The organism is Allobosea sp. Leaf344 (assembly GCF_001426225.1).
GTDB lineage: Bacteria > Pseudomonadota > Alphaproteobacteria > Rhizobiales > Beijerinckiaceae > Allobosea.
In genome coordinates this window covers 392,240-447,538 of record NZ_LMRT01000013.1, presented here as the reverse complement: position 1 = coordinate 447,538, position 55,299 = coordinate 392,240, and the positions used below count along the sequence as shown (strand labels likewise).

51 protein-coding genes and 1 other RNA gene (1 of these 52 running past the window's edge) are annotated in these 55,299 nt (G+C 69.5%); 22 read left to right on the top strand and 30 right to left on the bottom strand.

Going from position 1 to position 55,299, the window contains the following annotated elements; all coding sequences use genetic code 11:
• The 3 genes in view from fumC to ASG72_RS10775 are tightly spaced (at most 15 nt apart) and all read left to right on the top strand, a layout consistent with a single transcriptional unit that may run on beyond the window.
• Positions 1-661: the end of a class II fumarate hydratase gene (gene fumC / locus ASG72_RS10785; protein WP_056712008.1), read on the top strand. The gene continues 734 nt to the left of window position 1, outside the view; the window shows 661 of its 1,395 coding nt (coding positions 735-1,395); the start codon falls outside the window, past its left edge; its stop codon occupies positions 659-661.
• A 15-nt stretch (positions 662-676) separates the two neighbouring features.
• Entirely contained in the window at positions 677-871 is a 195-nt protein-coding gene (locus ASG72_RS10780; protein ID WP_056712005.1) for a DUF4169 family protein, read from the top strand.
• Positions 868-1,095 carry a ribbon-helix-helix domain-containing protein gene (locus ASG72_RS10775; RefSeq protein WP_056711995.1) on the top strand — a complete coding sequence of 76 codons (228 nt, stop codon included), beginning with the start codon at positions 868-870 and terminating at the stop codon, positions 1,093-1,095. The genes ASG72_RS10780 and ASG72_RS10775 overlap by 4 nt, the downstream gene beginning before the upstream one ends.
• Before the next feature lie 136 nt (positions 1,096-1,231).
• On the opposite strand, the gene ASG72_RS10770 is transcribed toward ASG72_RS10775, so the two are convergent.
• Together ASG72_RS10770 and ASG72_RS10765 are read right to left on the bottom strand one after the other, a co-directional pair.
• Entirely contained in the window at positions 1,232-4,876 is a 3,645-nt protein-coding gene (locus ASG72_RS10770) for an AsmA-like C-terminal region-containing protein (protein WP_056711992.1), read from the bottom strand.
• Between the two features lie 125 nt (positions 4,877-5,001).
• Complete coding sequence (locus ASG72_RS10765; RefSeq protein ID WP_056711990.1) at positions 5,002-6,438, bottom strand: FAD-linked oxidase C-terminal domain-containing protein; 1,437 nt, start codon at positions 6,436-6,438, stop codon at positions 5,002-5,004.
• Between the two features lie 208 nt (positions 6,439-6,646).
• Here ASG72_RS10765 and ASG72_RS10760 point away from each other — a divergent pair, with 208 nt between their 5' ends.
• On the top strand, positions 6,647-7,207 hold the full coding sequence (locus ASG72_RS10760) for a thioesterase family protein (RefSeq protein ID WP_056711987.1): 561 nt from the start codon (positions 6,647-6,649) through the stop codon (positions 7,205-7,207).
• A gap of 18 nt (positions 7,208-7,225) precedes the next feature.
• Here ASG72_RS10760 and ASG72_RS10755 read toward each other — a convergent pair whose 3' ends face one another.
• The 4 genes from ASG72_RS10755 to ASG72_RS10740 all read right to left on the bottom strand — a co-directional run bounded on the left by ASG72_RS10755 (position 7,226) and on the right by ASG72_RS10740 (position 10,968).
• A complete protein-coding gene (locus tag ASG72_RS10755) occupies positions 7,226-7,876 on the bottom strand; it encodes a class I SAM-dependent methyltransferase (RefSeq protein WP_056712592.1) in 651 nt (216 codons plus the stop codon).
• 23 nt (positions 7,877-7,899) lie between these two features.
• Positions 7,900-9,150, bottom strand: coding sequence for a DUF3419 family protein (locus ASG72_RS10750; RefSeq protein ID WP_056711983.1), 1,251 nt, complete (start codon positions 9,148-9,150; stop codon positions 7,900-7,902).
• A gap of 84 nt (positions 9,151-9,234) precedes the next feature.
• On the bottom strand, positions 9,235-10,212 hold the full coding sequence (locus ASG72_RS10745) for a tripartite tricarboxylate transporter substrate-binding protein (RefSeq protein WP_056711981.1): 978 nt from the start codon (positions 10,210-10,212) through the stop codon (positions 9,235-9,237).
• Positions 10,213-10,263: 51 nt separating this feature from the next.
• A complete protein-coding gene (locus ASG72_RS10740) occupies positions 10,264-10,968 on the bottom strand; it encodes a GntR family transcriptional regulator (protein WP_056711977.1) in 705 nt (234 codons plus the stop codon).
• Positions 10,969-11,077: 109 nt separating this feature from the next.
• On the opposite strand from ASG72_RS10740, the gene ASG72_RS10735 reads away from it, so the two are divergent.
• From ASG72_RS10735 to ASG72_RS10720, 4 genes are all read left to right on the top strand, one after another.
• Positions 11,078-12,154: a tartrate dehydrogenase gene (locus ASG72_RS10735; RefSeq protein ID WP_056711974.1), complete on the top strand. Its 1,077-nt coding sequence runs from the start codon at positions 11,078-11,080 to the stop codon at positions 12,152-12,154.
• 120 nt (positions 12,155-12,274) lie between these two features.
• Positions 12,275-12,706, top strand: a complete 432-nt coding sequence (gene msrB, locus ASG72_RS10730) for a peptide-methionine (R)-S-oxide reductase MsrB (RefSeq protein ID WP_244488780.1) — start codon at positions 12,275-12,277, stop codon at positions 12,704-12,706.
• 155 nt (positions 12,707-12,861) lie between these two features.
• Complete coding sequence (locus tag ASG72_RS10725) at positions 12,862-15,261, top strand: UvrD-helicase domain-containing protein (protein ID WP_056711970.1); 2,400 nt, start codon at positions 12,862-12,864, stop codon at positions 15,259-15,261.
• Positions 15,262-15,321: 60 nt separating this feature from the next.
• On the top strand, positions 15,322-16,269 hold the full coding sequence (locus ASG72_RS10720) for a 50S ribosomal protein L11 methyltransferase (RefSeq protein ID WP_056711967.1): 948 nt from the start codon (positions 15,322-15,324) through the stop codon (positions 16,267-16,269).
• A 78-nt stretch (positions 16,270-16,347) separates the two neighbouring features.
• On the opposite strand, the gene ASG72_RS21415 is transcribed toward ASG72_RS10720, so the two are convergent.
• On the bottom strand, positions 16,348-16,476 hold the full coding sequence (locus ASG72_RS21415; protein WP_280137747.1) for a hypothetical protein: 129 nt from the start codon (positions 16,474-16,476) through the stop codon (positions 16,348-16,350).
• Positions 16,477-16,549: 73 nt separating this feature from the next.
• Entirely contained in the window at positions 16,550-16,789 is a 240-nt protein-coding gene (locus ASG72_RS10715; protein ID WP_056711965.1) for a hypothetical protein, read from the bottom strand.
• Between the two features lie 304 nt (positions 16,790-17,093).
• Here ASG72_RS10715 and ASG72_RS10710 point away from each other — a divergent pair, with 304 nt between their 5' ends.
• Positions 17,094-18,929, top strand: a complete 1,836-nt coding sequence (locus ASG72_RS10710; protein ID WP_056711961.1) for an aminopeptidase P family protein — start codon at positions 17,094-17,096, stop codon at positions 18,927-18,929.
• Positions 18,930-18,944: 15 nt separating this feature from the next.
• On the opposite strand, the gene ASG72_RS10705 is transcribed toward ASG72_RS10710, so the two are convergent.
• The 4 genes from ASG72_RS10705 to ligA all read right to left on the bottom strand — a co-directional run bounded on the left by ASG72_RS10705 (position 18,945) and on the right by ligA (position 23,092).
• A complete protein-coding gene (locus ASG72_RS10705; protein WP_056711958.1) occupies positions 18,945-19,244 on the bottom strand; it encodes an AzlD domain-containing protein in 300 nt (99 codons plus the stop codon).
• On the bottom strand, positions 19,241-19,939 hold the full coding sequence (locus ASG72_RS10700) for an AzlC family ABC transporter permease (RefSeq protein ID WP_056711955.1): 699 nt from the start codon (positions 19,937-19,939) through the stop codon (positions 19,241-19,243). The genes ASG72_RS10705 and ASG72_RS10700 overlap by 4 nt, the downstream gene beginning before the upstream one ends.
• Before the next feature lie 17 nt (positions 19,940-19,956).
• On the bottom strand, positions 19,957-20,820 hold the full coding sequence (locus tag ASG72_RS10695) for an AraC family transcriptional regulator (protein ID WP_056711953.1): 864 nt from the start codon (positions 20,818-20,820) through the stop codon (positions 19,957-19,959).
• A gap of 109 nt (positions 20,821-20,929) precedes the next feature.
• Positions 20,930-23,092, bottom strand: a complete 2,163-nt coding sequence (ligA, locus tag ASG72_RS10690) for an NAD-dependent DNA ligase LigA (RefSeq protein WP_082540260.1) — start codon at positions 23,090-23,092, stop codon at positions 20,930-20,932.
• Between the two features lie 216 nt (positions 23,093-23,308).
• Here ligA and ASG72_RS10685 point away from each other — a divergent pair, with 216 nt between their 5' ends.
• From ASG72_RS10685 to ASG72_RS20720, 3 genes are all read left to right on the top strand, one after another.
• The gene (locus tag ASG72_RS10685) at positions 23,309-24,139 is read left to right on the top strand and encodes a DUF2189 domain-containing protein (protein WP_244488764.1); all 831 of its coding nucleotides are present in this window, start codon (positions 23,309-23,311) and stop codon (positions 24,137-24,139) included.
• A gap of 99 nt (positions 24,140-24,238) precedes the next feature.
• The gene (locus ASG72_RS10680; RefSeq protein WP_056711949.1) at positions 24,239-24,544 is read left to right on the top strand and encodes a hypothetical protein; all 306 of its coding nucleotides are present in this window, start codon (positions 24,239-24,241) and stop codon (positions 24,542-24,544) included.
• Positions 24,545-24,650: 106 nt separating this feature from the next.
• Complete coding sequence (locus tag ASG72_RS20720; protein WP_156395899.1) at positions 24,651-24,788, top strand: hypothetical protein; 138 nt, start codon at positions 24,651-24,653, stop codon at positions 24,786-24,788.
• Between the two features lie 33 nt (positions 24,789-24,821).
• On the opposite strand, the gene ASG72_RS10675 is transcribed toward ASG72_RS20720, so the two are convergent.
• The 10 genes from ASG72_RS10675 to ASG72_RS10630 all read right to left on the bottom strand — a co-directional run bounded on the left by ASG72_RS10675 (position 24,822) and on the right by ASG72_RS10630 (position 37,238).
• Positions 24,822-26,987: a DEAD/DEAH box helicase gene (locus ASG72_RS10675; protein ID WP_056711946.1), complete on the bottom strand. Its 2,166-nt coding sequence runs from the start codon at positions 26,985-26,987 to the stop codon at positions 24,822-24,824.
• A gap of 209 nt (positions 26,988-27,196) precedes the next feature.
• On the bottom strand, positions 27,197-28,627 hold the full coding sequence (murD, locus tag ASG72_RS10670; protein ID WP_056711943.1) for a UDP-N-acetylmuramoyl-L-alanine--D-glutamate ligase: 1,431 nt from the start codon (positions 28,625-28,627) through the stop codon (positions 27,197-27,199).
• 4 nt (positions 28,628-28,631) lie between these two features.
• Positions 28,632-29,714: a phospho-N-acetylmuramoyl-pentapeptide-transferase gene (mraY, locus tag ASG72_RS10665; protein ID WP_056711940.1), complete on the bottom strand. Its 1,083-nt coding sequence runs from the start codon at positions 29,712-29,714 to the stop codon at positions 28,632-28,634.
• A 121-nt stretch (positions 29,715-29,835) separates the two neighbouring features.
• Complete coding sequence (locus ASG72_RS10660) at positions 29,836-31,260, bottom strand: UDP-N-acetylmuramoylalanyl-D-glutamyl-2,6-diaminopimelate--D-alanyl-D-alanine ligase (RefSeq protein ID WP_056711937.1); 1,425 nt, start codon at positions 31,258-31,260, stop codon at positions 29,836-29,838.
• Positions 31,257-32,705, bottom strand: a complete 1,449-nt coding sequence (locus ASG72_RS10655; RefSeq protein ID WP_056712585.1) for a UDP-N-acetylmuramoyl-L-alanyl-D-glutamate--2,6-diaminopimelate ligase — start codon at positions 32,703-32,705, stop codon at positions 31,257-31,259. Before ASG72_RS10655 ends, ASG72_RS10660 begins: the two co-directional genes overlap by 4 nt.
• A 61-nt stretch (positions 32,706-32,766) precedes the next feature.
• Positions 32,767-34,467 (bottom strand): penicillin-binding protein 2, encoded by a 1,701-nt coding sequence (locus ASG72_RS10650; RefSeq protein WP_244488779.1) that lies wholly within the window; start codon positions 34,465-34,467, stop codon positions 32,767-32,769.
• A gap of 65 nt (positions 34,468-34,532) precedes the next feature.
• Complete coding sequence (locus ASG72_RS10645; RefSeq protein WP_056711931.1) at positions 34,533-34,922, bottom strand: hypothetical protein; 390 nt, start codon at positions 34,920-34,922, stop codon at positions 34,533-34,535.
• 2 nt (positions 34,923-34,924) lie between these two features.
• Positions 34,925-35,965: a 16S rRNA (cytosine(1402)-N(4))-methyltransferase RsmH gene (gene rsmH / locus ASG72_RS10640; RefSeq protein WP_056711928.1), complete on the bottom strand. Its 1,041-nt coding sequence runs from the start codon at positions 35,963-35,965 to the stop codon at positions 34,925-34,927.
• Positions 35,962-36,435, bottom strand: a complete 474-nt coding sequence (locus ASG72_RS10635; protein WP_056711923.1) for a cell division protein MraZ — start codon at positions 36,433-36,435, stop codon at positions 35,962-35,964. Before ASG72_RS10635 ends, rsmH begins: the two co-directional genes overlap by 4 nt.
• A gap of 338 nt (positions 36,436-36,773) precedes the next feature.
• Positions 36,774-37,238 (bottom strand): MarR family transcriptional regulator, encoded by a 465-nt coding sequence (locus ASG72_RS10630; protein ID WP_056712583.1) that lies wholly within the window; start codon positions 37,236-37,238, stop codon positions 36,774-36,776.
• 156 nt (positions 37,239-37,394) lie between these two features.
• Here ASG72_RS10630 and ASG72_RS10625 point away from each other — a divergent pair, with 156 nt between their 5' ends.
• The 3 genes from ASG72_RS10625 to ASG72_RS10620 all read left to right on the top strand — a co-directional run bounded on the left by ASG72_RS10625 (position 37,395) and on the right by ASG72_RS10620 (position 38,928).
• Positions 37,395-37,817 carry an organic hydroperoxide resistance protein gene (locus ASG72_RS10625; protein WP_056711919.1) on the top strand — a complete coding sequence of 141 codons (423 nt, stop codon included), beginning with the start codon at positions 37,395-37,397 and terminating at the stop codon, positions 37,815-37,817.
• Between the two features lie 147 nt (positions 37,818-37,964).
• Complete coding sequence (locus ASG72_RS21455; RefSeq protein ID WP_348271577.1) at positions 37,965-38,276, top strand: hypothetical protein; 312 nt, start codon at positions 37,965-37,967, stop codon at positions 38,274-38,276.
• Positions 38,257-38,928, top strand: a complete 672-nt coding sequence (locus ASG72_RS10620) for a dienelactone hydrolase (RefSeq protein ID WP_348271576.1) — start codon at positions 38,257-38,259, stop codon at positions 38,926-38,928. Before ASG72_RS21455 ends, ASG72_RS10620 begins: the two co-directional genes overlap by 20 nt.
• Positions 38,929-38,965: 37 nt before the next feature.
• On the opposite strand, the gene rnpB is transcribed toward ASG72_RS10620, so the two are convergent.
• Positions 38,966-39,355, bottom strand: an RNA gene (gene rnpB / locus ASG72_RS12035) — RNase P RNA component class A.
• Positions 39,356-39,411: 56 nt separating this feature from the next.
• Positions 39,412-39,969, bottom strand: a complete 558-nt coding sequence (locus tag ASG72_RS10615; RefSeq protein WP_056711916.1) for a lytic transglycosylase domain-containing protein — start codon at positions 39,967-39,969, stop codon at positions 39,412-39,414.
• 376 nt (positions 39,970-40,345) lie between these two features.
• Here ASG72_RS10615 and ASG72_RS10610 point away from each other — a divergent pair, with 376 nt between their 5' ends.
• The 7 genes from ASG72_RS10610 to ASG72_RS10580 all read left to right on the top strand — a co-directional run bounded on the left by ASG72_RS10610 (position 40,346) and on the right by ASG72_RS10580 (position 47,105).
• The gene (locus tag ASG72_RS10610; protein WP_056712581.1) at positions 40,346-40,618 is read left to right on the top strand and encodes a glycine zipper domain-containing protein; all 273 of its coding nucleotides are present in this window, start codon (positions 40,346-40,348) and stop codon (positions 40,616-40,618) included.
• A 142-nt stretch (positions 40,619-40,760) separates the two neighbouring features.
• The gene (locus ASG72_RS10605; RefSeq protein ID WP_056711913.1) at positions 40,761-41,522 is read left to right on the top strand and encodes a DnaJ family molecular chaperone; all 762 of its coding nucleotides are present in this window, start codon (positions 40,761-40,763) and stop codon (positions 41,520-41,522) included.
• Positions 41,519-42,307: an N-acetylmuramoyl-L-alanine amidase gene (locus tag ASG72_RS10600; RefSeq protein ID WP_056711909.1), complete on the top strand. Its 789-nt coding sequence runs from the start codon at positions 41,519-41,521 to the stop codon at positions 42,305-42,307. The genes ASG72_RS10605 and ASG72_RS10600 overlap by 4 nt, the downstream gene beginning before the upstream one ends.
• A 147-nt stretch (positions 42,308-42,454) precedes the next feature.
• Positions 42,455-44,074: an efflux RND transporter periplasmic adaptor subunit gene (locus ASG72_RS10595; RefSeq protein ID WP_162246231.1), complete on the top strand. Its 1,620-nt coding sequence runs from the start codon at positions 42,455-42,457 to the stop codon at positions 44,072-44,074.
• Positions 44,074-44,844, top strand: coding sequence for an ABC transporter ATP-binding protein (locus tag ASG72_RS10590; protein ID WP_056711904.1), 771 nt, complete (start codon positions 44,074-44,076; stop codon positions 44,842-44,844). The genes ASG72_RS10595 and ASG72_RS10590 overlap by 1 nt, the downstream gene beginning before the upstream one ends.
• Positions 44,841-46,073 (top strand): ABC transporter permease, encoded by a 1,233-nt coding sequence (locus ASG72_RS10585; protein WP_056711898.1) that lies wholly within the window; start codon positions 44,841-44,843, stop codon positions 46,071-46,073. Before ASG72_RS10590 ends, ASG72_RS10585 begins: the two co-directional genes overlap by 4 nt.
• 96 nt (positions 46,074-46,169) lie before the next feature.
• Entirely contained in the window at positions 46,170-47,105 is a 936-nt protein-coding gene (locus ASG72_RS10580) for a sensor domain-containing diguanylate cyclase (RefSeq protein WP_056711895.1), read from the top strand.
• A 33-nt stretch (positions 47,106-47,138) separates the two neighbouring features.
• Here the strand turns inward: ASG72_RS10580 and ASG72_RS10575 are convergent, their stop codons facing one another.
• From ASG72_RS10575 to ASG72_RS10550, 6 genes are all read right to left on the bottom strand, one after another.
• Positions 47,139-47,708 carry a flavodoxin family protein gene (locus ASG72_RS10575; RefSeq protein ID WP_056711892.1) on the bottom strand — a complete coding sequence of 190 codons (570 nt, stop codon included), beginning with the start codon at positions 47,706-47,708 and terminating at the stop codon, positions 47,139-47,141.
• A 134-nt stretch (positions 47,709-47,842) separates the two neighbouring features.
• Positions 47,843-48,274: a GNAT family N-acetyltransferase gene (locus ASG72_RS10570; protein ID WP_082540258.1), complete on the bottom strand. Its 432-nt coding sequence runs from the start codon at positions 48,272-48,274 to the stop codon at positions 47,843-47,845.
• Between the two features lie 4 nt (positions 48,275-48,278).
• Positions 48,279-48,584, bottom strand: a complete 306-nt coding sequence (locus ASG72_RS10565; protein ID WP_056711889.1) for an alkylphosphonate utilization protein — start codon at positions 48,582-48,584, stop codon at positions 48,279-48,281.
• A 166-nt stretch (positions 48,585-48,750) separates the two neighbouring features.
• A complete protein-coding gene (metH, locus tag ASG72_RS10560) occupies positions 48,751-52,503 on the bottom strand; it encodes a methionine synthase (RefSeq protein ID WP_056712579.1) in 3,753 nt (1,250 codons plus the stop codon).
• A 163-nt stretch (positions 52,504-52,666) separates the two neighbouring features.
• Positions 52,667-53,578 carry a methylenetetrahydrofolate reductase [NAD(P)H] gene (metF, locus tag ASG72_RS10555; protein WP_156395898.1) on the bottom strand — a complete coding sequence of 304 codons (912 nt, stop codon included), beginning with the start codon at positions 53,576-53,578 and terminating at the stop codon, positions 52,667-52,669.
• The gene (locus tag ASG72_RS10550) at positions 53,578-54,591 is read right to left on the bottom strand and encodes a metalloregulator ArsR/SmtB family transcription factor (protein WP_056711885.1); all 1,014 of its coding nucleotides are present in this window, start codon (positions 54,589-54,591) and stop codon (positions 53,578-53,580) included. Before ASG72_RS10550 ends, metF begins: the two co-directional genes overlap by 1 nt.
• Between the last annotated feature and the right edge of the window lie 708 nt (positions 54,592-55,299).

The window sequence follows — 55,299 nt, the reverse complement described above, 5'->3', positions numbered from 1 at the left end:
GAGGCTGTTCGCGCAGGAGGTCGCCGGCCTCACTGCCCTGCCTTTCCGCCGCGCCGACAACCTGTTCGAGGCGCTCGCCAGCCATGGCGCGCTCGCGGCCTGCCACGGCGCGCTCGCTGCGCTGTCCGGCGACATGTTCAAGATCGCCAGCGACATCAGGCTGATGGGCTCCGGGCCCCGCTCCGGCCTCGGCGAGATCAGCCTGCCGGAGAACGAGCCCGGCTCGTCGATCATGCCGGGCAAGGTCAATCCGACCCAGGCCGAGGCGCTGACCATGGTCGCGACCCAGGTCCATGGCAATCAGGCGACGATCGGCTTCGCCGCCTCCCAGGGCCATTTCGAGCTCAACGTCTTCAAGCCGGTGATCGCCAGCGCCTTCCTGCAATCGGTGCGGCTGCTGGCCGATGCGGCGGTCAGCTTCCGCGTCAATTGTGTCGAGGGGATCGAGCCGAACGAGGAGCGGCTGCGCAGCCTGCTCGCCCAGTCGCTGATGCTGGTCACGGCGCTCGCACCGGTGATCGGCTACGACCGCGCCGCCTCCATCGCCAAATCCGCCCATCACAACGGCACCACCCTGCGCGAGGAGGCGCTGCGCGCCGGCGTCGAGGCGGAGGTGTTCGACGCGACGGTGCGGCCCGAGCGCATGCTCGGGCCGTCCTGAACCGGGAGGCGATGCATGGCCGAGATCATCAACCTCCGCCGCGCCCGCAAGCAGCGCAAGCGCGACGAGCAGGACAGGCAGGCCGCGCAGAACCGCGTCAGCTTCGGTCGCAGCAAGCCGGAACGCGCCCTCGCCGAGGCCGAGCAGACGCTGGCCAGCCGCCGTCTGGAGGGCCATCGCCGCGAACCCGGGGATGACGAACCCCGATGAGGACGCAGCGCAAGCGCTCGCTCTCCATCGCCGGGCATCGCACCAGCGTCTCCCTCGAAGAGCCCTTCTGGACCGGATTGCGCGAGATCGCCGCCGAGCGGAACCTGCCGCTGACGGCGCTGATCGCCGAGATCGACCTCGCCCGCGCCGAGGATAATCTGTCCTCCGCGCTGCGCCTCCATGTGCTCGCTCATTACCGGGCGATGGCGGGGCGTAGCGCCTGACATCCGGCACCTGCCACCCCCGTGGCTCGCCGGGCCGTCAGGCTTCCCGATGCAAGATTCAGTGCAACGACAATCGGTTACGACCCATCGCTGTCACGCGATTCGAAGCGCTTGAATCAGATCCTGAGGGGCGGCTTCAATTCGGCTGGACGCCGCGGGAGAGCGGCCGCGGCAGCGGCTGGATGGTCAGCGGCGGCGCCAGATTCGGCGCCGACGCACCGGGCTGGGTGGGCGCGGCATCTGGATAGAATCGCGGCGCCGCGCCGGGCAGGACGAGCGGCCCGGGCTGCGGCTGCTGTGCCGCCCGCTCGGCCGCGGCGCGCGCGCGCTCTTCGGCCTCGGCCCGGCGGCGGGCCTCCTGCTCCTGCCGCGCTTCGGCGGCGCGGCGCTGCTCCTCGGCGCGCCGCTCTTCCGCGGCCCGCCGCGCCTCCTCCGTCCGGCGCTGCTCCTCCGCCCGGCGCTCCTCGGCTTCGCGCCGCGCCTCTTCGGCCAGCCTCGCCTCCTCGGCGCGCTTCGCCTCCGCCGCCTTGCGTTCCTCCTCGGCCCGGATGAACTCCTGCAGCTTGCGCTCGTTCTCGCGCATCTCGCGCTCCGCCCGCAGCCGGCGCGAATGCAGGGCCCGCTCGCGCGCATCCGCCTCGAAGGCTTCGACACGCTCGATCTCGCGGGCCAGCGCCCGTGCAGCGACCGTATTGGCCAGCGCACCGACATCGGCTTCGCGCTTGAGCGCGTCGAGCGGCCCGCGCCAGGCGATCCCGATCTGCGGCGCGTCGCTGGGCCAGCCTTTCGGCAGGGCCCCGAGCGGGCGCAGATTGAGCCGCAGATCGGCGTTCAGCACGCGCAGATCGGCGAAGCCGCTCGCCTGCACCCGCAGCCCTTTGCTGTCGAAGCTGAAGGGCTGGAGCCGCGCCACGCCGGCCGCCACCGTGAAGGGCAATGTCAGATCGCCGAGCGCCCAGGAACCGCTATCGAGCGCCTCGGCGAGGCGCCGCTGCAGCCGGTCCGCTTCGCTTTCCGACGCATCCTCACCCGTTCCGGCGATCACCCGCGCATAGGCGCCGGGATCGAGCTGCGAGACGGTGGTCGCGCTCAGGCGCAGGCTGCCGGCGCCGCTCAGCCCGGCGACCAGCCGCGCCGGGCTCTCTCCCGACCCGCCGAGTTCGACCCGCCCCGACAGGCGCCCGCCCACCGCCCGGCCGGTCAGCGTCGCGAGATCCAGCTCCGACAGGGTCAGCGCCCCCGTGAGCTGCGCGAGCCCACCCTCGCGCCGCAGGCCGAGACGGCCCGCCAGCGTGCCCCCGGCATGGCGGCCGGTGATCTCGGTCAGCTTCACGCCATCAGAGCCGGATTCGAGCACGAACCGAGCCTGGCTCACCACCCTATCCTGCCAGAGCCGCAACGCCTCGGCCTCGATCTGCAGGTTGATCTCCCCCAGCGGCGCGGCGGCGGCGAAGCGGCCGCTCGACCAGATCGCGCCCGCCGAAGCCGGAGCCGGACCCAAGGCCGCCGCCATGAGCGCCCGCAGATCGAGCTGCGGCATGGTCAGGCGCCCGCTGGCGCCGCTGTCGCGCGAGAAGGCGAGCGCGCCCGTCGCGCGGCTCGCGCCGAGATTGGCGACGAGCTCGTCTAGGGCGATCCGCTCGGGGCTGAAACTCACGCGGGCATGGGCGTCGAGCAGACCGTCGGGCAACAGCTTCGCCGGCCCCTCGGGCAGGACTTGCCCGGGCTGATCGGCCTGCACACTCAGGCGCGCCGCCGCGCCACCGACATCGTCCAGCGCCAGAGCTAGGCCCGGTCCGGCGAGAGAGCCGATCAGCCGGCCCCCCGCGAGCTCGAGCGCCAGCCGGCCGGCGCCGCCGAGCTGCGGCGTCGGCAGGCCCAACGCCGTGAAGGCCTGGCGCCGATCGGCGAGATCGAAGCGCAGCGCCGCCTGCGTCCACGCCCCGCCCGCGTCGAGCCTTCCATCGAGCCGGAACGTGCCGCCCTGCGCCGTGCCGTCGACGGCGAGCGCGGTGATGCCGTCCGCGCTGCGGGTCAGCCGGAAACCGGTATCCAGCCGCGCCAGCCCGTCGCCGGCGCGCGACAGCGCCGCCCGCGCCCGCTCCGGCAGCAGAGGTCCGGCCAGCGCGGCCAATGTCTCGAAGCGCGGAGCGCGGATCCGCCCGGCAATGTCGCCGCCCTGCTCCAGCAGCGCGCCGGATCCCGAGACGTCGACGCCGCCGAAGCCGGAAATCGCCAGCCGGTTCAGGCGCCAGGCATTGCCCTGCCGGCTGAGTTCGAGATTGGCCGAGCCCGGCGGCGCATTGCGGTAGCGCGCATTCGCCAGAGCCAGATCGAGCGACAGATCGCGCCGCCCGGCCAGCCCGGCCAGGCTCTCGGCCGGGGGCAGGCTGTTGAGGTCGAGCCCGGTCACGGACAGCCGCGCCGCGAGGCGCTCCGGCGTGACGTCGCCGGCGCCTTCCACCCGCAGCCCGCTGGCGCTGCTGAGCAGCAGGCGCTCGAAGCCGAGGCGGCCGCCGTCGAAGGCGCCCGTCGCATCGGCTTCGATCTGGCCGAGCCCGCCGACGAGATCGGCGAGCGCCGGATCGAGACCGGCACGCGCCAGCACCAGCGCGACCCGGCGGGCGTCCTCGGCCTTCACGGTCAGGCGGCCGGCCACGCCCTGCGCGTCGGCGGCGCCGCTCGCGCCGATCAGCGCACCGGCGATCCGCAGCGAGGCCGAGGCCTCGCTCAGCCCATCCTCGCTCACCCGCCCACGCAAGGAAGCCGCGGTGAAATCCTCGCCGCGCCACAGCAGCTGGTCGAGATCGAGCGCGAGATCGACGCTGCCCGGCAGTGCGGCCAGCGCCTTCTCGAAGCCCGGCCGCTCGGCCAGCGCCGCCGAGAGCGCATCGAGATCCAGCCGCCGCGCCCGCAGCGCCAGCGAGCCGGTCGCTTCCGAAACGAGATAGTGCCCCTCGCCTTCCAGCCGCGCCGCGCCGCCGCCGAGATCGAGCACGAGATCGCGCAGCGAGAGGCTGCGGGCATTGCCCTCCAGCCGCCCGGCCAGCGCCAAAGCGCCGCCCGGCGACAGCGAAAACGAGCCGTCCAGCCCCAGCGGGGTCTCGGGCGCGGCGGCCGGTAGCAGGAAATGCCCGTCGAAACTCGTCTGGACCCGTTCGCCCGTCGCCAGCACCTTGGCGCGCAGCCGCCCATCCGGCTCCAGCGCGCCGGTGGTGATCCTGACCGACGCGCCCGCGACCTCTCCCTCGACGCGCCACGGACCCCGCAGGCTGATGGCGGAGACTTCGGCGGCGATCGGCGCCAACGTCCGGTCCGGCTTGCCGCTCTCGCGCCAGACCAGCGCCGAGCGGCGGATGCTCAGCCTGTCCAGCGAGACCTGGCCCGGCACGCCGGCGGCCCCGATGGGCGGCAGCCGCACCGCCCCGTTCTCGGCGACGGCGAGCGTCACGAGCGCGCCTTCCGCCACCGCATCGGCCACTTTGATGTCGCCGCGCGCCAGCGGCCCGGCGGCGAGTTCGACGCTGAGGCTGTCGACCGAGGCGAAGCTCGTCTCTCGCGAGGCCGGGCCGATGCGGACATCGCCCAGCACCGCATGCGGCGATGGCAGCAGGCGCAAGCGGATGCCGCCCGCGACACGGGTTTCCACGCCGAGCGCCGCGCTGAGCCGCGCCTCGATCTGCGGCCTGTAGGCCGTCCAGTCGACGAAGCCGGGTCCGATCAGGGCCGCCAGCAGCGTCAGCAGAAGCAGCCCCGCCAGAACAGTCAGCGTCTCACGCAATGGAGAATGGTGTCCCTGAGCCAATCATGCGGATCATCATGCCGGCAAGTCGCGGCAAGATCACGACATTTCCTGAGCGGACCCGGCAGCCGCACGGCTCGCGCCGGCGCCGGGCGATGCGCCCGTCACATCGGCAGGATCTTGCCGGGGTTCAGGATGTTCAGCGGATCGAGCGCGCGCTTCAGCGTCTGCATCACCGCCAGCGCCGGCGCGCCATGCTCGGCCTCGAGATATTTGATCTTCTTCTGGCCGACGCCATGCTCGCCGGTGCAGGTCCCGCCCATCGCCAGCGCGCGCTTCACCAGCCGGTCGATGAAGCCCTGGCAGCGCGCCATCTCGTCGGGATCGGCCTGGTCGACCAGCGGCTGCGTGTGGAAATTGCCGTCGCCGACATGCCCGGCGATCGGCGCGATCAGCCCGCTCTCGGCGATGTCCCGCTTGGTCTCCTCGACGCATTCGGCGAGCCGCGAAATCGGCACGCAGACATCGGTCGCGACCGATTCCGCACCCGGCCGCAGCGACCGCGCCGCCCAATAGGCATCGTGCCGCGCCTGCCAGAGCTTGCTGCGATCCTCCGCCTTCGTCGCCCAGTCGAAGGGCCCGCCGCCGCAATCGGCCGCGATCTCGCCGAAGCGCTCGGCCTGCTCCTTCACCCCCGCTTCCGAGCCGTGAAACTCGACGAACAGCATCGTCGTCTCGGGCAGGCCGAGCTTCGAATAGATGTTGACGCCGCGGATCATGACATCGTCGAGCAACTCGATGCGCGCCACCGGCAGCCCGGACTGGATCGTCACGATCGTCGCGTCGCAGGCGGCCTGCACCGAGGGAAACGGGCAGACGCCGGCGGAGATCGCCTCCGGGATGCCGTGCAGCTTCAGCGTGATCTCGGTGATGATGCCGAGCGTGCCTTCGGACCCGACCAGCAGCCGCGTCAGATCGTAGCCGGCCGAGGTCTTGCGGGCGCGCGTCGACGTCCTGACGATCGAGCCATCCGCCATCACCGCCGTCAGCGCCAGGACATTGTCCTTCATCGTGCCGTAGCGCACCGCATTGGTGCCGGATGCGCGCGTCGCCGCCATGCCGCCGATCGAGGCATCGGCGCCGGGATCGATCGGGAAGAACAGGCCCTGGTCGCGCAGATGCTCGTTCAATTCCTTGCGGGTGACGCCGGCCTCGACGACGCAGTCGAGATCCTCGCCATGCACCGCCAGAATGCGCTTCATCTGGCTCATATCCACGCAGACACCGCCATAGGGCGCGTTGACATGCCCTTCCAGCGAGGTCCCCGTTCCGAAGGCGATCACGGGAACGCGATGCGCGGAACAGAGTTTCACGATCTCGGAGACCTCCTCGGTGCTGTGGGGATAGACCACGGCATCGGGCGGCTGATTGGGGATCCAGGTCAGCGTATGGCCGTGCTGCTGGCGCACGGCGAGGCTGGTGACGAGGCGATTGCCGAGCATCGCCGCCAGCGCCGCGGTGACGGCTGCGATCGCCTCGGCCGAGGGTGGCAGCGAAGCGACAGAGGCGGAAGAATAGGCGAAGGCGGCGGACGAACTCATTGTCAGGACCTGCTTTTAACGCTTAGATTTGAAAACTGTGAGGACGCCGCGCGGCGTTCGCCCGCTCGAGAACGGGGCCGTCTGTTGTCTCGCCTCTTGCGGATCGCAGCAAGCGCAATTTGCGCGGCCGCTGTGGTCCATCCGCGATGAGCGGGCGGGTTTCGCGGCACCACCCGGCCGAGCGGGCCGCAACGGGCAGGAGGCGGAGATGAAAGACGATATCCGCGCTCCGGCGCTGTTCTTCGCACCTTTCGTCTCGTCCGCGATGCGGGTCGAGCCGGAATGGATCGACTATAACGGCCATCTCAACATGGCCTATTATCATGTGTTGTTCGATCGGGCGGTGGACGAGGTGTTTTCGCTCGTCGGCCTGAACCAGGATTACGTCAGCGAACGTCACGCCTCCTTCTTCGCCGCGGAATGCCACATCCTCTACAAGCGCGAACTGACCGAGGGCGACCAGGTCCGGGTGACGGCGCAGCTGATCGCCTTCGACGAGAAGCGGCTGCATTACTATCTCGAGATGCGCCATGCCCATGAGGGCTGGCTCGCGGCGACGAGCGAGAACCTGTCCCTGCATGTCGATATGGGCAGCCGCAAGGTCACGCCCTTCCCCGCCGACATCCTCGCCAATCTGGCGCTGATGAAGGCCGCCCACAGCATGATGCCGCTGCCGGCAACGATCGGCCGCATGATCGGCATGCCGCGCAAGACGGCGATCACGGTCGAGGCTCTGACCGCCGAGCGCGAGGCCGAGACGCGGCACTGAATTCGCCCGCTCCGGCTGCTAAGCCGGCCCGGAGCCGCTCATGATCCTGGGTTTCTCCAGCTGCGCCAACACGGCATAGCCGCGATAAAGCGGCCGCAGCCGCAGCGTCACCCCGGCTTCGGCAGAAAGACGACGCAGCTCCTGTTCCAGCTCGTCCCGCGGCGCGACATGGAACAGCGCGAGCCAGCGCCGCAGCATGATCCGGAAAGCGCGCGGCAACCCGGCCTGATCCCCGAAATCGACGATGTGCAGCGCGCCGCCCGGTTCGAGCCGGCGCAGCGCCTCCTGCACCACCGCGCGCCAGGGCGGGATCATCGACAGCGCATAGGAGATGATGATGCGGTCGAACGCCGCGCGGCCGAACAGGGCCTGCGCGTCGAAGCCGGTCGCATCCGCCTGGGCCAGCCGGATGGTTCCCGCCAGCCCGGCCCGCTGCACGGATCGCCGCGCGGTCGAAAGCATCGCCGAGGAGACGTCCAGCCCGCAGCAATCCCGGCCGGGATAGAGCCTGGCGATGCGGATGAGGTTGCGCCCGGTGCCGCAGCCGATCTCCAGCACGCTGCCGCCCGGTGGCGGCTGCAAGGCGGCGATCGCGGCGTCGCGACCCAGCAGGTAGAATTTCCGGCTGGCGTCGTAGATGTGCCGCTGGTGCCGATAGATTTTGTCCATCAGCGCGGCGGGCGCGGCGGCGCTCACGCGGCGCGCTCCGTCAGCCTGTAGAGATGGAAACCGCCATAGATCGAGGAGCGGTCCCGGGCCAGCAGCGCCCGGCTGGTCTGCTCCTCGTATTGCCATTGCGCGAGGATCGCCTGCGGCACCCGGCCCGGCAGCAGCCGCTCGTCGGCGGCTGTACGGAAGATCACGCGGGCGCCTGGCCTGGCGGTCCGTGTGATCTGCGTCCACAGCCCGGTCAGCTCCGCATCGTTCATCCAATCCTGCGCATCGAGCAGCACATAGGCGTCGCAGCTTTCGGCGGGCTGCCGCTCGAGAAAGGCCGTCACCGCGCTCTGGTGATAGGCGATGCGCTGAACCCGCGCCTTCACCGCCTCGAAATGTCGGCGCTCCAGACAGGGCGGAACGGCCCCCGTGCCGGCATCGGCATAGCGCCGGCCGAAAGCCTGCTGCGCGAAATAATTCTCCTGCAGCGGGAAGCCGCAGGCCAGCCGCTCCAGCCTGTGGCGCAGCACGGCGCGGATGCCGTCCGGCCCGTCCCCGGCCAGCGCCTTGTACTGGGCGGGCGGGATGCCGAGCCCGTAGAGCGAGGCCGGCTGCCGGACCAGCCAGCGCACCAGCGGCTTCTCGAAGACCGGCGCGAGATGGCGCTCGAACAGCGTCCGCTGCTCCTCCAGCGTCCTCGCCTTCAGCATCTGGCGGGGGTCGCAGCCCAGCGCCCGGCCCAGCAGATGGCCGGCCCCGATGAAGCGGCCGAGCAGGCCATAGCGGTAGAGATTGCGGGCGAACACCGAGATCCGCCGCCGCCCATCCAGGCCGCGGCTGTCCCAATAGGCGCGCGTGGCCGGATCGAGATGCGGCGCGATCTGCCGGTCGTACAGCGCGACATTGTCCCGCGCCTGCGCCTCGCCGATGAAGCGCAGCAGCTCCTCATGGCGCTGCAGCCGGGAGAAGGCCGCGACCTTCAGCCTGCCCAGCGCGATATGGGCGCCGTTCAGATCGACGGCACTGATCCGCGCCGGGTTCGCGGTGAGATAGGACAGGACGTTGCAGGAGCCCGAGGCGATGGCGACGACATGATCCTCGGGGCGCAGCTGCAGCGCGGCCATGTCGACCACCGGATCCTCCCAGATCTGGGGATAGACCAGGCCGGAAAAGGCGAAGGTGAACAGCCGCTCCAGAATGCCGGCCTTCGAGAGGGCGGCGCTGCGATGCACCGCCATGGTCAGGCCCGAAGCCGTCTCCCGCCTCGCCGCGCGTGCCGTCTGCATCGTTCCGCCCTCGTCGTCTCGTTGCCGAGCCGACTAGAGGAGTCGCATGACGCTTCGGTGACGCGCGGCGCGGCTCAAGCTGCCCTATTGGGCGGTGACGCCCGCCGCCTTGATCACCGGGGTCCATTTGTCGACCTCGGCCCGCACATGCGCGGCGAGCGCCTCCGAGCTCAGGCCCTCGCCCGAGGGGATCTCGCAGCCGAGTTCGAGCAGGCGCTTGCGCACGCCTTCATCGGCGAGCGCGGCCCGTCCAGCGGCGTTGAGCTTGTCGACGATCTCCTTCGGCGTGCCCTTCGGCGCGAAGATCGCGTTCCAGCCGACGGCCTGGAACTCGGCCAGCCCGCCTTCCGCGCTGGTGGGCACGTCCTTCGCCACCTCGAGGCGCTTCGGCGTCGCCACGACATAGGTCTTGAGGTTGCTGAGCTGCGGCACGATGCCGACGGTCTGGTCGCAGACATAGTCGAGCTGCTTGGCGAGAAGCGCGTTCATCGCCGGGCCCGAGCCCCGGAACGGCACCTGCTGGACCGGCGCCTTGATCAGATGGTGGAAATAGACGCAGGTCAGATGCGAGGTCGAGCCGATGCCGCCATGACCGTAATTATACTTGCCCGGCTCGGCCTTCAGCAGCGCGATGAATTCCTGCAGCGTATTGGCCGGGAAATCCTTATGTGCCGAGATCAGCATCGGCGTGCCGGCGGTGTTGATCACCGGCGCGAAATCCGTGCGCGGATCATAGGCCAGATTGGGATAGAGCCCGACCGAGGCCGAATGCGTCCCGAGATTGCCCATCATCACGGTGTAGCCGTCCGGCGCCGCCCGCGAGACGCGCAGCGAGCCGGTGGTGCCGCCGGCGCCGGCCACGTTCTCGACGACGATGTTCTGCCCCAGCGTCCGGGACATGTGGTCGGATACGATGCGGGCGATCACATCGGTCGGCCCGCCAGCCGCGAAGGGCACCACCATGGTGATGCCCCGGCTGGGATAGGCCTGGGCCGATGCGGTGTGCGGCCCGGCTGCCGCGAAGGTCAGAGCGGCCCCGAGGGCCAGGATCATAGGACGCATGATGTTCCTCCTTGCTGTGGTGTCGCGTTGCTCGCGATCTGGTGACGGTCGTCAGAGATGGCGCAGCCCGATGCTGGCGATCAGCGGCAGAAGCTCGTCCCGTGCCCGCACCCGGTGCAGCCGCGCCGCTTCCCGCGCGGCCTCGGCGTCGCCGGCGCGGATGGCGTCGAGCAAGGCGCGGTGCTCGGCCACCGAGACCGGCAGATGCGGGCGCAGGCGCAAGGTCAGCATGCGGGCGCGGTGGGACTGGTCGTTCACCGTCTGCAGGATCCGCGTGAAACGGGAATTGCCGCAGCGCTCGACGATCAGCCTGTGGAAGGCGGCGTCGGCATGGCCCCAGCCGGCGAGATCGGCCGCGGCCAGCGCGGTCGCCATCGCGTCCGTCGCCTGCGCCAGATCATCGGCCAGGCGGGTGCGCTCCGGCGGCGGCAGCTGCGCATCGAGTTCGGCGGCGCTGGCCTCGATCGCGATCAGCACCTCGTAGATCTCGCGCAGATCATCCGGCGCCAGCGCGCAGATCAGGATGCCGCGCTTGGGCAGGATGCGGACCAGCCCCTCCTCCTGCAGCCGCAGCGCCGCCTCGTGTACCGGGGTGCGGCTGACACCGAGACGCAGCGCGAGTTCGGCCGCCGAAGCCTGGTAGCCCGGCGCGAAGACACTGTCGCGGATCGCCTCCTTCAGCGCCGCATAGGTGCTGTCGACGAGGCTGCTGCCGCGTTCCGCGGCGGGCTCGGCCCGTTTCAGACGATCTGGCATGGCGACCTCATGGCTGGAACTTAGCATCTTCCATGGAAGCTGCAATGGATTCTTGACTTGCAGTTTCCGAGCGCTCAAAGACGCGGATGTTCATCGAGGGACTAGGATCATGAAGACCCATCGCATCGCCGCCATTCCCGGGGACGGCATCGGCGTCGAGGTCATCGCCGCCGGCATCGAGGTGCTGCAGGCGCTGGCCCAGCGCGATGGCGGCTTCGCCATCAGCTTCGATCATTTCGACTGGGGCTCGGACTATTACAAGCGCACCGGGCTGATGATGCCGGAGGATGGGCGCGACCAGATCCGCGACCATGACGCCATTTTCTTCGGGGCCGTCGGCGCGCCCGACGTGCCGGACCACATCTCGCTCTGGGGCCTGCGCCTGGCGATCTGCCAGCCCTTCGACCAATACGCCAATGTCCGGCCGACGCGGGTGCTGCCGGGCATCACCTCGCCGCTGCGCGCCGTCTCCGGGCCGGAGCTCGACTGGGTGATCGTGCGCGAGAATTCGGAAGGCGAATATGCCGGGGTCGGCGGGCGCGTGCATCGCGGCTTCCCGGAGGAGGTCGCCACCGACGTCTCGATGATGACCCGCACCGGCGTCACCCGCATCATCCGCTATGCCTTCGCGCTGGCCCAGTCGCGGCCGCGCAAGCTGCTGACGGTGGTGACGAAATCCAATGCGCAGCGCCATGCCATGGTGATGTGGGACGAGATCGCCGCGGAGGTGGCGCAGGACTTCCCGGATGTGCGTTGGGACAAGATGCTGGTCGATGCCATGACCATGCGCATGGTGATCAAGCCGCAGAGCCTCGACACCATCGTCGCCACCAATCTCCACGCCGACATCCTCTCGGATCTCGCCGCCGCTCTGGCCGGCTCGCTCGGCATCGCGCCCACCGCCAATCTCAACCCGGAGCGGCGTTTCCCCTCGATGTTCGAGCCGATCCACGGCTCCGCCTTCGACATCGCCGGCAAGGGCATCGCCAACCCGATCGGCACCTTCTGGACGGCGACGATGATGCTCGACCATCTCGGCGAGAGCGCGGCCTCGGCGCGGTTGATGCGGGCGATCGAGCGCGTCACCGGCGATCCCGCCTGCCATACCCCCGATCTCGGCGGGCAGGCGACGACGCGGCAGGTGACCGACGCCGTGATCGCCGCCATCGCCGGCGACAATCTCTGAGACGCCACGCCTTCGTGAAGCCGGTCCTACGCCAACAAGGCTGAAATCGCGTCGCTCCGCCCCCATATCAGCGGAAATGCCGGCCGGTCCGGTACGGGAAAGGAAACCGATATGGGTCTGATGAGCATGTTCGGCGGCGAGAAGGAACAGGCGGTGCGTTTCCCCTTCGAGCTGAGCGACGAGGAATGGCGCGCCCGGCTGACGCCGGAGCAGTACCGCGTGCTGCGCGGCCATGGCACCGAGCGCCCGGGATCCTGCGCGCTGAATTTCGAGAAGCGCGCCGGCACCTTCTCCTGCGCCGGCTGCGGCCAGCCGCTCTTCCGCAACCTCACGAAATTCGAGAGCGGCACGGGCTGGCCGAGCTTCAACGAGCCGCTGGAGGGCGCGGTCGCGACCACCGAGGATCGCAGCTTCATGATGGTCCGCACCGAGGTGCATTGCGCCAATTGCGGCGGCCATCTCGGCCATGTCTTCCCGGACGGCCCGCCCCCGACCGGCCTGCGCTACTGCATCAACGGCGTGGCAATGGAGTTCGAGCCCGCGGAGGGCTGAACGCCGGGAGGCCCGGCGGCGAAGCGGCGTCGGCGGCAGCGTCTGCCGCCGATAATCCTGTGGCATCTCTCACCAAATCTGCGGTCGGCCACGCGCAATTCGGCATCGACGCCTTATATTGACGCGAGAACGAATCACGCACGAGCAGATCACCCTTGTCCGACAGCCACGCATCGTCCGCTCCCCTGCCCCGTCCCGGCGGCCTCGCCGCACGGGCGGCGGCGGCGCCGTCCGCCGGCTATCTCTCCGGCCTGAACCCGGAGCAGCGCCAGGCGGTCGAGGCCACGGACGGGCCGGTGCTGGTCCTCGCCGGCGCGGGCACCGGCAAGACGCGGGTGCTGACCACGCGCATCGCCCATCTCATCGCCACCAACCGCGCCTACCCTTCGCAGATCCTGTCGGTGACCTTCACCAACAAGGCCGCGCGCGAGATGAAGGAGCGCGTCGCCCATCTCGTCGGCCCGGTCGCCGAAGGCATGCCCTGGCTCGGCACCTTCCATTCGATCTCGGCCAAGCTGCTGCGCCGCCATGCCGAGCTGCTCGGCCTGCGCGCCGACTTCACCATCCTCGACAGCGACGACCAGGTCCGGCTGATGAAGCAGGTCATCGCCGCCGCCGGGATCGACGAGAAGCGCTGGCCCGGGCGGATGCTGGCCGGCTTCATCGACAGCTGGAAGAATCGCGGCCTGACCCCGAAGGACGTGCCGCCGGGCGAGGCCGCGGTCTTCGCCAATGGCCAGGGCGGCGCCCTCTACCAAGCCTATCAGGAGCGGCTGAAGACGCTGAACGCCGTGGATTTCGGCGATCTGCTGCTGCATTGCCTGACGCTGTTTCGCGAAAACCCCGACGTGCTGGCGCAATATCACGAGCGCTTCCGCTACATCCTCGTCGACGAGTATCAGGACACCAACACCGCGCAATATCTCTGGCTGCGCCTGCTCGCCCAGGGCCGGCGCAACGTCGCCTGCGTCGGCGACGACGACCAGTCGATCTATGGCTGGCGCGGCGCCGAGGTCGACAACATCCTGCGCTTCGAGCATGATTTTCCCGGCGCGACCGTGATCCGGCTTGAGCGCAACTACCGCTCCACCGGCCATATCCTCGCCACCGCCTCCAAGCTCATCGCCCGCAACGAGGGCCGCCTCGGCAAGACGCTGCGCACCGAGGACGAGGCCGGCGAGAAGGTGACCATCACCGGCGCCTGGGACAGCCAGGAAGAGGCACGGCTGATCGGCGACGAGATCGAGGCGCTGCAGAACAAGGGCCACAACCTATCGGAGATCGCGATCCTGGTGCGGATTTCGGCGCAGATGCGCGAGATCGAGGATCGCTTCGTTCATCTCGGCCTGCCCTATCGCGTCATCGGCGGCCCGCGCTTCTACGAGCGCGTCGAAATCCGCGACGCCATGGCCTATCTGCGCTGCGTGGTCTCGCCGACCGACGATCTCGCCTTCGAGCGCATCGTCAACGTGCCCAAGCGCGGGCTCGGCGACGCGACCATCCAGATCCTGCACAACCATGCCCGCTCCTCCGGCCTGTCGCTGCTGCAGGCGGCCCGGGTGGTGGTGGAGAGCGACGAGCTCAAGCCCAAGGCCCGCACCAGCCTGCGCGAGCTGGTCGAGGCCTTCGGCCGCTGGCAGGCGCGCGCCGAGCACCTGCCCCAGGGCGAGCTGGCCGAGCTGGTGCTGGAGGAAAGCGGCTATACCGACATGTGGCAGAAGGACCGCTCCGCCGACGCGGCCGGCCGCCTGGAGAACCTCAAGGAGCTGGTGCGCTCGCTCGACGAGTTTCCCGACCTCCCGGCCTTCCTCGAACATGTCTCGCTGGTGATGGACGCCGATAGCGGCGAGAGCACCGAGCGGGTCTCGATCATGACGCTGCACGGCGCCAAGGGGCTGGAGTTCGACACGGTCTTCCTGCCGGGCTGGGAGGAAGGCCTGTTCCCGAGCCAGCGGGCTCTCGACGAGAGCGGCCGGGCCGGGCTGGAGGAGGAGCGCCGCCTCGCCCATGTCGGGCTGACCCGGGCGCGCAAGCGGCTGAAGCTCTATTTCGCCTCGAACCGCCGCATCCACGGGTTGTGGCAGTCGAGCCTGCCGAGCCGCTTCATCGACGAGCTGCCGGAAGAGCATGTCGAGGTGGTGCAGGCCGCCTCGAACTACAGCCAGGGCGGCTATGGCGCCTCGCGCTTCGACCGGATGGAGAGCTTCGGCTCGAGCTACCAGACGCCGGGCTGGCAGCGCGCCCAGGAGAACAAGGCCCGCACCGGCCAGAGCAGCATGTTCGGCGGCGCCGCGCCCGGCTATGCCCAGGCGGGCTTCGCCGATGGCGGCTCGCGCAGTTTCGGCCAGGGCGGCCGGCGCGGACCGATGCTGATCGAGGGCGAGCTGACGGCGAAATCGACCGGCGCCTCGGCCTTCGACGTCGGCGCCAGGGTGTTCCACATCAAGTTCGGGCCGGGTTCGGTGGCGAGCGTCGACGGCAACAAGCTGACCGTTGATTTCGACAAGGCCGGGCGGAAAATGGTGCTGGATTCCTTCGTGCAGAGCGCGGGCTGAGACCGGCCGGGCCGACCGCCCCGGCATGACAAGCGTCCGCCCGCCTGCTAAGCCCCGCCGATGCGTGAAGGTCTCCTGCCATCGACGGTCGCCACCGTCCTCGAACTCTCCACCTCGGGCGAGAAGGCGCGTGCGCTGACCGAGCTGCTGGGCGAGGTCTTCGACCCGACCGAAACCGCGATTTCGGCCTTCGAGATCGAGAGCGGCGTCACCACCCTTTCGCTCAACGCGCCCTGGAAGGTGGAGATCTATTTCGCCAGCCATCCGGACGAGGCGGCGGTCCGCGACATGCTCCGCCCGATCATCGGCGACAGCGTCGATGCCACCCCGTTCCAGACCGTCAACCAGCAGGATTGGGTGTCGGCCAGCCTCGAGGGGCTGCAGCCGGTGCGGGCCGGCCGTGTCCTCGTCCATGGCTCGCATGACCGCGCCGCCGTGCGCGTCAACGACGTCGCCATCGAGATCGAGGCGGCGCTGGCCTTCGGCACCGGGCATCACGGCACCACCGCCGGCTGCCTGCTGGCGCTCGACGCCGAGCTGAAGCGGCGGCGGCCGCGTCACGGCCTCGATGTCGGCACCGGCACCGGGATCCTGGCGCTCGCCCTGGCCAAGCAGATCAAGCGCCGCGTCGTCGCCGGCGACATCGACGCCGTCGCGGTCGCGGTGGCGGCGCATAACGCCCGCGTCAACCATGCACCCGGCGCGCTGGATCTCTATGTCGCGCCGGGCCTCCGCCACGCCAAGGCCGACAGGCCCGGCCATTTCGACCTGGTCTTCGCCAATATCCTGGCCGGCCCCCTGCGCCGGCTGGCGCCAGCGATCACCCGGGTGCTCGCCGCCGACGGGACGCTGATCCTGTCCGGCCTCTTGGAGATGGACGTGCCGGGGGTGCTGGCGGCCTATCGCCACCAGGGCGTCTTCCTCGCCCGCAAGGCGATGCGGGAAGGCTGGGCGACGCTGGTCATGAAAAAGGGCGGCGCCGCCCCGAGGCCGCGCCACCCGTTCTAGCCGGGCGCGGGCTGCTCGCCCGCCCCTCTCGTCGATCCCCGGAGGGGGTTGCGGGAGCGGAACGCTCCGGCAGCCGGCTCAGAGGCCGATATGGCCGTATTTGGCCTCGGCTTCGGCCTGCATGGAGCGAGCATCGTGCCAGACGGCGGAGGCGAAGCGGGCGGTCTCGCGGACCTGCTCGAAAACATGCTTGATGATGGCGATCATGGAGAAATCTCCGATATGAGCCGCGGCCGGATGGCACGGCGGCAGGGGAACGGGAAAAGCCTGGGCGAACCGATCAGCGGTTGAACGGCAGCGCCGCATCGTCCTTCAGCGCCGTCTGGGGAAAGCCGCCGAGCACGATCTCGGCCTCGTTCACCAGATAGGAGCGGGCGCGCAATTCGCGGATCGCGGACTGGCGGCGGCTCTCGACCAGAGCGGCGTAGAAGCGCTGCCAGATCGACGGGCCGGTCTTGACGGCGGGCGTGGCGCTATCGCTGCTGCGCAGCGCGGCGGTGTTGTTCAGCACATAGGTCATAGGGTCTCTCCAACAGCGAAACGAAGGACAGTCCCGGTCGCTTCCTCGTTCTCTTATGCCGGATAAAATGGGCGCTCTTCGCAGGTGCGAAAAGGCGGTTTCGCATATGCGAGATATGCGCCCAATGCATGACATCGGTCGCAATCCGTTAAGGAATGCCTTTTCCGCATAGCGAAGAGGCAGAGAGCCTGTTCCACAGGCATCCGGCGCGCGCGAAAAAAGCAGGCGAAACCGCAGCATTTCGGCTGGTCATCCGGCCTTGCAGACGCGACGATGCCCGGATTCGCCAACAGCTGGACCCGCCATGCCCGAACTGCCTGCTCAAGCCTGCCGTTTCCAGTCCTTCTCGGAGCCGAGCAACCCGGCCGAGGTGGCGCCGCGCGTCGCCGCCCTGCGCCGGGCGCTGGCGGCCCAGGGGCTCGACGGTTTCATCATCCCGCGGGCCGACGAGCATCAGGGCGAATATGTGCCGGCGCATATGGCGCGGCTCGCCTGGCTGACCGGCTTCACCGGCTCGGCGGGTACGGCCATCGTCCTCGCCGACAAGGCCGCGCTGATCGTCGACGGCCGCTACACCATCCAATCCGCCGAGCAGACCGACACGGCCGTCGTGACGCCGGTCAAGATGGAGGAGACGCCGCTGGAGCGCTGGATCGAGGCCAATCTGCCGGAGGGCGGCAGGCTGGGCTACGACCCCTGGGTCCATACGGTGGACGGCGTCGCCAGGCTGGAAAAGGCGGTCGCCGCCGCCGGTGGCACGCTGATTCCCTGCGCGCCCAACCCGCTGGACGCGCTGTGGAGCGACCGGCCGGCGGCGCCGGCCGCGCAGGTCAAGGCGCATCGGGGGGATTTCGCCGGCGAGGATCCGGCGGCGAAGCTGGCGCGCATCCAGGAGGCTCTAGCCAAGGCCAAGGTCGACGCGCTGGTGGTGTCGGACCCCCATGCCCTCGCCTGGACCTTCAACATCCGCGGCGGCGATGTCGAGCATACGCCGCTGCCGCTCGGCTATGCCATCGTCCCGCGCGAGGGCCGGCCCACCGTGTTCCTGGCGCCGGAAAAGGTCACCAATGAAGCGGGAGACGCCATCGGGGCGATCGGCGAGATTTCCCCGCCATCGGGGCTGGAGCTGCAGCTGAAGCGCCTCGGCGCGGCCGGGGCGAAGGTCAGGCTCGATGCCGCCACCGCCGCCTCCGCCCTCGCCACGCTGATCGGCGAGGCGGGCGGAACGGCGGATGTCGGCGCCGATCCGATCGCGCTGATGAAGGCGCGCAAGAATGCCGCCGAGCTCGCGGGCACCCGCAACGCGCATCTGCGCGACGGTGCTGCGATCGTGCGCTTCCTGACCTGGCTGGCGCGCGAGGCGCCCAAGGGCGGGCTGACCGAGATCGACGCGGTCGCCGCCCTCGAACAGGAGCGGATCGGCACCGGACTGCTGAAGGACGTCTCCTTCACCACCATCGCCGGCGCCGGCCCCAATGCGGCGCTCCCGCATTACCGCGTCACCGAATCGAGCAATCGCCGGATCGAGCCCGGGATCTTCCTGGTCGATTCCGGCGGGCAATACGAGGACGGCACCACCGACATCACCCGCACCATGGCGATCGGCACGCCGACCGCCGAAATGCGCGATCGCTATACGAGGGTGCTGAAGGGCCATCTCGCGATTTCGCGGGTCGTTTTCGTCAAGGGCACCTCCGGCGCCCAGCTCGATGCGCTGGCGCGACTGCCGCTCTGGCAGGCCGGGCTCGATTTCGACCACGGCACCGGCCATGGCGTCGGCAGCTACCTCTCGGTGCATGAGGGGCCGCAGCGCCTGTCGAAGCTCGGCACCACGCCGCTCGAGCCGGGCATGATCCTGTCCAACGAGCCCGGCTACTACAAGCAGGGCGAGTACGGCATCCGCATCGAGAACCTGATCGTGGTCGAGGAGCGGCAGATTCCGGGCGGCGACCGCACCATCTACGGCTTCGAGACCATCACCTGGTGCCCCTATGAGCGCGCTCTGATCGAGCGCAGCCTGCTCGACCAGGGTGAGATCGACTGGATCGACGCCTATCACGCCAAGGTCTGGGAGAAGCTGTCGCCGCTGCTGGCGGGCGAGCCGAAATCCTGGCTGGAGCAGGCCTGCCGGCCGCTGTGAGCGGCGACGGCGCGGTCAGAGCAGCGCGCGCAGGCCGACCACCGCCGCGACCCCGACCAGCACCACCGCCAGCAGAGGCAGCCTCATAGCCGCCAGCGCGGCGAGCAGCGCAGCGCCCGTCTCGGCCCAGCCTGTAGCGAGCGCGCTGGGCGCGATCACCGCGACCAGAACCGCCGGCGGGATCGCATCGAAAGCGGCCTGCGCCCGCTCGGACAAGGCGAGCCGTCCGGCCAGCGCGAGCCCGGCGATCCGCGTCGCATAAGTGACGACCGCCATGCCGAGAATGGCGAGCAGCGTGTGGGAGTCGAGGGTCATCGGCGTTCGGCTCCCGCCGCGATCCAGGCCGCGGCCAGCCCACAGAGCGCTCCGGCCAGCACATGCCAGGGCGGCCCCGCCAGGCGATAGGCCAGCGCCGAGGCGAGACCGGAGGCCGCGACCGTCCAGAACGTCACGCGACCCTTCCAGAAGGCTGCGACCAGAGCGATGAACAGCGCGGTGAAGGCGAAATCCGCCCCGAGCCGGCGCGGATCGCCCAATGCGGCCCCAACCACCGCGCCCAGTGTCGACAGCGAGACGAAGCCGATGACGAAGGGCACGAGCATGGCGAACCAATAGGCCGGGGTCAGCGGCCGGGTCCGCGCCCGCTTCTCCGCAAGCGCCCAGTTCTCGTCGGCCATCCAGTACAGGCCGAGCAGCCTCTGACCGCGCGAGAAGCCCGCGAGTTTCGGCACCAGCGAGGCGCTCATCAGCACATGCCTCGCATTGATCAGCAGCGTCGAGAACACCAGGGCGCCGATCGGCGCCGGCGTCGCCCAGAGCTCCACCGCGGCGAATTGCGCGCCGCCGGCGAAAACCAGGAATCCCATCAGCCCGACCTCGGCCGGCGACAGGCCCTTGCCGGCGGCGAGCGCTCCGAACAGCAGCGCGATCGGGATGGCGGCGACCGCGGCCGGCCAGATATCGGAGAGGCCGAGGCGCAGATCGGCCAGGATGGTGTCACCTTTGGACATGGACGACATGCGGACCGTCAGGAGAGATGGGCGGCGCGGAACACGCCGGGCGTGACGCCGAAGCGGGCCTTGAAGGCGCGGGTGAGATGGGCCTGGTCGCTGAAGCCGGTGGCGGCCGCGACCGCGCTCGGCGCCTCGCCGCGGCGCAGCCTGTCGCGGGCGCGGCGCACCCTGACATCGACGAGATAGGCATGCGGCGTCAGCCCGGTCTCGCGGCGGAAGGCGCGGATCAGATGATGCCGCGGCAGCTTCGTGGCCGCGCCGAGCTCGGCCAGCGACAGATCCTCGTCATGGCGCGCCTCGATCAGCGCACGCGCCAGATCCACCGGGCCGCGCTCGCGCCCGATGTCGCGGATCTGGAGATCGGCATGCCGCACCAGCATCGCCGCATAGGCCCGCAGCAGCGCCTCCTCGCCCGCCAGCGCATCCGGCCCCTCCTCCAGCAGCCGGTGGGCGGTGGCGAACAGCGCGGCTCCCTCGCTGTCATGGACCACCGGCTCGCGGAAGAACGGCGTGCCGCTCGGCCGGCCCGGCGCCAGCGACGCGGCGAGCTCGCGCATCAGCCCGACGGTGGGGTAGCTCATCCGGTAGCGATAGCCGCCCTCACTCGGCGCTCCGTCATGCACGTCGAGCGGGTGGTTCAGCACGATGTCGCCGGCGCCCGCATAGAGCCTGCGCCCGCGCGCGTGCCAGATCTCGCAGCCGCTCAGGATCGTGCCGATGGCGTAGGTGTCATGGGCATGGGGCGCATAGGCATGGGTGCGAAAGGTCGCGGCCAGAAATTCCAGCCCGTCGAAGCGCCGGTTGGTGAAGAGATGCGCCCGCTCGCCCGCCTTGAGCGGGGTTTCGGCCAGCGCCTGTTCCTGGGTGATCAGTTCCATGGCGACAGGATAATTCGCCTCGCCCCCGGGCCGTCTTGAAGAAAAGTGATGCCGATCATCACGGCGAGCCTCGTCGCCGGGCCGGGAGCGCCTGCGGTCGGCGCGTCCCTCACCCCGCGGCCTGGCCGCCGACCAGCGTGAACCAGCCGGCCTCGTCGATCACCTCGACCCCGTGTCTGGCGGCATCCTTGAGCTTCGATCCGGCCCCCGGCCCCGCCACCAGGAGATCGGTCTTGGAGGACACCGAGCCCGCGACCTTTGCGCCCAGGCGCTCGGCCATCGCCTTGGCCTCGTCCCGCGTCATCTGCTCGAGCGCGCCGGTAAAGACGACGATCTTCCCGGCGACCGGGCTGGTGGAGGCGACCGCCTCCAGAGGCTGCGGCGTCACCTCGGCCAGAAGCCGGTCGAGCATCTCCTGATTATGCGCCTCGGCGAAGAACTCCAGCAGCGCCTCGACCACGGTGGGGCCGACGCCGTCGATCGCGTCGAGCTCCTGGCGCTCGGGCGAGCCCGGCTGCTCCGCCGCCATCACCGCCTGCCGCAACTGCGCGAAGGAGCCGTAATGCCGCGCGAGCAGCCGGGCGTTGGTCTCGCCGATATGGCGGATGCCGAGGCCGAAGATGAAGCGGTTGAGCGGCGGCGCCCGCCGGTCGTCGATCGCCGCGAACAGCTTCGCCACGCTCTGCGCGCCGAAACCGTCCTTGTCCTTGAGCTTCTTGAGATTGGCGGCGTCGCGCCGCGCCAGGGTGAAGATGTCGGCCGGCTCCTTCACCGGGAGCTCGGGATCGGTGTGGAAGAACTCGATCTGACGGTCGCCCAGCCCGTCGATGTCGAGCGCGTCGCGCGACACGAAATGCTTCAGCCGCTCAACCGCCTGCGCCGGGCAGATCAGCCCGCCGGTGCAGCGGCGCACCGCATCCTCCTTGCCGGTGCGCGGGTTGAGCTCGCGCGTCGCATGGCTGCCGCAGGCCGGGCACGCGGTCGGGAAGAGATAGGGCTTCGCATCGGCCGGGCGCCTGGCGAGATCCACGGCCTCGACGCGCGGGATCACGTCGCCCGCGCGCTTCACCGTCACCGTGTCGCCTTCGCGGATGTCCGGGGGCTCGCCGCTGCGGATTCGCTCGCCTTTGGAATCGAAGCCGCGGATGTAATCCTCGTTGTGCAGGGTGGCGTTGGTGACGACGACCCCGCCGACGGTCACGGGCCGCAGCCGTGCCACGGGGCTGAGCGCGCCGGTCCGCCCGACCTGGATCTCGATCTTCTCCAGCACCGTGGTCGCGAGTTCGGCCGGAAATTTATGGGCGATCGCCCAGCGCGGCGCGCGCGCCACGAAGCCCAGCCGCAGCTGCAGCGCCAGTTCGTCGACCTTGTAGACCACCCCGTCGATGTCGTAGCCGAGGCTGGCGCGCTGGCTCTCGATCAGCCGGTAATGCGCCAGCATCTCGGCCAGATCGGCACAGCGCACCATCAGCGTATTGGTCCTGAAGCCCCAGCGCCGGAACGCCTCGACCACGCCGAATTGCGTCGCCGCAGGCGGCACCGGCATTTCGCCCCAGGCATAGGCGAAGAAGCGCAGCGGCCGCGACGCCGTGATGGAGGCGTCGAGCTGGCGCAGCGAACCGGCCGCGGCATTGCGCGGATTGGCGAATTCCGCCAGGCCCTTCTCGCGCTGCCGCGTATTGATCTCCGCGAAATCGCGATGACCGAGATAGATCTCCCCGCGCACCTCGATCACCTCCGGCACATCCTCGCCGCTCAGCGCCTGCGGGATTTCCGCGACGGTGCGGGCGTTCTGAGTGACGTCCTCGCCTTCCTCGCCATCCCCGCGCGTCGCCGCCGAGACCAGCTGCCCGTTCTCGTAGCGCAGCGACAGCGACAGCCCGTCGATCTTGGGTTCGGCGGTGAAGACGATCTCGTCCTGCGCCTTGCGGCCGAGGAAGCTGCGCACCCGCTGCACGAAATCGCCGACATCCTCATCCGCGAAGGCATTGCCCAGCGAGAGCATCGGCACGCGATGGCGGATCTTGGCGAAGCGCGCCGCCGGGCGCGCGCCGACCTGCACCGAGGCCGCCGATCTCAGCGCGGGAAACGCCTCCTCCAGCGCCAGCAGCCGGCGTTTCCTGGCGTCATAGACGGCGTCCTCGAGGATCGGGCGATCCTCCTGGAAATAGGCGAGATCGGCCGCGGCGATCTCCGCCGCCAGCGCCTTGTGCTCCAGCTTCGCCTTGCGCGGCGTCAGCTGGTCGAGAGGGGGAAAGCCGTCATCTGTCATGGCCTCTTCATTAGGCGAGAAGCCGCTGACGAGAAAGGTCAGCAGCCCGCTCCCGCACTCGTGTTCGCGTGGCCGGGCGACAGGAGCGTCCGGCCGCGCTACACTCGCCTGGCTAGAATGGGAAGCTCGACGCCTGAGGCGGCTTGTTCCATCCCGCATGGCGCAGGCACGAGACCAACGCCGACGGCGCACCGGGCCAGAACCGGGAGACACGCCATGGCCAATCTCGATACCATGCCCCGCGCGGCGATCAGGACGCGGGCGGAACCGGACGCGCCGCCGCGGCTGCGCAGCATCACGGTCCAAGATCTCGTCGACGCGCTGAAACGGGGCTGGGACGATTTCCTGGCGCAGCCGACACATCTCGTCTTCGTCGCGCTGATCTATCCGATCATCGGCGCGCTGCTGGCGCGGCTCAGCGCCACCTACAACATCCTGCCTCTGCTCTTCCCGCTGATGGCGGGCTTCGCCCTGCTCGGCCCCTTCGCCGCGATCGGGCTCTACGAGATCAGCCGCCGGCGCGAGCGCGGCGAGGATGCCTCGGCCGGGCAGGCGCTGCAGGTCTTCCGCTCGCCGGCGCTGGGCCAGATCGCGCTGCTCGGCCTGCTGCTGACGGGGCTCTTCCTCGCCTGGCTCGCCAGCGCCTGGCTGATCTACCGCGCGACCCTGGGGCTGCCGCCGCCCGTCACCTCCGAGAGCTTCTTCACCGCCGTGCTCACCACCTTCGACGGCTGGGTGATGATGATCGTCGGCAACGCCGTCGGCGCGCTCTTCGCCATCGCCGCCTTCTCGATCTCGGTCGTGTCCTTCCCGCTGATGCTGGACCGCCATGTCGATATCGGCACGGCGGTGCGCACCTCGGTGGCCGCCGTGGAGGCCAATCCGCGGGTGATGCTGGTCTGGGGAATGATGATCGCGGGATTGCTGGCGCTGGGCTCGCTGCCGGTGCTGGTCGGGCTGGTGATTGTGATGCCCGTGCTCGGCCACGCCAGCTGGCATCTCTACCGCAGGCTCGTCGTCCAGGACGAGCTCCCGCACAGGCGCTAAAAAAACCCGCTGCGCTTTGAACCCGATCGCAGTCTCCCGCGACCAATCCGCATGGAGCGGCAATCCCGCCGCCCCGGAGAGATCAGGGAGACTAGCATCATGACCAAGCGCAGCACCATCGCCGGCCTCGCCACCGCCTTCGTCCTCGGCGCCGGCGCGCTCCTCGGCGGCTCGCTCGCCACCTCCACCGCCGCCGAAGCCAAGCACGGCTTCAAGCATGGCGGCTTCCACGGCAAGCATGGTCACCATGGCTGGGGCCATCACGGCCCGCATTGGGGCGGCCATGGCTGGGGCTATCGCCCGATCTATGCCGGCTATTACGCGCCGCGCTGCTTCACCGTGCTGCGGGCGCGCTATGTGCCTGGCCTCGGCCTGATCGAGCGTCCGGTCACCCGCTGCCGCTGAGGCGCCGATGCCGCCGGACGAGGCCGGAGCGATCCGGCCTCAGCCGCCGCCGGCGGCTCCTGCGGAACCTTCTTCGCGCCGCGCGGGTTGAGCCCGTGCCGCAGGCATGAGGTCTGCGGCATCTGGTTCACGCCGGGCCTCGGGCCCGCTCAAGCCCGGGGGCTTCATCATGAACAACATCATCTACATCGTCGGCCTGATCGTCGTCGTTCTCGTCATCCTGTCCTTCCTCGGCCTGCGCTGAGGAGAGCGTGACGATCGCGCGCAGGGCCTCCGCTCAGCCGCGATCGTCCCGGGGCCGCTTCGGCTTGCCCGCCTTGCCGCCCGCGAAGGGTTTGGGACCCGCGAAGGGCTTGGCACCGGCGAAGCCGGGCTTGCCGCCCGCGCCGAACTTGCCGCCCGGCTTGCCCGCCGGGGATTTCGCGGCATAGGGCTTGGCGGCGTAAGGCTTGTCGCCCGTCGCGCCCGGCCGCGCCTCCCGCGAAAAGCGCACCGAGGGATCGGCCAGGTTCTGCCGGTCCTGCGCCACCGGATCATAGCGCCGCCCCTCCTCGGACCGCGCGGCGAAGGGCTTGCCCTTACCCTCATACGCCTTCTTCTTGCCCTCATAGGGCTTCTTCTCGAAAGCCGGCCTGTCCTGACCCGGGCGCTCCGCACGCGGCGCCGAATGGCGCTCGCCGCGATCCGCCCTGGCTGCCGGGCGCTCGTCGCCGCGCTCGCGCTTCTGGTAGGGCGCCGGCGCATGGCTCGCCTTCTCGGCGAAGGGTTTCGCCGGCCGCCGCTCGTCTTCGCCCGTCACCGGCTCGATCACGATCTTGTCGCGGTCGGCCGCGCGCGCCAGCTCGGCGAAGCGCTCGGCGACATCGGCATCGATCTCGACCTTGGTCTCCTTGTCGAAGATGCGGATCGCACCGACTTCGTCGCGGGTGATCTTGCCGCGGCGGCACAGCATCGGCAGCAGCTGGCGTGGATCGGCGCCGTCCTTCCGCCCGATATTGAGGCGGAACCACACGGTCTCGCCACGCGGCCCGGCCTTGCGCGGCGCCTCGCCCCGCTCCTCGCCGAAACGCGCGCCCTCGCGCGGGCTGGCGTAATCGCGCGGCTCGCGCGGGCGGCGCTCGTCGCGGGCGAAATTCGGATCGCCGACCTCTTCGGCGCCCGGCAGGCGCGAGCGGTAGACGCGCACCAGCGCCGCGGCGATCTCCTGGGCGGAACGTCCGGCGAGCAGCGCCTCGATCATCCCGGCATCGTCCTCGCCGGCCTCGCCCGTCAGCATCGGGTCGCTGAGCAGCCGCTCCTGGTCGAGCGCGCGGATCTCCTCCGGCGTCGGCGGCCCGGCCCAGACGGCCTCGACCTTCGCTTCGGCGATCAGCATCTCGGCCTTGCGGCGGCGTGAGGGCGGCACCAGCAGCACGCTCGTGCCCTTGTTGCCGGCGCGACCGGTGCGGCCGGAGCGATGCTGCATCACCTCCGGATCGTTCGGCAGCTCGGCATGGATCACCAGCGTCAGGCCGGGCAGATCGATGCCGCGGGCGGCGACGTCGGTCGCGACGCAGACGCGCGCCCGGCCGTCGCGCAGGGCCTGCAGCGCCGAATTGCGCTCGCTCTGGCTGAGCTCGCCCGAGAGCGCCACCGCCGAGAAGCCCCGCTCCAGCAGGATCGCCTCGAGATGGCGGACCGCGTTGCGGGTGTTGCAGAACACCAGCGCCGTCGGCGAATCATGGAAGCGCAGCAAATTGACGACGGCGAGCTCGGCCTCCTTGGGATAGACGCGGATGGCGCGGTATTCGATGTCGGCATGGCCGCGCGAGCCGCCCTGCACCTCGATGCGCAGCGCATCGCGCTGATAGCTGCGGGCCAGCGCGATGATCGCCTTGGGCAGCGTGGCCGAGAACAGCAGGCTCTGGCGCTCTTCCGGCGTGGTCTTCAGGATGAATTCGAGATCGTCGCGGAAGCCGAGATCGAGCATCTCGTCGGCCTCGTCCAGGACGACCGCCTTCAGCGCGGAGACGTCGAGACGGTGGCGCTCGATATGGTCGCGCAGGCGGCCGGGCGTCCCGACCACGATATGCGCGCCCTCGTCGAGCAAGGCCGCCTCGCGGCGCGGGTCCATGCCGCCGACGCAGGCGATGACGCGGGCATTGGCGTGTTTGTAGAGCCAGGCCAGTTCGCGCTGCACCTGCAGCGCCAATTCGCGCGTCGGCGCGATGATCAGCGCCAGCGGCTTGCCGGCGCGGCCGAAGGCCTCGTCCGTCCCCAGCAGCGTCGAGGCGATGGCGAGCCCATAGGCCACGGTCTTGCCCGAGCCGGTCTGCGACGAGACCAGAAGGTCGCGCCCGGCGGCGGCTTCCTCGAGCACCGCGTTCTGCACGGGCGTCGGGTCGGAGTAATTGCGTTCGGCGAGCGCACGCGCAAGCGGCGGGCTCGTGGGAAGGAAGGACATCGGTTTAGGGCCTAAACGTTAGGGCGCTTGGACTGGCACGGCGCGGAAATGCGGGCGACGGAAGGGGCGGCGCAAGGAAGCGGCGCGGGGCTCAGCCATCGATTGAGAAGGGCCCATACAGCAAATCCCCGCAAAAGGGAATGCTGGCCTGCGCGACGGCAAGGCCGCGCCCGGCCGACGCCTCCGCTCCGCGCGCCCGCCGGCCCGGCTCAGCCCGCTCCATAGGGCACGAAGCCCGGCAGAGCCCCGACCAGCGCGCGGAACCGGTCGCCGCGCACCTCGAAGTTCGGGAATTGGTCGAAGGAGGCGCAGGCCGGAGAGAGCAGCACCGCGATCTCCCCCTCTCCTCGCTTCGCCTGCGCATCGCGCAGGGCGGAGGCGACGGCGACCTCCAGCGTGCCCGCGCGTTCGTAATCCACCGAGCCGTCCTCGTCGAAGGTCCGGGCGAAGGCGTCGCTGGCCGCGCCGATCAGATAGGCCTTGGCGATATTGCGGAAATAGCGGCGCAGCGAGTCGATGCCGCCCTCCTTCGGCTTGCCGCCGAGGATCCAGAAGATATCGCGGAAGGAGGTCAGCGCCTTCTCGGTCGAATCGGCATTGGTCGCCTTGGAATCATTGATGAACACGATGCGTCCGACGCGGCCGAGCTCCTCCATGCGATGCGCCAGGCCCGGATAGCTGCGGAAGCCGGCGGCGATCTCCTCCGCGCTCAGCCCCAGCGCGAAGCAGGCGGCGAAGGCCGCCGCCGCGTTCTGGGCATTGTGCGAGCCGCGCAGCGAGCCGATGCCGGCGAGGTTGGCGACGACGCGCGGCTTGCCCTCCAACACCTGGACGATGCGCGTGTCCAACGTGCCGCGATTGGCGGTGATCCCGGCGAAGACGCCCTCGTCCAGCGGCTGCTCGCCGCTGATCTTCACCAGCGGCCGCCCGCTGGCGGCGCGCCGGCGCGCCATCTGCTTCGACGGCTCGTCATCCACCCCGATCACGGCGATGTCGGCCGCCGCGACCAGCCGCTCCTTGATCGCGCCATAGGCCTCGAAACTGCCGTGCCGGTCGAGATGGTCCGGCGTCAGGTTCATCTGGATGCCGATGCTCGGCTTCAGCGACGGGGCGAGATCGATCTGGTAGCTAGAGCATTCCACGACATGGACGCGGTGAGGAGCGGGCGGATCCAGCGCCAGCACCGCCGTGCCGATATTGCCGCCCATCTGCACGTCCCGGCCGGCCTGTTTCAGCACATGCGCGACCAGCGCCGTCGTCGTCGATTTGCCGTTCGTGCCGGTGATGCAGATCACCGGCGCATCGGGCGAGAGCCTCGCCCTTTCCCGGAAGAACAGCTCGACGTCGCCGATCACCTCGACGCCGGCGGCCTTCGCCTTCGCCACCGTCCAATGCGGCGCGGGATGGGTCAGCGGCACGCCGGGCGACAAGACCAGCGCCGCGAAGCCGGACCAGTCGGCCGCGGCGAGATCGACGATGGCGATGCCCTCCGCCGCCGCCTTGGCGCGCGAGGCCTCGCCATCATCATAGGCCGCGACCTCCGCCCCGCCCGCGATCAGGGCTCTTGCCGTGGCGAGCCCGGAGCCGCCCAGGCCGAACAGGGCGACGCGGCGCCCGGCGAAGACAGTGACAGGCGTCATCGGATCAGCGCAGCTTCAGCGTCGACAGGCCGACCAGGGCCAGCACCACGGAGATGATCCAGAAGCGGATCACCACCTGCGGCTCGGTCCAGCCGAGTTTCTCGAAATGATGATGGATCGGCGCCATCAGGAAGACGCGCTTGCCGGTGCGCTTGAAGACCGCGACCTGGATGATGACCGACAGCGCCTCGAGCACGAACAGGCCGCCGACGATGGCGAGGACGATCTCGTGCTTGGTGGCGACCGCGATCACGCCAAGCAGCCCGCCGAGGCCGAGCGAGCCGGTATCGCCCATGAAGATCTGCGCCGGCGGCGCGTTGAACCAGAGGAAGCCGAGCCCGGCGCCGATCATCGCGCCGCAGATCACCGAGAGCTCGCCCGCCCCGGGGACATGGTGGATCTGCAGATAGTTGGAGAAGATCGCATTGCCGACGAGATAGGAGATGAAGCCGAAGGTCGCGGCCGCGATCATCACCGGGACGATCGCCAGCCCGTCGAGCCCGTCGGTGAGGTTCACCGCATTGCCCGCCCCGACCACGACGAAGGCCCCGACCAGCGGGAACAGCAGCCCGAGCGGGATCATCCAATCCTTCACGAAGGGCAAGGCGAAGCCCGAGGAGATTCCGGCCGGGCCGGTCTGCATGATGAAGCTGCAGGCGACGAGGGCGATGCCGATCTCCAGCGTCAGCCGGGCCTTGCCGGAAAAGCCGAGATGCGACTGCTTGGTCACCTTGAGATAATCGTCATAGAAGCCGATGGCGCCGTAGCTCACCGTCACCGCCAGCACGGTCCAGACATAGGGGTTGCGCAGATTGCCCCAGAGCAGGGTCGCGGCGAACAGCCCGGACAGGATCATCAGCCCGCCCATGGTCGGCGTGCCGCGCTTGGAGAGATGCGATTGCGGCCCGTCGCTGCGGATCGGCTGGCCCTTGCCCTGCTTGATCCGCAGCCAGGAAATCGCCGCCGGGCCGAAGAAGAATACGAACAGCAGCGCCGTCGCCGTCGCTCCGCCCGCCCGGAATGTGATGTAGCGGAACACATTCAGCACCGGGAAGGTGCCGGAGAAATCGGCCAGCCAGACGAGCATCTCAGGGTGTCTTTCGTTCTGGACCGCCCCTGCCCGCAGCGGGCGCAGGTGGTGGCGATCCCTCTTCTTGCTTCAGCACCGGGCCTCGTCGACGAGCGCCCTCTCCTCGGTCCGGTGCGTCCTAGTCTTCGGCGGTCACGGCGGGATAGCGCGCCATGATCGCCTTGACGATCGGTCCCATGCGCGAGCCCAGGGAGCCCTTCACGGTGACCACGTCGCCCGCGCGGATCGCGTCCAGCACCAGCGGCTCAAGCCCGCTGGACTGGCCGGCATAAGCACCCCTGAGCGCCGATGGCAAGCTGTCATAGAGCCCGCGCATCAGCGGGCCGCAGGCGAAGACGACATCGACGCCGTTCGCCGTCACCGGCTCGACCAGCCCCTTGTGCAGCTCCGGCGCGGTCGGCCCGAGTTCCAGCATGTCGCCGAGCACGGCGATGCGACGGCCTCGCCCGGCGACGGGAATCCGGCCGAGATTCTCGATGGCCGCGCGCATCGAGGCCGGATTGCCGTTATAGCTCTCGTCGATCAGGATGAAGTGGCCGCCCGGACCCTGCAGCACCTGCTGCGCCCCGCGCCCGGCCGGCGGCCGGAGATCGCCCAGCGCCAGCGCAGCCAGAGCGAGATCGGCGCCGAGCGCCTCGATCGCGGCCAACACGGCCAGCGAGTTCAGGACGATATGCCGGCCCGGGCTGCCGAGCCGATAGGTCACCGGCTGGCCCAGCACCATGGCGTCGACCGTCGAGACATCCGGCCGCAGCGAACAGGACAGCAGCCTGACATCCGCTTCGGGATGCTCGCCGAAGCTGATGATGCGCCCCGCCGGGCTCGCCTGCGCCAGCTCCCGCAGCAGCCCGGCCTGGGCGATGTCGGCATTGACGATCGCCGTGCCGCCGGGCTTCAGCCCGGAGAAGATCGCCGCCTTCTCATGCGCGATGCCCTCGATCGATTCGAAGGCCGCGAGATGCACCGGCTGCACGGTGGTGACGATGGCGACGTCCGGCTGGACCATCCGGGCCAGCGGCAGGATTTCGCCGGGATTGCTCATCCCGATCTCATAGACGCCGTAGCGAACATCCCTTGGCGTGCGGCACAGCGTCAGCGGCACCCCCCAATGGTTGTTGTAGGAGGCGACCGGCGCATGGGTCTTGCCCTGGCGCGACAGGGTGAGGCGCAGCGCCTCCTTGGTGCCGGTCTTGCCGACCGAGCCGGTGACGGCGACGATGCCGGCCTGCAGCGCCGCGCGCCGCGCCATGCCGGCCCGCTCCATCGCCTTCAGCACGTCGTCGACGACGGCGCAGGGTCCGCGATCCGCGAAGGCGTTCGCATGGGCTTTATCGATCACGGCGAGCCCGGCGCCCTTGTCCAGGGCAGCGGCGACGAAATCATGCCCGTCCCGCGCCTCGCCGCGAATGGCGAAGAACGCGTCGCCGGCTTCGAGCGTACGGGTGTCGATCGACACGCCCGTGATCGCCTCGGGAATAGCGCCCTGCCCGCGCGCGCCCATGGCCGCGACCAGCTGCTCTCCGCTCCAAAGGGGGGCGCTCATCCCGCAATCTCCGCAATGGCCGCACGGACCGCCTCGTGATCGGAGAACGGCAAGGTGCGATCGCCGATGATCTGGCCGGTTTCATGGCCCTTGCCGGCGACCAGCAGCACATCCCCGGCGCGCAGCATCGCGACGCCGGCCGCGATCGCCTCCGCCCGGTCGCCGATTTCGCGCAGCTTCGGCGACGCCGCCAGGATTTCGGCCCGGATCGCCGCCGGTTCCTCGCTGCGCGGATTATCGTCGGTGACGATGGCGATGTCGGCCTTCTCCGCCGCGATGGCGCCCATCAGCGGGCGCTTGCCCTTGTCGCGGTCGCCGCCGCAGCCGAAGACGCAGATCAGCCGGCCGGTGGCATAGCCGCGCAGGGTCGCCAGCACGGCGGCCAGCGCGTCGGGCTTGTGCGCATAATCGACCACGACCAGCCCGCCCTGCACCTCGCCGACCCGCTCCAGCCGCCCGGCGACGCCGCTCAGCCCGCCGATCGCATGTATCGCCGCTTCGGCATCTTCGCCCGTCGCGACGGCGAGACCCGCGGCCACCAGCGCGTTGCCGGCCATGAAATCCCCGACCAGCGGCAGCGTCACCGCGAGATCGCGGCCCGCCACCCGCAAAGCGAGGCGCTGCGCGAAACCCTGCCGCTCGACGGCGGTCAGCGTGATGGTCTCGCCCTTGCGGCCGATCCCGATGATCGGATGGCCGTTCGCGACGGCCCGCGCCGCCGCCTCCTCCGCGAAGGCCTCGTCGCGGTTGATCACCACCGGCGCGCCCCGGGGCAAGAGCTGCCAGAGCCGCATCTTGGCGGCGAAATAGGCCTCGACGCTGGGATGGTAGTCCAGATGGTCGCGGCCGAGATTGAGGAAGGCCCCGGCCCGCAGCCTGACCCCGTCCAGCCTGTGCTGGTCGAGCCCGTGGGAGGACGCCTCCATGGCGAGATGGCTGATGCCCTCCTGCGCCAGCTGCTCGAGCGAGAGGTGCAGCGACAGCGGGTCGGGCGTCGTCAGCGAGCCGTACTGCGCTCCCTTGGCCGTCACCACGCCGATGGTGCCGAGGCTGGCGGCCTGATGCCCGAGGCTCTGGTAGATCTGCCGGGTGAAATCGGCCACCGACGACTTGCCGCTGGTCCCGGTGACCGCGACGATCGTCTCCGGCTGCCGCGGATGCATCACGGCGGCGGCGAGCGCCAGAGCCAGCCGCGGATCCTGCACCTGGGCATGGGCGATCCGCGCCGGCAGCTCCGCCGGCCGGGCTTGCCCTGAGACGACGGCGACAGCGCCGGCCGCCACCGCATCGGCGATGAAGCGGCCGCCATCGGCCCTGGCGCCGGCCAGGGCGACGAAGACGTCGCCCGGCCGCACGGCACGGCTGTCGAAGGCGAGCCCGCCGACGGCGGGCCCCTCCGCGAAGGCGCCGGGAAAGAGATCGGAGAGCAGATAGGACCGGTTCATGGCGCCGGTCCCATAGCACATGCCGCGCGGGCTGGAAGCAGCCGGATCGTCCGAGGCACGCTCAGCGCGTGCCCCAGGCGCCGAGCCGCGCCATCAGCGGGAAGGGCGCGACCAGCGGCTCGAAGCGCGGCGGCAGGCCGAGCAGCGGCGCCGCGCGCTCGATCAGCCGGCCGGTGGTGACGCCGGCATTCCAGGCGGCGGTGGAGTAGCCGCCGCTCTCGGCATAGCCCTTCGGCTCGTCATAGATCGCCAGGAACAGATATTTCGGTTTGTCCGACGGCGCGATCGCGGTGAAGGTGGTGAAGTTCTTGTTCTTGGCGTAGCGGCCGTTGATCACCTTCTCGGCCGTGCCGGTCTTGCCGCCGACGAAATAGCCCGGGACGTCGGCCTTGCGGGCCGAGCCCTTCTCGCCGTTGATCCGCATGATGAAGCGCATCGCCTCCGAGGTCTCGGGCTTGATCACCCGGACCGCGCCGGCGCGCGCTTCCTCCTCCGAGCGCTTCAGGAAGGTCGGCGTGATCAGATTTCCGCCATTGACCAGCGCCGCCACCGCGGCCATCGCCTGGATCGGCGCCACCGCGAGCCCGTGGCCGAAGGCGATGGTGGCGGTGTTGATCTCGCCCCAGCGCTGCGGAACGATCGGCGCCGCGCTCTCCGGCAGCTCGGTCTGCATCCGGTCGAGCTGCATCATCTTCTTCAGGAAGGCCTTGTGCCCTTCCACCCCGACCGACAGCGCCATCTTGATGGAGCCCATATTGGACGAGTGCAGGAAGACCTCCGGCACCGTCAGCGTGCGGCCGGTGCCGTGATATTCCTTGATGACCTGGCGGCCGAACCGCATCATGCCGCCCGCGGTCGAATAGCTGGAATTGATGTTGGCCTTGCCGGAATCCAGCGCCATCGCGATCGTCAGCGCCTTGAAGGTCGAGCCCATCTCGTAGACGCCGACATTCATCCGGTTGATGCGGTCCTTCTCCTGCGCCTCGACCGGGTTGCCGGGGTCGTAATCGGGCAGCGACACCAGCGCGATGATCTCGCCGGTATTGACGTCCATGATCGCGCCGGCGGCGGCGATGGCCCGGTATTTCTCCAGCCCCTTCAGCAGCTCGTCGCGCACCAGATGCTGGACGCGCAGGTCGATGGAGAGCTGCACCGGCTTGAGATCGGAGGCCTGGATCGCGAGGCCGGCCCCGTTCAGATCCTGCAACCCCTTGGAATCGATGTATTTCTCGATGCCGGCAATGCCGACATTGTCGACGCTGGCGAAGCCGAGCACATGCGCCGCCGCCGGCCCGTTGGGGTAGACGCGCTTGTTCTCGGGCACGAAACCGACGCCGGGGATGCCGAGGCGGTGCACCTCGCCCTGCTGGCGCGGCGTGATCTCGCGCTTCACCCAGACGAAGCCCTTCTTGGTGGCGAGCTTGTCGCGCAGCTCCTTCGCGTCGAGATCGGGCAGGACGGCGGTCAGCAACTCCGTCGCCTCGTCCTTGTCGAGGATCTTGCGCGGCTCGGCGAAGACCGAGACGGTGCGGATATCGGTGGCCAGGACCGTGCCGCTCCGGTCGACGATGTCGGGCCGTGCCGCCGAGATCGCGGTCGAGGTGGCGCGCCGGAGCCCGACCTGCTCGTTGGGCATCGTCGCCAGCATCACCAGCCGGCCGGTGATCGCGATGAACAGGGCGGAAAACCCGAGGATCACCAGCCCGACGCGCGGCTGGCTCTTCTCGCCGCTCATCCGGAAGACGTCGCGGAGCCAGCCCATGCGGCGCGCCGGCGCCGGCGCCTCCGCCTCGTCAGTGGCCGAACCGCCTTGCTGCTGCATCTCGCTCATGGCCGGCCTCCGGGCGTGGTGACGCCGCTCGCCTTGCGGTCCTTCGGGGTCTCGGTCGGCAAAGCGAGGCCGAGATCCTCGAGCTTGCGGCCGATGGCATCGACCTTCGGCCCGCGATTGGGAATGTCGGCGGCGCGAACGACCTGCGTGATCTGCAATTGCTGCAGGTCGAGATGGCGATCGGCCAGTTTCTGCAGCCGGTCGGGCCGGTTCAGATATTGCCACTCGGCCTTCAGCACGGCGATGGCGTCACGCTCGCGCTGCGCCTTGGCCCGCAGCTTCTGCGCCTGCTCGGCTTCCAGCGTCGTCTCGTATTTGATGGTGTAGGCGTAGACGGCCGAGGAGACGAGCGCGCCGATCGCGATGACATGCAGCAGCTTGATCATGCTCAGGGCCTCCGCCGGGGCTGGGGATCGGGCACTTCGGCCAGCGCGATCAGGCCGGGCTCCGCGGCCCGCGCCGGTGCCTGCGTCCGCTCCGCGGCGCGCAGCTTGGCCGAGCGGGCGCGCGAATTCTGGCGCATCTCGGCCTCGGACGGGGTCACCGGCCCGCGCGTCACCAGCTTGAAGGTCGGCTCGTCCATCGCCACGGCCGGCGCATGGCGCGAGCCGGCGGGAGCCCGGCCCGAGCGGGCGGTCATGAACTGCTTGACGATGCGGTCCTCGAGCGAATGGAAGGTCACGACCACCAGCCGCCCGCCGGGCCTGAGCACCGCCTCGGCCGCATGCAGCGCCCGCACCAATTCGCCGAGCTCGTCATTGACGGCGATGCGCAGGGCCTGGAACACCCGGGTCGCGGGGTGGGCGCCGCCCGGCTCCGCCCAGACGATGCCGGCGACCAGCTCCGCCAGCTGTTTCGTCGTCTCGATGCGCCCCTTGCGCCGCGCCTCGATGATGGCGCGGGCCACGGCGCGCGAGCGGCGCTCCTCGCCATAGTGATAGAAGATGTTGGCGAGCACGCCCTCCTCGGCCGTGTTGACGAGATCGGCGGCGCTCTGCCCCTCGCGCCCCATGCGCATGTCCAGCGGCCCGTCGAAGCGGAAGGAGAAGCCCCGCTCCGCCTCGTCGATCTGCATCGAGGAGACGCCGATATCGAGCACGACGCCGTCGAGCGGAATCATCCGGAAGCGCGCCGCCTCCTCCGCCAGCTCGCCGAAGCAGGCCTGCGCCAGGGTCAGCCGCCCGCCCATCGCGGCGACGAGATCGGCCCCGCCGGCAATCGCCGTGGGGTCGCGGTCGAGCGCCAGCAGCCTGATGTCGGGAGCCGCGTTGAGGATCGCGGCGGCATAGCCGCCCGCGCCGAAGGTGCCGTCGAGATAGAGCCCGCCCGGCTGCGGCGCGAGCGCCTCCAGCACCTCGGCCAGCAGCACCGGTACATGGCGCGCATCGCTCTCCTGGAGCTCCGGCCCGGCCTCCGCGCGACGCGTCATGATCCTGCCGATCCTTGTGGCGGCGGCGCGCCCAGCATCCGCTTCACGTCGCGCAGCCGCGTCCTGGCCGTTTCCAGATGCGCCTCGAAACGCTGCGGATCCCAGAGCTGGAATTTGTGGCCGAGCCCGACGAAGGTCACGGCGTCGCCGATCCCCGCATGCGCCTTCAACGCCTCGCCCAGCATGATGCGCCCCTCCGGATCCACCTTCAACACCTCCGACGCCCCGTTCAGCGCCGTCGACAGCAGCTCCCACTCGTCCGAGAAGGGCGAGAAGCGCGACAGGATGTCGTCGATCGTGGCGCGCAGCGCATGGCCGCCCGCATCCAGCGAGGGCAGATCGAGCGCCCTGTGGACATAGAGACCCTCGTACCCGTCCCGGGCCAGGATCGCGCGGAAGCTCGCGGGGATGGAGACGCGCCCCTTGGCGTCCAGCCGGTTGGTGAAATTCGAGACGAAGCGGTCCGTCAACGCCGCCTCCCGGCCTGCCTGGCCGATGCCCCCGGGGCCGGATGGCCGCCTGCATCGAGTCACCCCGTCGAAGCAGGCAAAGCGGCGCGAAAGGCCTTGATCCGCGCGGCACACGGACCCTGACCTGGCTGTCGCCTGCCGGCTTCGACGGGATGATTTGGGATAGCATGGGCGGCTATGGGCGTCAATTATTTTGGTCCTGCGGAAGGGCCCGCCGGATGCTGAATCGGCATCACACCCCGTTAAGGTTAAGTATCCGTAAGCAGGTGAAATTCTCCACGCGCCGGGCCTTCAGCGGTGGCCATGCCGGGATCCGGCCGGCTAAAAATAATTGCGGCTCAATCGCCTTCGGCGGCCGCCAGCAGCGCCGCCCGGAGCCGGCCGAGCTGCGCCAGCAGCGCGCCATCGGCCGGCGACGCATCGCCGATGGCCGCCGCCATCTCACCGGGCACGCAGCGCCCCTTGGCCCGCAGCGCGTCGCCCTGTTCGGTGAGCAGCAGCACGACCTGCCGCTCATCCTCGCGGCTGCGCCGACGCGTCACCAGCCCCGCCGACTCGAGCCGCTTCAGCAGAGGGGTGAGCGTGCCGGAATCCAGCATCAGCCGCTCGCCCAGCGCCTTGACGCTCAGCCCGTCCCGCTCCCACAGCACCAGCATCACCAGATATTGCGGATAGGTCAGCCCGAGCTCGGCCAGCACCTGCCGATAGAGCCGCGTGAAGGCGTGGCCGGCCTGATAGACGGCGAAGCAGAGCTGGTCCTCCAGACGCGGGCCGTCGCCCGCCCTCCCCGCCTTGCCAGCCATCGCGACCTCCCGCTTCGCCACCCGATCCTCCGCGGCGGTCCGGACGCTCCCGGCCCGCTCAACTCCGCGTGAGCGGGCCGAAACATCGTTGACAATTAAATTGTGCACGATTTAATTGGCCGGGACAAGACCTCTTCACCCTGACAGGAGCTTCCAATGAAAATTCTCTACACGGCGCATGGTTCCGCCACCGGCGGGCGCGAGGGCAAGGCCGCGACCGATAGCGGCAATGTCGATCTCGTGCTGAACACGCCGAAGGAACTGGGCGGCGGCGGCGGCAACGGCACCAACCCGGAGCAGCTCTTCTCGATCGGCTATTCCGCCTGTTTCCTCGGCGCGCTGAAATTCGTCGCCGGCAAGGAGAAGGTGAAGATCCCGGACGACGCCCGCGTCAGCGCCGATGTCGGCATCGGCCCGCGCGATGACGCCCAGGGCTTCGGCATCGCCGTGACGCTGACGGTCTCCGTCCCCGGGGTCGACAAGGCGGTGGTCGAGGATCTCGTCCAGAAGGCGCATGTCGTCTGCCCCTATTCGCACGCGACCAAGGGCAATATCGACGTCGAGCTGAAGGTCGCCTGAGGCCGGCTTGCGCGGGTTCATTCCGCGCGACGGCTGCGCCTGAGCGGGAGACCTCGCCGCACCCGTCGATCATGCTTCCCTTAGGTCAGATCGATGCTAGGATCGGGCGGCGGCCCTCTCGCCGCCCGACCCAGGAACGCCTTTCCGATGCGGTGCCATCATCTGCTGATCGCTCTCGCCCTGGCGTTTCCGTCGCTCGCCCAGGCGGCCGGGCTGACCCGCTTCGACATCCCCGCCGACCGGCGCGGACCGGCCATCGCGGTGGTCCAATGGTCGCCCTGCGCGGCCCCGCCCATCCCGGTCACGCTCGGCCCTTTCGTGCTGCAGGCGGTCCGCGACTGCCCGATCGCCGGGGCGGGCCGCTTGCCGCTGGTCGTGATCTCGCATGGTTTCGGCGGCACCGCTCTCGCTCATCGCGATACCGCCGCCTCTCTCGCCGATGCCGGCTTATCATCCTGACGACAATGCCTTCAACCCGGCGCGGTTCGACAGCCTGAAAGCGCTGCGGACGCGGCCGGTCGATGTGCAAAGAGTGATCGACCACATGCTCGGCCCGGCTCCCGCGGCGGCGCGGATCGATCCGGAGCGGATCGGCTTTTTCGGATTCTCCCGCGGCGGCTATACCGGCCTCGTGCTGGCGGGGGCCCGGCCCGACATCCGGCAGTTGCGCATGGTTTGCCAGGACCCGACCGGGGCCGGATGCGAGCGGATTCCCGCCGCAATGGTCCCGCCGGGAGAGGCCGTCAGCGATCCCAGGATCAGGGCCTTCGTGATCGCCGACCCGCTGGCCAGCGTCTTTCCGGTTGCGAGCGCGCTGAGCCGGGTCGAGGCACCGATCCAGCTCTGGGCGTCGCAGTACGGGGGCGACGGGGTCTCGCCCGCCGATGTCGCGGCCATCGGGAACCGGCTGCCGGTCCGCCCCGAGGTTCACGACGTCGCCCGCGCCGGACATTTCGCCTTTCTGAGCGTCTGCCCCGCGGCTTTCGCACAAGCGCAGCCCGAGATCTGCGCGGATCCCGCCGGCTTCGACCGCGCGGCCTTCCATGCCGAGCTGAACCGGCAGGTCGCCGCATTCCTGCGGCGGGAGCTGGAGAGGCCAGCCCGGCGCTGACGCGCCGCGGCACGATGCGCGCCCGCGAGAAGTAGAGGGTGCCAGCCGGCCTGTAAGCCGGGTTCTGGATGGCCGAGAGATCGCTCCCCCGGCGCGACGGCCATTCCTCTGGGACGCGCATCGCTGCGCGCCTCGAGCAACCAACCCGGACGACAAGGCCCAGAAACAGGCCCCCTCCCGCTCGCGCGGAAGGCATCGTCCCTATTCGGTTTTGCTCCCGGTGGGGCTTGCCATGCCGTCCCCGTTGCCGGGTCCGCGGTGCGCTCTTACCGCACCTTTTCACCCTTACCCGCAGCGAGCTGCGGGCGGTTCGATCTCTGTGGCGCTTTCCCTGGGGTCGCCCCCGCCGGACGTTATCCGGCACCGTGTTTCCGTGGAGCCCGGACTTTCCTCCCCCGCGAGCGGGAGCGGCCGTCCGGCCGACTGGCAGCGGGTTCGTGCGCCCATTCGCAGGTGCGCGTCAACCCAAAGCCGCGAAGCCGCTCAGTTCTGCGCGGTGATCGTGCGGATTTTCGAGCAATAGGCGCGGTTGGCGCCGCTCATGCGCTCGGCACCATGGCCGCTCTGATATTTCATGACGGTGCGGCAGGTGTCGCCGCCGGCCATGCGATAGGCCTGGGCCAGATATTTCATGGCGTAGCGGGCATTGGTATCGGCATCGAGCAGGCCGCTGGCGGAGCCGGAATAGCCCATGCCGCGCGCGGTCTGGTGACGGATCTGCATCAGCCCGAAATTGCCGGCATTGGCGGCGCGCGGGTTGTAGCGGCTCTCGACGCGCACGAAGGCGTCGGCCAGAGCGAAGGGCACGCCATTGGCGGCGGCATGACGGGCGACGATGGCCTTCAGCCCTTCCGAACCGACGGGCGCGGCCAGAGCACGCTTGCTCGCCGCAGGAGCCTTCGACTCGGCCTTCGCCGCCTTCTCGCCGGCCGCGGTCGCAGCCTCCGGAGCAGCCTCGCCAGCCTGTTCGGCAGCCTTGGCGCGGGCGATCTCCGCCTCACGAACGATGAAGGCCAGCTGGTCACGCTCGTCATTGACCATCGCGTGAGATGAGCTGGCGCCAAGGAGGCAAATCGTGAACGCGGCGAGCGCGGCGGTGGAGGTATATCGCATTATCGACTGAGCCCTTCAGTTCGATGTTGACGTGAAGGGCCGGCTAAATGGCCAGTAAATATGTTCATAATCTGGCAGTGAACGCAGTCGAGTTCGACAATACTCGTTCTCCGGCGCAGTATCATTTATACTTTTCTATGCAGTAGTCTCCTGTATCCGGCACAACCGTGCCGCGAATCAGCCCGCGACAGAAGTTAAAACGCGACGCGAAACCATCGCCGCATTGCCGTCGCATTTCGCAGGCCGCTATAGAGGGGCGCGCGGGTGGCCTTCGCTGCCGGCGCCGGCACAGGGGGACATGGTCATGAAGAAGATATTCGCGGTTGCGCTGGTGGGTCTCAGCCTCGGCGCCTGCACGGCGCGCGAGCAGAATGCGGGAACGGGCGCGCTGATCGGCGCGGGCACCGGCGCGCTGATCGGCGGGCTCGCCACCGGCCGGGCCGGCGGCGCCCTCGCCGGCGCGGCGATCGGTGGTGCTGGCGGCGCCATCATCGGCTCGGCCGCCACCCCGGACTATGGCTATGAATGCCCCTATGGGTATCGGCGCGACCGTTACGGCAACGTCTATTGCCGCTGAGCCCTTCGCTCCGCAGCGGTTGAAGGCCGGCGCGGCGCGATAGGATGATAAGTCAGCCCGGCGCGCAGCGCATGCGCGCCGGTTCAGACCGCGCCCGGGACGGCTCCCGGGCCGGGCCCACCAATCCGGAGCGCCTCGCGCGATGCCATCTTCATTCTGGGGCGTTTTGAGCGGGGGCGGCCTCGGCCTGGCGCTGGGAGGCCCGCTCGGGGCCCTGCTCGGCGCGGTGGCCGGCCATGTGCTGATCGACCGGGAAGGCGCCCCCTTCGGCGCTGCCCCGCGCGAACTGGTCTTCACCACCGGGCTCGTCGCGCTTTCGGCGAAGATGGCGCGGTCGGACGGCGTCGTCACCCGCGACGAGGTCGCGGCCTTCCAGCGCATCGTCACGATCCCGGCCGAGCAGCAGGCGCGGATCGAGGCCCTGTTCGACCTGGCCAAACAGACCAGCGCCGGTTTCGAGGCCTATGCCGGCCAGATCGCCGAGGCCTTTCGCGAGGAACCGGCCCTGCTCGAGGACGTGCTCGACGGGCTGTTCCTGATCGCCGCCGCCGACGGCGCCATCCACGAGGCGGAGCATGCCTATCTCCGCGACGTCGCCACCATTTTCGGGATCGGCGAGGCCGAGTTCGCCCGCATCGAGGCCCGTCACGCCCGCCGCCCGGACGACCCCTATCTCGTGCTCGGCGCCTCGCGCGAGATGGATGACGCCGCGCTGAAGCAGCTCTATCGCCGCCTCGTCGCCGACACCCATCCCGATCGCGAGATCGCCCGCGGCCTGCCCGAGGAGGCGGTCGCCATCGCAACCCGCCGCCTGGCCGCGATCAACGCCGCCTGGGACATGATCGAGCGGGAGCGCGGCCTCTCCAGCCCGAAGCGGATCGAGCCCGCCTCCTCGCCGGCATGACCGAGCAGAGAGCGCCGGACAGCCGGTTCGCGGCAAAAATCTTCCCCTCCCCCAATCACGGCGAGCGGAAACATCGCGACGGCACGGGCGGGCGCAGGCCCGACATGCTGATCCTGCATTATACCGGCATGCCGGTGGCGGGCGAAGCGCTGCAATGGCTGTGCAACCCGGTCGCCCAGGTCTCAGCGCATTACTTCGTCTTCGAGAACGGCCATACGCTGCAGCTGGTGCCGGAGGCCCGTCGCGCCTGGCATGCCGGCGTCGGGCACTGGGCCGGCGAGACCGACATCAATTCCTGTTCGATCGGCATCGAGATCGCCAATCCCGGCCATCCCGGCGGCCTGCCCGCCTATCCCGAGGCGCAGATCGCGGCGACGCTGGCCCTCTGCCGCGACATCTGCGAGCGCTGGACCATCCCGCCCGAGCGGGTGCTCGCGCATTCCGACATCGCGCCGGGCCGCAAGATCGATCCCGGCGAGAATTTCCCCTGGCGGCGTTTCGCGGAAGCCGGGGTCGGCCTCTTCGTCGAGCCGGCGCCGCTGCGGAGCGGGCGCTATCTGGCGCGCGGCGAACAGGGCCAGCCGGTCGAGGCGCTGCAGGCGATGTTCGCCATGCTGGGCTATGGCGTCCCGGTCAGCGGGATCTTCGACGAGCGGCTGGAGGCGGTCGTCGCCGCCTTCCAGCGTCATTGGCGGCAGGAAAAGGTCGACGGGGTCGCCGACGCCTCGACCATCACCACTTTGCGCGACCTCCTGGCGCTGGGCGCCGCCGCGCGAACGGGCTGATCGGCCGCAGGCTTTCCAAAAGATTGCAGGAAGTTAACTCGCGGCGCCGCCGGCGATCTGGCATAATTCATCTCGGCCGGTATCGCTGCTGAAAACCCTGCCGCCGAGGACATGACCTTGCGTAAATGGCTGATTGGAACCTGTCTGGTGGCAGTGGCCCTGGGCGCCGGCTACTGGACGCTGCGCCCGACGGGCGGAGCCGCCAATGATTCGCCCTATCGGCTCGCCGCGATCGACCGTGGCCAGATCACGGCGGCGGTCAGGGCCAGCGGCACGCTGACCCCGGTCACCACCGTTCTGGTGGGGTCGCAGCTCTCGGGGCAGATCGTCGAGATCCTCGCCGACTATAATTCGCAGGTTTCGGCCGGCCAGGTCGTGGCCAGGCTCAACAGCGACCAGATCAAGACCCGCCGCGACGCCGCCCAGGCCGATCTCGCCCAGGCGAAGGCCGATGTCGTGGTCAAGCGCGCCCAGCTCGACCGCGCCCGCTCCACGCGGCTGCGCGCCAATTCCACGGTGAAGGATCTCGAGGCTCAGCGCGACCGCACCGCGGCGCAGCTCGCCGACGCGAAGCGCAATTTCGAGCGGCAGAACGAGCTGTTCACGCGCGGCGCCGGCGCCCAGCAGGGCCTCGATGCCGCGCGCACCCAGGTCGACGTGCTGACCGCGACCCTGGCCTCGAACGAGGCGCAGATCGCGGCGGCGCGGGCAGAGCTGAACGGGCTCGACGCCGATGTCCTGCTCGCGGAAGGGCAGATCCAGTCGGGCGAGGCGCTGGTCGCGCAGCGCGACGCCAAGCTCAAGGACATCCTGATCGACCTGTCGCGCACCGATATCCGCTCCCCGGTCGACGGCGTCGTGGTCCAGCGCCAGGTCGATCTCGGCCAGACGGTCGCGGCCTCGCTGTCGACGCCGACCTTGTTTCAGATCGCGCAGGATCTGCGGGTGATCAACATCTACGCCAATGTCGACGAGGCCGATGTCGGGCGCCTCAAGCCGGGCCAGCCGGTGAGCTTCAGCGTCAACGCCTATCCCGGCCGCAGCTTCGAGGGCAGCGTCGAGCTGGTGCGGCTGGGGGCGCAGACCATCCAGAACGTCGTGACCTATACCGGCGTCATCCGTGTCGAGAACCGCGACATGGCGCTGCTGCCGGGCATGACCGCCAATCTCCAGGTCGTCACCGAGGACCGGCGCGACGTGCTGCGCGTACCCAATGCCGCGCTGCGCTTCCGCCCGGCCGGCACCGCGGTCGGCCCCGCCCCCGTCGCCTTGCCGAACGCTCCGCGCGCCGCCGGCGGCAATCGCGGCGGCGGCGCCCTGCGCGAGCGCATCGAGCTTGAAGTGCAGCCGACGCCGGAGCAGAAGACGGCGCTCGCCGCGATCTTCGAGGAGCGGCGTGGCGGCGGCGGACGGGCCGCCATGGCCGGCCTCTCCGAGGAGGAGCGCCGCGCCGCCTTCCGCGCCGCCCGCGGCGAGATGATCGCCAAGATCGCCGCCGTGCTCGATCCCGAGCGCCGCGGCCGGTTCGAGGCGATGATGCAGGAGGGCCGCCAGGGCCAGGCCGGCCAGCCCGGCCGCGTCTATGTGCTCGATGCCGCCGGCCAGCCCAGGCCGGTCGCCGTCACCATCGGCCCGACCGACGGCGCCTTCACCGAACTCGTGGGCGGCGACCTCAAGGAGGGCGCGCAGCTCGTCATCGGCGGCGGCCCGCGCCCCGTCGCCGCCGCGCCCGCCGGCCCACCGGCGCGCGGGCCGAGGCTGTTCTGATGGAGGCCGCGATCCCCGTCATCGAGACCCGGGATCTGTCGCGGGTCTATGATCTCGATTCCGGCCGGGTCACGGCGCTCGACCGGGTTTCGCTCGCCATCGAGCCGGGCGAGCTCGTGGCGGTGATGGGGCCATCGGGCTCCGGCAAATCGACCTTCATGAACCTGATCGGCTGCCTCGACCGGCCGACCGGCGGGCATTGCCGGATCGACGGTGTCGCGGTCGAGACGCTGGACGGCGACGGGCTGGCGGCGATCCGCAACCGCAAGCTCGGTTTCGTCTTCCAGCAGTTCAACCTGCTGCCGCGCGTCGACGCCTGCGACAATGTCGCTCTGCCCATGGTCTATGCCGGGATCGACGGCAGGACGCGCCGGATGCGCGCGCTCGCGGCGCTCGCCAGGGTCGGGCTGGCGGAGCGGGCCCATCATCGGCCGGTGCAGCTCTCGGGCGGGCAGCAGCAGCGCGTCGCCATCGCCCGGGCGCTGGTCAACGCGCCGCGCCTGCTCCTGGCCGACGAGCCGACCGGGGCGCTCGACAGCCGCACGGCGCTGGAAATCCTCGGCCTGTTCCAGGAGTTGAACCGCGATGGCGTCACCGTCGTGCTGGTGACCCATGACGCGGAAGTCGCGCGCCATGCCCGCCGCGTCATCCGCTTTCGCGACGGAAGGCTGCTCTCCGACACGCGTCAGGAGGCGGCCGACGCCAGGGCCGCGCTCGCGGCTCTGGACAAGCCCGCCCCGGCCCCCGCCACCGCCGGGGTCGCCGCATGAGCCTGCTCGAAGCGGTCCGCTCCGCCCTCTCCGCCATCGGTGCGAACGCCCTGCGCTCGGCGCTGACGATGCTCGGCATCATCATCGGCGTGGCCGCGGTGATCGCCATGGTCGCGATCGGCTCGGGCGCGCGCGAACGCGTGACCTCGCAGATCAAATCGCTTGGCGCCAATCTCGCCATCATCCAGTCCGGCAACGTCACCCAGGGTGGCGTGCGCCTCGGCGCCGGCGCCTCCTCGACGCTGACGGACGAGGATTCCCGTGCCATCCTGAAGGAGGTCGAGGATGTCGTGGCGGCCGCGCCGGTGATCGTCACCCGCGCCCAGGCGATCTTCGCCGGCAGCAACTGGTCGACGCAGATCACCGCGACCGATCTCGATTTCTTCACGGCGCGCGAATGGAGCATCGGCGAAGGGCGGCTCTTCGAGCCGGAGGAGCTGCGCCGCGGCGAGATTGTCGCCGTCATCGGCCAGACCGTCGCGCGCAATCTGTTCGGCGACACCGACCCGATCGACCAGCAGTTTCGCATCCGCAACGTGCCGTTCAAGGTGATCGGCGTGATGGCGCCGAAGGGCCAGTCGGCGCTGGGCCAGGATCAGGACGACGTCATCTTCGTGCCGCTCGACACCGGCCGCCGCCGCATCGTCGGGCGCAATTACGCCCGCGACGCTTCGGTCCAGACCATCATGGTCAAATTCGCCAGCGAGGAGGCGATCAATCCCGGCATCGAGCAGATCCGCGCGCTGCTGCGCCAGCGCCATCGGCTCGGCGACGAGCAGGACGATGATTTCGCGGTGCGCAACCTCACCGAGATCGCCAATACCGCGACCCAGGCCGCGACCACCCTCTCCTGGCTGCTCGCCGCCGTCGCCGGCGTCTCGCTTCTGGTCGGTGGCATCGGCATCATGAACATCATGCTGGTCTCGGTCACCGAACGCACCCGCGAGATCGGGCTGCGTCTCGCCGTCGGCGCGAGGCAGCGCGATATCCTGGCGCAGTTCCTGATCGAGGCGACGACGCTCGCCACCATCGGCGGCGCGGTCGGCATCGCGCTCGGCGTCGCCGCGGCGCTGAGCATCGCCAGCATCGCCGGCTGGCCCTCGGTCGTCTCGGTCGACACCATCCTGATCGCGGTCGGGGTCTCGGGCATGATCGGCGTGTTCTTCGGCTTCTACCCAGCCAGGCAGGCGGCCAGGCTCGATCCGATCGAGGCGCTTCGCCGGGAGTAGAACGCGCAGGCTGCCGACAACGCTCGCTTAACTCGAACATCCTATGACTGAAGGGCACGCTGCACTGCTGCCACCTACAGTTCAGGATTAATCCTCATGCAACAGGCCCAGCGCGCCTTCGCCCAAGCCATGACGCCCGGCGTCCTCGGCGCCTGGGAATGCCGGCTGGATGGCGACGCCCTGACCTGGACCGACGGCGTCTACGACCTGTTCGGCTTCCGCCGCGGCTCCACCCTGTCGCGCGCCGTGACCCTCGATCATTACGAGGAGCGCTCGCGGCGCGAGATGCAGGCGCTGCGGACACGCGCGATCACGACGGGCCAGGGCTTCCTGCTGGATTGCCGGATCAGGAGCGCCGATGGCGCGGCGCGCTGGATGCGGCTGATCGTCGGCGTGCAGCATGAACAGGGCCGGGCCACGCGGATCTTCGGCTCGAAACAGGACGTCACCGCGGAGAAGGGCCTGTGGCAGACCCTGCCCGGGCTGGTCTCCGCCCAGCCTCAGACGCGCCTGGCGGATCGCCGCCGCAGCCTCGAAGCGACGGTGCGCGAGCTGATCGGCCGCAGCGCCGGCAGCGGCGAACGCTTCGCTCTGGTGGTGCTGGATATCGACCGCCTCGCCGCCATCAACGAGCGCCATGGCCGCGCGGCGGGAGACGAGTGCCTGAACTGCCTCTCGGCGCGGCTGGCGCGGCTATTCCCGGACGCGCTCGGCCTCGCCCGCATCGGCGACGATGAATTCATGCTGCTGCTGCGGCTGCCGGGCGGCCCGGAGCCGCTGCTCGCGGCGCTGGAAGGGGCGCATCGGCTGCTCGCGCGCCCGATCCCGCATCGCGGCTCCGCCATCGAGATCGGGATCTCGATGGGCGCCGCCCTGCTCGGACCGGCCCACCGGGCCGATCCGCAAAAACTGTTCGCCCAGGCGGATTCGGCGCTCTATGTGGCGCGGGCCGCGGGCCGCAACCGGGTGCGCATCTTCGACGGGCTGATCGCCCCGCGCCCGGGCCAGATCGGCCGGCCGATCCCGGCCTGACGGGCCGCACCCGAAGGCGCGGCCCGTACGGCGTCAGCGCTTCACGCTCTTGACGATCTCCGCCACATTGGCGCCGAAGGCCTCCGCGGTCTTGAGATCGCCGGGGATCATCTCGTCGACGCTGGCATCGGACGGCGAGACCACCAGCAGGCCCTGATAGCCGCCGAGATTGTTCAGGCTGTCACGGGTGGCGGCCTTGTTGTTGGACGGGTGCATGTCGGTGCCGGTCCACAGCATCTTGTGCTGGGCCGCGAGCAGAGCGAGATAGGCGATGGTCGAGCCCTTGTCGCCGTTCAGCGTGGCCGAATTGGTGAAGCCCGCCGCGATCTTGCCCTTCCAATCCATGGTGTACCAGGGCTTGCTGGACGCGTCGGCGAATTTTTTGAACTGCCAGGACACCATGCCCATATAGGTCGGCGAGCCGAAGATGATGCCGTCGGCAGCCTTCAGCGTCGCCCAGGCGCTCTCGGGCAGATTGCCTTCGGCGTCGATCGCGATGAGATCGACCTTTGCGCCGGCATGGGCGGCGCCCTTCTGGACATGTTCGGCGACTTTGGCGGTGTGGCCGTAGCCGGAATGATAGACGATGGCGATCTTGGTCATGGTCGAGACTTCTCCTGAATCCGCGCCCCTTGGTGCTGCCTAGATGTTGCAGCGCGGGAGCGGCTTCAATGGCCATCCCATTGCGGCCGTGCAGGACCGACTTGGCGGATCGGCAATCGGCCGACGAGCCGGCGTCAGTCGAGCGGCTTGACGAAGACGATCTGCCCGCCGAGCTCGCGGCCCCTATCGCGCCAGCCATGCCGGCGATAGAAGCGCTCCGCCCGGGTACCCGCCCCGGTGGTCAGCCAGGCCTGGCGGTGGCCGGCATCCTTCAGCCCGGCCAGCGCGGCATCGAGCAGCGCCCGCCCGATGCCCTGCCCCTCGCAGCCCGGATCGATGAACAGCGCCCAGATCAGCGCCGTCTGGTGATTGGCGCAGGCGAAGCCGACCACCTCGCCCTCGCGCTCCGCGACCAGGAAGATCGCCTCGTCGCGATACCAGGCCACCTCCTCCTGCGTGACCTTGGCGGGATCGGACAGGACATTCTCGGTCACCGCCATGCGGATGGAGGTGATCCGCGGCTGGTCGGCCGCAACGGCACGGCGAAGGCTGAAGCGGCCGGTCATCGGCTCAGCGCTTGCGCACGAATTCGGTGCGCAGGACCAGACCTCTGATCGTCTCGTGGCGGCAGTCGATCTCCTCGGGATCGTCCGTCAGCCGGATCGACCGGATCACCGTGCCCTGCTTCAGCGTCTGGCCGGCGCCCTTGACCTTCAGATCCTTGATCAGCACGACGGAATCGCCATCGGAAAGACGATTGCCGGAGGCGTCGCGGACCTCCGCCTGCGCCGCCGTCGCCGCCGCCTTCATCTCGGAAGCGGGGCGCCATTCGCCGGTGACCTCGTCATAGACGTAATCGTCATCCTCGTCGGCCATGTCGGCTCCGGCTGCTGCTGCCGGCCCGTCCCGGCCGGCCCGGACTAGCGCAGCCGGCCCGCGAATTCAACAGCCGACACGTGTAGAAACGGGGCGCCGGTCGCGCCGCCCCGCCGCGGGCCGGTCATGGCCCGATCGCAGCGAGCTCAAGCGTCGCGAAAGACGCTCACTCCGCCGCTTCGAGCCGATAGGCGGCCGGCTCGTAGTTCAGGATCGGCGCCAGCCAGCGCTCGACCTCGTGGATCGCCATGCCCTTGCGGGCCGCATAATCCTCGACCTGGTCGCGCTCCACCTTGGCGACGCCGAAATAATAGGCGTCGGGATGCGAGAGATAGAGCCCCGAAACCGAGGAGCCCGGCCACATCGCGAAGCTCTCGGTGAGCTTCACGCCGATGCGGCGCTCGGTCTCCAGCAGGCTGAACAGCGTCGCCTTCTCGGTATGATCGGGCTGCGCGGGATAGCCGGGCGCGGGACGGATGCCGCGATACTCCTCGCGGATCAGATCCTCGTTGGACAGCGCCTCCTCCGGTGCATAGCCCCAGAATTCGGTGCGGACCTTCTGGTGCATGCGCTCGGCGAAGGCCTCCGCGATGCGGTCCGCCAGGGCCTTGACCATGATCGAGCGGTAATCATCGTTGTCGCGGGCGAATTTCTCGGAAATCCGCTCCTCCTCGGCCCCCGACGTGACCACGAAGGCGCCGATGTAATCCGGCGCCGTCCCTTCCGGCGCGACGAAATCGGACAGGCAGAGATTGGGCTTCCCGTCCCGCTTGGAGAGCTGCTGGCGCAGGCCGTGGAAGGTCGCGAGGCTCTCCTGCCGGCTCTCGCCGGTGTAGAGCCGGATATCGTCGCCGACCGCATTGGCCGGCCAGAACCCGATGATCGCCTTGGGGTTGAACCAGCGCTCCTCGACGATGCGCTTCAGCATCGCCTGCGCGTCGTCCCACAGCGCACGAGCCGCCTCCCCCTGCTTCTCGTCGTCGAGGATGGCGGGGAAGCGCCCTTTCATCTCCCAGGTCTGGAAGAACGGCGTCCAGTCGATCACCGGCACGAGATCCGCGACGTCATAGCTGCGGAACACCCGCGTGCCGAGGAAGCTCGGCTTCGGCGGCTGATAGGCCTGCCAATCCGGCCTGAAGGCGTTGGCGCGCGCCTTGGCCAGCGGCAGGCGCTGCTTGTCGGCCTCGGAGCGGCGATGGGCGGCCGAGACCTTGGCGTATTCCTCGCGGATGCCCTCGACATAGGCCGGCTTCTGATCCTGCGACAGCAGCGCCGAGACTACGCCGACCGCGCGCGATGCGTCGGTCACATAGACCGCCTGCCCCTTCTCATAGGCCGGGTGGATCTTGACCGCGGTATGCACGCGGCTGGTGGTGGCGCCGCCGATCAGCAGCGGGATGTCGAAGCCCTCGCGCTCCATCTCGGAGGCGACCGTCACCATCTCGTCCAGCGAGGGGGTGATCAGCCCGGACAGGCCGATGATGTCGACATTCTCCTTGCGGGCGGTGTCGAGAATCTTCTGCGTCGGCACCATCACGCCGAGATCGATCACCTCGTAATTATTGCACTGGAGCACGACGCCGACGATGTTCTTGCCGATGTCGTGGACGTCGCCCTTGACCGTCGCCATCAGCACCTTGCCGGCGGCGGAGCGTTCGGTCCCGCCGTTCAGCCGCTTCTCCTCCTCCATGAACGGCATCAGATAGGCCACGGCCTGCTTCATCACCCGGGCCGACTTCACCACCTGGGGCAGGAACATCTTGCCCGCGCCGAAGAGATCGCCGACGACGTTCATGCCCGCCATCAGCGGGCCCTCGATCACGTGCAGCGGCTTCTCGGCCTGCTGCCGCGCCTCCTCGACATCGGCGTCGATGAAGGCGGTGATGCCGTTGACCAGCGCATATTCCAGCCGCTTCTCGACCGGATGCTCGCGCCAGGCCATGTCCTTGCCGGAGAATGCGACCGAGCCGTCGCCCTTGAAGCGCGGCGCGGCCTCGAGCAGGCGCTCCGTCGCGTCCTTGCGGCGGTTGAGCACGACATCCTCGCAGAGCTCGCGCAGCTCCGGGTCGAGATCGTCATAGGAGCCGAGCTGGCCCGCATTGACGATGCCCATATCCATGCCGACCTTGATGCAGTGATACAGGAAGACCGAATGCATCGCCTCGCGGACCTTCTCGTTGCCGCGGAACGAGAAGGAGAGGTTGGAGACGCCGCCCGAGACATGGGCATGCGGCAGCGTCTCGCGGATCGCCTTGGTGGCCTCGATGAAATCGACGCCGTAATTATCGTGCTCCTCGATCCCGGTCGCGACCGCGAAGATGTTGGGGTCGAAGATGATGTCTTCCGGCGGAAAGCCGATCTGCTCCGTCAGCAGCTTGTAGGCGCGGGTACAGATCTCGATCTTGCGCGCGAAGGTGTCGGCCTGGCCCTTTTCGTCGAAGGCCATGACCACGACGGCGGCGCCATAGGTGCGGCAAATCCGGGCCTGTTCGAGGAAGGCCTCCTCGCCCTCCTTCATCGAGATCGAATTGACGATCGGCTTGCCCTGGATCGTCTTCAACCCCGCCTCGATCACCGGGAATTTCGATGAATCGACCATGATCGGCACGCGGCTGATATCCGGTTCCGACGCGATCAGATTCAGGAACTCGGTCATCGCCGCCTGCGAATCCAGCAGGCCCTCGTCCATGTTGACGTCGATCACCTGCGCGCCATTGGCGACCTGGTCGCGCGCCACATCGAGTGCGGCGGCGTAATCGCCCTCCTTGACCAGCTTGCGGAACTTGGCCGAGCCGGTGACGTTGGTGCGCTCGCCGACATTGACGAAGGGGATTGTCTCGTCGAGCGTGAAGGGCTCCAGCCCCGCCAGCCGCAGATAGGGCTTGATCACCGGCACGCTGCGCGGTGCCTTGCCCGCGACCGCCTCGGCGATGGCGCGGATATGCTCGGGCGTGGTGCCGCAGCAGCCGCCGACCATGTTGACCAGCCCCGCATCGGCGAATTCCGCCAGCATCCCGGCCGTCGCTTCGGGCCGCTCGTCATAGAGGCCGAATTCATTGGGCAGCCCGGCATTGGGATAGGCGCAGATCAGCGTGTCGGCGACGCGCGCGAGATCCTTGATATGCGCCCGCATCTCGCGCGCCCCCAGCGCACAATTCAGCCCGACCGTGAGCGGAGCGGCGTGGCGGATGGCGTTCCAGAACGCTTCAGTGGTCTGGCCCGACAGTGTCCGGCCCGACAGATCGGTGATCGTGCCCGAAATCATCACCGGCAGCCGCAGGCCCTTTTCGCGATAGACCTCCTCGATCGCGACGATCGCGGCCTTGGCGTTCAGCGTATCGAAGATCGTCTCGACCAGGATGAGCTCGGCGCCGCCATCGATGAGCCCGCGCACCTGCTCCGCATAGGAGTCGCGGACCTGGTCGAAGGTCACGGCGCGGTAGCCGGGATTGTTGACGTCCGGCGAGATCGACAGCGTGCGGTTGGTCGGGCCGATCGCGCCGGCGACGAAGCGGCGGCGGCCATCGGCTCCCTGCGCCATCCAGGCGGCCTCGCGCGCCACCCTGGCCGCCGCGACGTTCAGCTCATAGGCCAGCGCCTCCATGCCGTAATCGGCCTGGGCGATCTGCGTCGAGGAAAAGGTGTTGGTCTCGACGATGTCCGCCCCGGCCTGGAAATAGGCGAGGTGGATGTCGCGGATCGCCTCGGCCTGGGTCAGCACCAGCAGGTCGTTATTGCCCTTGAGATCGTGGTTCCAGCCCTTGAAGCGCTCGCCGCGGAACTCGGCCTCGGAGAGCTTCAGATCCTGGATCTGCGTCCCCATCGCGCCGTCGAGCACGAGGATGCGCTCCGAGGCGGATTGGCGCAGCGCGCGCTCGATCTCGGCGCCGTCGACGGGGGTGGGCTGGAAGTCGCTCATCATCATGCTTTCGTCGCCGCCGGATCGGTCTCTGGGTCGGCCATCATCCCGAGGAGGTCGCGCGGCGACCGGCTCGACGGATGTTTCAGCTGCCTCCGGATGCATCAGGACCACCCCTGGGCCGCGTCGGCGACGCCTCCGGGGATGGGGGCCAAGTCGAATGTCACGCCGCCACGGCCGCCTGCGCCGCCGGCTTCTCGGGCTTCAGCCCGACCAGATGGCAGATGGCATAGACCAGATCGGCCTTGTTCATGGTGTAGAAGTGAAGATCGGTGACGCCGCGGTCGATCAGGTCCAGCACCTGCTCGGCGCAGACCGCCGCCGCGACCAGCCGGCGCGTCGCCGCATCCTCCTCCAGCCCGTCGAAACGCTCCGCCAGCCAGTCCGGCACGCTGGCGCCGGTCTTGCGGGCGAAATTCGCCGTCTGTTTGAAATTCTGGACGGGCACGATGCCGGGCAGGATCGGGATGTCGATGCCGCGCGCCCTTACCTTGTCGAGATAGCGGAAATACACGTCGTTATCGAAGAAGAACTGGGTGATCGCCCGGGTCGCCCCGGCATCGACCTTCTTCTGCAGCGCGTCGATATCGGCGTCGAGCGAGGCGGCTTCCGGATGTTTCTCGGGATAGGCGGAGACCGTCACCTCGAAATCGCCGACGCGGCGGATGCCGGCGACGAGATCCGACGTCTGGTGATAGCCCTGTGGATGCGGCTCGTAGAGCGTGCCGAGCCCGCCCGCCGGATCGCCGCGCAGCGCCACGATATGGCGCACGCCCGCCGACCAATAGCCCCTGATGACCTCGTCGACCTCGTCGCAGCTGGCGGAGACGCAGGTGAGATGCGCCGCCGGCTTCAGCGCGGTTTCCTCCACCATCCGCTTCACCGTGGCATGGGTCCGCTCGCGGGTGGAGCCGCCCGCGCCATAGGTGACGGAGACGAAGGCCGGGCCCAGCGGCTCGAGCCGGCGCACGCTCTCCCACAGCGCGGTCTCCATCTCGGCCGTCTTCGGCGGGAAGAACTCGAAGGAGACATTGGGGCTGCGGGAGCCGTGGCGGCTGGGGCGGAAAGCGTTCATCAGGCTACCTCGAGCTTGGTCTGGCGCAGCGCGGGCTCGGCCGGCTCGCGCCGATCCTGTCCGCGCCACAGCATCACGGTGAGCTGGGCCGCGGCACCGCCGCCCGCTTTGATCTCCTCGGCGAGGTCGCCGTCGAGACCGGCTTCGGCGAACCAGCCCGCGATCTGCCCCTTGGCGAAGCCGAGGCGACGATGCGCATGTTCGGTCCGCAGGAATTCCATGTCGTGCGGCGCGAAATCCACGACGATCAAGGTGCCGCCCGGCGCCAGCATCGCCGCCGCCTCGCGCACCGCACGCGCCGGATCGTCGAGGAAATGCAGAACCTGGTGGATGATCACCAGGTCGAAGGAGCCGCGGGCGAAAGGCAGCGCGTAGATGTCGCCCTGGCGCAGCTCGACCCGCGACAGCCCCGCCTTTTCGAGATTGGCGCGCGCCACGGCGAGCATCGCATGATTGGCGTCGACGCCGACCGCCCGCTCGAATTGCGGCGCAATCTTCTGCAGCATCCGCCCGGTCCCGGTGCCGAGGTCGAGCACCGCGCGCCGCCTGCCGCCGCCCACCGCCGCCGCGACGGCGGCCTCGACCGCCTCATCCGGCACATGCAGCGAGCGCAGCCGGTCCCAGTCGCGCGCGACGGAGGCGAAATAGCTCTGCGCCACCTCGGCCCGGGCCGAGCGCACCGCGGCGAGCCGCTCCCGATCGGCCGCCAGCACGGGATCGGCGGGATCGAGCCAGCCCGCCAGCGCGGCCGCCATGGCGCCGCCCGGCCCGGTCTCGTCGAGCCGGAAAAAGGCCCAGGCCCCTTCCCGCGAGCGCCGCACCAGCCCGGCCTCGGCCAGGAGCTTCAGATGCCGCGAGATCCGCGGCTGGGACTGACCGAGAATATCGGTGAGATCGGAGACCGAGAGCTCGCCTTCCGCCAGCAGCGCGAGAATCCGCAGGCGCGTCTCCTCGCCGGCCGCACGAAGCCCGGCCAGCAGCACCTCCGCATTCACCCGCACGCCCTGACGCAAATCGCCACCCGCTCACTGAAAAAGATATAAAGATATCTTTATGTGAAAAGCAGGACCGGCGCAAGCTGTTTCGCGCGGCGCGGTCGCCTCGGCGCGATGGCCGGCGGTGAAGCGCGCTGCCGTCCTTGCGAGCGTAGCGAAGCAATCCAGAGCCGCGGGCGCTACGACACTGGGTTGCTTCGCTACGCTCGCAAGGACGATGAGGCTACGCTGGCCGAGGCTGAGATAGCGCTGACGGCGACGCCGCGTGCGCTCGACACGAGGCCGTGGTGCGGGAGAGGTCGCCTCGGCGGCGGATCCGCGATGGCCGGCGGTGAAGCGCATGCCGTCCTTGCGAGCGAAGCGAAGCAATCCAGAGCCGCGGGCGCTACGACACTGGGTTGCTTCGCTACGCTCGCAAGGACGATGAGACTAGGCTGGCCGAGGCTGAGATAGCGCTGATGGCGACGCCGCGTGCGCTCGACACCAGGCCGTGGTGCGGGAGAGGTCGCCTCGGCGGCGGATCCGCGATGGCCGGCCGTGAAGCGCGATGCCGTCCTTGCGAGCGTAGCGAAGCAATCCAGGGGGACGTAGCACTCTACGACACTGGGTTGCTTCGCTGCGCTCGCAAGGACGATGAGCCTAGGCTGGCCGAGGCTGAGATAGCGCTGCCGGCAACCCGCGTGCGCTCGACACGAGGCCGTGATGCGGGAGAGGTCGCCTCCGGCG

Excerpts from the sequence above, each read along its gene's own strand:
- metH (WP_056712579.1), bottom strand. The coding sequence starts at position 52,503 with ATGAGCGACTTCCAGCCCACCCCCGTCGACGGCGCCGAGATCGAGCGC.
- ASG72_RS10675 (WP_056711946.1), bottom strand. The coding sequence starts at position 26,987 with ATGTCCTTCCTTCCCACGAGCCCGCCGCTTGCGCGTGCGCTCGCCGAA.
- ASG72_RS10780 (WP_056712005.1), top strand. The coding sequence starts at position 677 with ATGGCCGAGATCATCAACCTCCGCCGCGCCCGCAAGCAGCGCAAGCGC.
- ASG72_RS10755 (WP_056712592.1), bottom strand. The coding sequence starts at position 7,876 with ATGGACAAAATCTATCGGCACCAGCGGCACATCTACGACGCCAGCCGG.
- ASG72_RS10660 (WP_056711937.1), bottom strand. The coding sequence starts at position 31,260 with ATGAGCGCCCCCCTTTGGAGCGGAGAGCAGCTGGTCGCGGCCATGGGC.
- ASG72_RS10685 (WP_244488764.1), top strand. The coding sequence starts at position 23,309 with ATGGCCAATCTCGATACCATGCCCCGCGCGGCGATCAGGACGCGGGCG.
- ASG72_RS21415 (WP_280137747.1), bottom strand. The coding sequence starts at position 16,476 with ATGATCGCCATCATCAAGCATGTTTTCGAGCAGGTCCGCGAGACCGCC.
- rsmH (WP_056711928.1), bottom strand. The coding sequence starts at position 35,965 with ATGACGCGTCGCGCGGAGGCCGGGCCGGAGCTCCAGGAGAGCGATGCG.
- ASG72_RS10710 (WP_056711961.1), top strand. The coding sequence starts at position 17,094 with ATGCCCGAACTGCCTGCTCAAGCCTGCCGTTTCCAGTCCTTCTCGGAG.
- ASG72_RS20720 (WP_156395899.1), top strand. The coding sequence starts at position 24,651 with ATGAGGTCTGCGGCATCTGGTTCACGCCGGGCCTCGGGCCCGCTCAAG.
- ASG72_RS10580 (WP_056711895.1), top strand. The coding sequence starts at position 46,170 with ATGCAACAGGCCCAGCGCGCCTTCGCCCAAGCCATGACGCCCGGCGTC.
- ASG72_RS10645 (WP_056711931.1), bottom strand. The coding sequence starts at position 34,922 with ATGATCAAGCTGCTGCATGTCATCGCGATCGGCGCGCTCGTCTCCTCG.
- ASG72_RS10740 (WP_056711977.1), bottom strand. The coding sequence starts at position 10,968 with ATGCCAGATCGTCTGAAACGGGCCGAGCCCGCCGCGGAACGCGGCAGC.
- ASG72_RS10765 (WP_056711990.1), bottom strand. The coding sequence starts at position 6,438 with ATGAGTTCGTCCGCCGCCTTCGCCTATTCTTCCGCCTCTGTCGCTTCG.
- ASG72_RS10700 (WP_056711955.1), bottom strand. The coding sequence starts at position 19,939 with ATGTCCAAAGGTGACACCATCCTGGCCGATCTGCGCCTCGGCCTCTCC.
- ASG72_RS10590 (WP_056711904.1), top strand. The coding sequence starts at position 44,074 with ATGGAGGCCGCGATCCCCGTCATCGAGACCCGGGATCTGTCGCGGGTC.
- ASG72_RS10760 (WP_056711987.1), top strand. The coding sequence starts at position 6,647 with ATGAAAGACGATATCCGCGCTCCGGCGCTGTTCTTCGCACCTTTCGTC.
- ASG72_RS10735 (WP_056711974.1), top strand. The coding sequence starts at position 11,078 with ATGAAGACCCATCGCATCGCCGCCATTCCCGGGGACGGCATCGGCGTC.
- ASG72_RS10680 (WP_056711949.1), top strand. The coding sequence starts at position 24,239 with ATGACCAAGCGCAGCACCATCGCCGGCCTCGCCACCGCCTTCGTCCTC.
- ASG72_RS10605 (WP_056711913.1), top strand. The coding sequence starts at position 40,761 with ATGCCATCTTCATTCTGGGGCGTTTTGAGCGGGGGCGGCCTCGGCCTG.
- ASG72_RS10650 (WP_244488779.1), bottom strand. The coding sequence starts at position 34,467 with ATGGGCTGGCTCCGCGACGTCTTCCGGATGAGCGGCGAGAAGAGCCAG.
- ASG72_RS10610 (WP_056712581.1), top strand. The coding sequence starts at position 40,346 with ATGAAGAAGATATTCGCGGTTGCGCTGGTGGGTCTCAGCCTCGGCGCC.
- ASG72_RS10585 (WP_056711898.1), top strand. The coding sequence starts at position 44,841 with ATGAGCCTGCTCGAAGCGGTCCGCTCCGCCCTCTCCGCCATCGGTGCG.
- ASG72_RS10655 (WP_056712585.1), bottom strand. The coding sequence starts at position 32,705 with ATGAACCGGTCCTATCTGCTCTCCGATCTCTTTCCCGGCGCCTTCGCG.
- ASG72_RS21455 (WP_348271577.1), top strand. The coding sequence starts at position 37,965 with ATGCGGTGCCATCATCTGCTGATCGCTCTCGCCCTGGCGTTTCCGTCG.
- ASG72_RS10775 (WP_056711995.1), top strand. The coding sequence starts at position 868 with ATGAGGACGCAGCGCAAGCGCTCGCTCTCCATCGCCGGGCATCGCACC.
- ASG72_RS10715 (WP_056711965.1), bottom strand. The coding sequence starts at position 16,789 with ATGACCTATGTGCTGAACAACACCGCCGCGCTGCGCAGCAGCGATAGC.
- ASG72_RS10705 (WP_056711958.1), bottom strand. The coding sequence starts at position 19,244 with ATGACCCTCGACTCCCACACGCTGCTCGCCATTCTCGGCATGGCGGTC.
- ligA (WP_082540260.1), bottom strand. The coding sequence starts at position 23,092 with ATGACAGATGACGGCTTTCCCCCTCTCGACCAGCTGACGCCGCGCAAG.
- ASG72_RS10620 (WP_348271576.1), top strand. The coding sequence starts at position 38,257 with ATGCCGGCTTATCATCCTGACGACAATGCCTTCAACCCGGCGCGGTTC.
- ASG72_RS10575 (WP_056711892.1), bottom strand. The coding sequence starts at position 47,708 with ATGACCAAGATCGCCATCGTCTATCATTCCGGCTACGGCCACACCGCC.
- murD (WP_056711943.1), bottom strand. The coding sequence starts at position 28,627 with ATGACGCCTGTCACTGTCTTCGCCGGGCGCCGCGTCGCCCTGTTCGGC.
- ASG72_RS10720 (WP_056711967.1), top strand. The coding sequence starts at position 15,322 with ATGCGTGAAGGTCTCCTGCCATCGACGGTCGCCACCGTCCTCGAACTC.
- metF (WP_156395898.1), bottom strand. The coding sequence starts at position 53,578 with ATGAACGCTTTCCGCCCCAGCCGCCACGGCTCCCGCAGCCCCAATGTC.
- ASG72_RS10600 (WP_056711909.1), top strand. The coding sequence starts at position 41,519 with ATGACCGAGCAGAGAGCGCCGGACAGCCGGTTCGCGGCAAAAATCTTC.
- ASG72_RS10570 (WP_082540258.1), bottom strand. The coding sequence starts at position 48,274 with ATGACCGGCCGCTTCAGCCTTCGCCGTGCCGTTGCGGCCGACCAGCCG.
- ASG72_RS10565 (WP_056711889.1), bottom strand. The coding sequence starts at position 48,584 with ATGGCCGACGAGGATGACGATTACGTCTATGACGAGGTCACCGGCGAA.
- mraY (WP_056711940.1), bottom strand. The coding sequence starts at position 29,714 with ATGCTCGTCTGGCTGGCCGATTTCTCCGGCACCTTCCCGGTGCTGAAT.
- ASG72_RS10745 (WP_056711981.1), bottom strand. The coding sequence starts at position 10,212 with ATGCGTCCTATGATCCTGGCCCTCGGGGCCGCTCTGACCTTCGCGGCA.
- ASG72_RS10695 (WP_056711953.1), bottom strand. The coding sequence starts at position 20,820 with ATGGAACTGATCACCCAGGAACAGGCGCTGGCCGAAACCCCGCTCAAG.
- ASG72_RS10630 (WP_056712583.1), bottom strand. The coding sequence starts at position 37,238 with ATGGCTGGCAAGGCGGGGAGGGCGGGCGACGGCCCGCGTCTGGAGGAC.
- ASG72_RS10750 (WP_056711983.1), bottom strand. The coding sequence starts at position 9,150 with ATGCAGACGGCACGCGCGGCGAGGCGGGAGACGGCTTCGGGCCTGACC.
- msrB (WP_244488780.1), top strand. The coding sequence starts at position 12,275 with ATGAGCATGTTCGGCGGCGAGAAGGAACAGGCGGTGCGTTTCCCCTTC.
- ASG72_RS10625 (WP_056711919.1), top strand. The coding sequence starts at position 37,395 with ATGAAAATTCTCTACACGGCGCATGGTTCCGCCACCGGCGGGCGCGAG.
- ASG72_RS10615 (WP_056711916.1), bottom strand. The coding sequence starts at position 39,969 with ATGGTCAATGACGAGCGTGACCAGCTGGCCTTCATCGTTCGTGAGGCG.